Source organism: uncultured Shewanella sp. (assembly GCF_947501225.1).
Taxonomy (GTDB): Bacteria; Pseudomonadota; Gammaproteobacteria; order Enterobacterales; family Shewanellaceae; genus Shewanella.
On sequence record NZ_CANMUW010000020.1, the window covers coordinates 1 to 57,671 of the forward strand.

44 protein-coding genes and 1 pseudogene (1 of these 45 running past the window's edge) are annotated in these 57,671 nt (G+C 48.6%); 28 read left to right on the forward strand and 17 right to left on the reverse strand.

Features of this window, described 5'->3' with window-relative positions:
• Positions 1-143: 143 nt before the first annotated feature.
• The gene (katB, locus tag Q1B47_RS19430; RefSeq protein WP_299797699.1) at positions 144-1,610 is read right to left on the reverse strand and encodes a catalase KatB; all 1,467 of its coding nucleotides are present in this window, start codon (positions 1,608-1,610) and stop codon (positions 144-146) included.
• A 145-nt stretch (positions 1,611-1,755) separates the two neighbouring features.
• Between katB and Q1B47_RS19435 the strand changes: the two genes are divergently transcribed.
• Entirely contained in the window at positions 1,756-1,896 is a 141-nt protein-coding gene (locus tag Q1B47_RS19435; RefSeq protein WP_299797569.1) for a hypothetical protein, read from the forward strand.
• 112 nt (positions 1,897-2,008) lie between these two features.
• On the opposite strand, the gene Q1B47_RS19440 is transcribed toward Q1B47_RS19435, so the two are convergent.
• From Q1B47_RS19440 to Q1B47_RS19465, 6 genes are all read right to left on the reverse strand, one after another.
• A complete protein-coding gene (locus Q1B47_RS19440) occupies positions 2,009-2,248 on the reverse strand; it encodes a hypothetical protein (RefSeq protein WP_299797572.1) in 240 nt (79 codons plus the stop codon).
• Between the two features lie 131 nt (positions 2,249-2,379).
• Positions 2,380-2,817, reverse strand: a complete 438-nt coding sequence (locus Q1B47_RS19445; RefSeq protein WP_012144276.1) for a PaaI family thioesterase — start codon at positions 2,815-2,817, stop codon at positions 2,380-2,382.
• A gap of 850 nt (positions 2,818-3,667) precedes the next feature.
• Positions 3,668-6,319 (reverse strand): extracellular exonuclease ExeM, encoded by a 2,652-nt coding sequence (gene exeM / locus Q1B47_RS19450; RefSeq protein WP_299797577.1) that lies wholly within the window; start codon positions 6,317-6,319, stop codon positions 3,668-3,670.
• A gap of 595 nt (positions 6,320-6,914) precedes the next feature.
• Positions 6,915-9,578: an extracellular exonuclease ExeM gene (gene exeM / locus Q1B47_RS19455; RefSeq protein ID WP_299797580.1), complete on the reverse strand. Its 2,664-nt coding sequence runs from the start codon at positions 9,576-9,578 to the stop codon at positions 6,915-6,917.
• Positions 9,579-10,065: 487 nt separating this feature from the next.
• Positions 10,066-10,731: a response regulator transcription factor gene (locus Q1B47_RS19460; RefSeq protein WP_299797583.1), complete on the reverse strand. Its 666-nt coding sequence runs from the start codon at positions 10,729-10,731 to the stop codon at positions 10,066-10,068.
• A 159-nt stretch (positions 10,732-10,890) separates the two neighbouring features.
• Complete coding sequence (locus Q1B47_RS19465; RefSeq protein WP_299797586.1) at positions 10,891-11,502, reverse strand: DUF2238 domain-containing protein; 612 nt, start codon at positions 11,500-11,502, stop codon at positions 10,891-10,893.
• 217 nt (positions 11,503-11,719) lie between these two features.
• Here Q1B47_RS19465 and serA point away from each other — a divergent pair, with 217 nt between their 5' ends.
• From serA to Q1B47_RS19485, 4 genes are all read left to right on the forward strand, one after another.
• Positions 11,720-12,955 (forward strand): phosphoglycerate dehydrogenase, encoded by a 1,236-nt coding sequence (serA, locus tag Q1B47_RS19470; RefSeq protein WP_299797588.1) that lies wholly within the window; start codon positions 11,720-11,722, stop codon positions 12,953-12,955.
• Positions 12,956-13,114: 159 nt separating this feature from the next.
• Positions 13,115-14,080, forward strand: a complete 966-nt coding sequence (gene ygfZ, locus Q1B47_RS19475; protein WP_299797590.1) for a tRNA-modifying protein YgfZ — start codon at positions 13,115-13,117, stop codon at positions 14,078-14,080.
• 486 nt (positions 14,081-14,566) lie between these two features.
• Complete coding sequence (locus Q1B47_RS19480; protein WP_299797592.1) at positions 14,567-14,926, forward strand: TraR/DksA C4-type zinc finger protein; 360 nt, start codon at positions 14,567-14,569, stop codon at positions 14,924-14,926.
• 111 nt (positions 14,927-15,037) lie between these two features.
• The gene (locus Q1B47_RS19485; RefSeq protein ID WP_299797595.1) at positions 15,038-16,282 is read left to right on the forward strand and encodes a cation:proton antiporter; all 1,245 of its coding nucleotides are present in this window, start codon (positions 15,038-15,040) and stop codon (positions 16,280-16,282) included.
• A 36-nt stretch (positions 16,283-16,318) separates the two neighbouring features.
• Here the strand turns inward: Q1B47_RS19485 and Q1B47_RS19490 are convergent, their stop codons facing one another.
• Positions 16,319-16,885, reverse strand: coding sequence for a TlpA disulfide reductase family protein (locus Q1B47_RS19490; protein WP_299797598.1), 567 nt, complete (start codon positions 16,883-16,885; stop codon positions 16,319-16,321).
• A 112-nt stretch (positions 16,886-16,997) separates the two neighbouring features.
• Complete coding sequence (locus tag Q1B47_RS19495) at positions 16,998-17,408, reverse strand: hypothetical protein (protein WP_299797601.1); 411 nt, start codon at positions 17,406-17,408, stop codon at positions 16,998-17,000.
• A 390-nt stretch (positions 17,409-17,798) separates the two neighbouring features.
• Between Q1B47_RS19495 and Q1B47_RS19500 the strand changes: the two genes are divergently transcribed.
• The 10 genes from Q1B47_RS19500 (at position 17,799) to Q1B47_RS19545 (ending at position 31,206) form a co-directional block, all read left to right on the forward strand.
• Positions 17,799-18,467: an ABC transporter ATP-binding protein gene (locus tag Q1B47_RS19500; RefSeq protein ID WP_299797605.1), complete on the forward strand. Its 669-nt coding sequence runs from the start codon at positions 17,799-17,801 to the stop codon at positions 18,465-18,467.
• Positions 18,460-20,976 carry an ABC transporter permease gene (locus tag Q1B47_RS19505; protein ID WP_299797608.1) on the forward strand — a complete coding sequence of 839 codons (2,517 nt, stop codon included), beginning with the start codon at positions 18,460-18,462 and terminating at the stop codon, positions 20,974-20,976. Before Q1B47_RS19500 ends, Q1B47_RS19505 begins: the two co-directional genes overlap by 8 nt.
• Positions 20,973-22,136, forward strand: coding sequence for a lipocalin-like domain-containing protein (locus tag Q1B47_RS19510; RefSeq protein ID WP_299797611.1), 1,164 nt, complete (start codon positions 20,973-20,975; stop codon positions 22,134-22,136). Before Q1B47_RS19505 ends, Q1B47_RS19510 begins: the two co-directional genes overlap by 4 nt.
• Positions 22,137-22,539: 403 nt before the next feature.
• Positions 22,540-22,794, forward strand: coding sequence for a chaperone NapD (locus Q1B47_RS19515; protein ID WP_299797614.1), 255 nt, complete (start codon positions 22,540-22,542; stop codon positions 22,792-22,794).
• A gap of 75 nt (positions 22,795-22,869) precedes the next feature.
• Positions 22,870-25,350, forward strand: a complete 2,481-nt coding sequence (napA, locus tag Q1B47_RS19520; protein WP_299797617.1) for a nitrate reductase catalytic subunit NapA — start codon at positions 22,870-22,872, stop codon at positions 25,348-25,350.
• Between the two features lie 71 nt (positions 25,351-25,421).
• Positions 25,422-26,156, forward strand: a complete 735-nt coding sequence (gene napG / locus Q1B47_RS19525; RefSeq protein ID WP_299797620.1) for a ferredoxin-type protein NapG — start codon at positions 25,422-25,424, stop codon at positions 26,154-26,156.
• A 38-nt stretch (positions 26,157-26,194) separates the two neighbouring features.
• Positions 26,195-27,061 carry a quinol dehydrogenase ferredoxin subunit NapH gene (gene napH / locus Q1B47_RS19530; protein ID WP_299797701.1) on the forward strand — a complete coding sequence of 289 codons (867 nt, stop codon included), beginning with the start codon at positions 26,195-26,197 and terminating at the stop codon, positions 27,059-27,061.
• Positions 27,058-27,474 carry a nitrate reductase cytochrome c-type subunit gene (locus Q1B47_RS19535; protein ID WP_299797623.1) on the forward strand — a complete coding sequence of 139 codons (417 nt, stop codon included), beginning with the start codon at positions 27,058-27,060 and terminating at the stop codon, positions 27,472-27,474. Before napH ends, Q1B47_RS19535 begins: the two co-directional genes overlap by 4 nt.
• Before the next feature lie 286 nt (positions 27,475-27,760).
• Positions 27,761-28,462, forward strand: a complete 702-nt coding sequence (locus tag Q1B47_RS19540) for a transporter substrate-binding domain-containing protein (RefSeq protein WP_299797626.1) — start codon at positions 27,761-27,763, stop codon at positions 28,460-28,462.
• A gap of 155 nt (positions 28,463-28,617) precedes the next feature.
• On the forward strand, positions 28,618-31,206 hold the full coding sequence (locus Q1B47_RS19545) for an HAD-IC family P-type ATPase (RefSeq protein ID WP_299797629.1): 2,589 nt from the start codon (positions 28,618-28,620) through the stop codon (positions 31,204-31,206).
• Here Q1B47_RS19545 and Q1B47_RS19550 read toward each other — a convergent pair.
• Positions 31,160-32,044, reverse strand: coding sequence for a universal stress protein (locus Q1B47_RS19550; RefSeq protein ID WP_299797633.1), 885 nt, complete (start codon positions 32,042-32,044; stop codon positions 31,160-31,162). The two genes, Q1B47_RS19545 and Q1B47_RS19550, sit on opposite strands and share 47 nt — an antisense overlap.
• A 122-nt stretch (positions 32,045-32,166) precedes the next feature.
• On the opposite strand from Q1B47_RS19550, the gene Q1B47_RS19555 reads away from it, so the two are divergent.
• A complete protein-coding gene (locus Q1B47_RS19555) occupies positions 32,167-33,372 on the forward strand; it encodes a cation:proton antiporter (protein WP_299797636.1) in 1,206 nt (401 codons plus the stop codon).
• A 227-nt stretch (positions 33,373-33,599) separates the two neighbouring features.
• On the forward strand, positions 33,600-33,860 hold the full coding sequence (locus Q1B47_RS19560; protein WP_299797639.1) for a DUF5062 family protein: 261 nt from the start codon (positions 33,600-33,602) through the stop codon (positions 33,858-33,860).
• Between the two features lie 119 nt (positions 33,861-33,979).
• On the opposite strand, the gene rimK is transcribed toward Q1B47_RS19560, so the two are convergent.
• The 3 genes and pseudogenes from rimK to Q1B47_RS19575 form a co-directional block, all read right to left on the reverse strand.
• Complete coding sequence (rimK, locus tag Q1B47_RS19565) at positions 33,980-34,867, reverse strand: 30S ribosomal protein S6--L-glutamate ligase (RefSeq protein ID WP_299797704.1); 888 nt, start codon at positions 34,865-34,867, stop codon at positions 33,980-33,982.
• A gap of 84 nt (positions 34,868-34,951) precedes the next feature.
• Positions 34,952-35,350: pseudogene (locus Q1B47_RS19570) on the reverse strand (RimK/LysX family protein); the annotation flags it as partial.
• Between the two features lie 285 nt (positions 35,351-35,635).
• Positions 35,636-40,189 carry a biotin carboxylase N-terminal domain-containing protein gene (locus tag Q1B47_RS19575; RefSeq protein WP_299797642.1) on the reverse strand — a complete coding sequence of 1,518 codons (4,554 nt, stop codon included), beginning with the start codon at positions 40,187-40,189 and terminating at the stop codon, positions 35,636-35,638.
• A gap of 121 nt (positions 40,190-40,310) precedes the next feature.
• On the opposite strand from Q1B47_RS19575, the gene Q1B47_RS19580 reads away from it, so the two are divergent.
• The 7 genes from Q1B47_RS19580 to Q1B47_RS19610 all read left to right on the forward strand — a co-directional run bounded on the left by Q1B47_RS19580 (position 40,311) and on the right by Q1B47_RS19610 (position 47,489).
• Entirely contained in the window at positions 40,311-41,222 is a 912-nt protein-coding gene (locus Q1B47_RS19580) for a LysR family transcriptional regulator (RefSeq protein ID WP_299797645.1), read from the forward strand.
• Positions 41,223-41,691: 469 nt separating this feature from the next.
• Positions 41,692-42,786, forward strand: coding sequence for a hypothetical protein (locus tag Q1B47_RS19585; protein WP_299797707.1), 1,095 nt, complete (start codon positions 41,692-41,694; stop codon positions 42,784-42,786).
• Between the two features lie 57 nt (positions 42,787-42,843).
• Positions 42,844-43,425 (forward strand): SprT family zinc-dependent metalloprotease, encoded by a 582-nt coding sequence (locus Q1B47_RS19590; protein WP_299797648.1) that lies wholly within the window; start codon positions 42,844-42,846, stop codon positions 43,423-43,425.
• A gap of 196 nt (positions 43,426-43,621) precedes the next feature.
• Positions 43,622-44,371, forward strand: coding sequence for an endonuclease (locus Q1B47_RS19595; RefSeq protein WP_299797710.1), 750 nt, complete (start codon positions 43,622-43,624; stop codon positions 44,369-44,371).
• 7 nt (positions 44,372-44,378) lie between these two features.
• Positions 44,379-45,110: a 16S rRNA (uracil(1498)-N(3))-methyltransferase gene (rsmE, locus tag Q1B47_RS19600; protein ID WP_299797651.1), complete on the forward strand. Its 732-nt coding sequence runs from the start codon at positions 44,379-44,381 to the stop codon at positions 45,108-45,110.
• A 67-nt stretch (positions 45,111-45,177) separates the two neighbouring features.
• On the forward strand, positions 45,178-46,128 hold the full coding sequence (gene gshB / locus Q1B47_RS19605) for a glutathione synthase (RefSeq protein ID WP_299797654.1): 951 nt from the start codon (positions 45,178-45,180) through the stop codon (positions 46,126-46,128).
• A complete protein-coding gene (locus tag Q1B47_RS19610) occupies positions 46,128-47,489 on the forward strand; it encodes an alkaline phosphatase (RefSeq protein ID WP_299797657.1) in 1,362 nt (453 codons plus the stop codon). Before gshB ends, Q1B47_RS19610 begins: the two co-directional genes overlap by 1 nt.
• Before the next feature lie 27 nt (positions 47,490-47,516).
• On the opposite strand, the gene Q1B47_RS19615 is transcribed toward Q1B47_RS19610, so the two are convergent.
• From Q1B47_RS19615 to Q1B47_RS19625, 3 genes are read right to left on the reverse strand one after another with little or no spacing between them, the layout of a single operon-like run.
• Positions 47,517-50,003 carry a bifunctional diguanylate cyclase/phosphodiesterase gene (locus tag Q1B47_RS19615; RefSeq protein WP_299797660.1) on the reverse strand — a complete coding sequence of 829 codons (2,487 nt, stop codon included), beginning with the start codon at positions 50,001-50,003 and terminating at the stop codon, positions 47,517-47,519.
• 4 nt (positions 50,004-50,007) lie between these two features.
• Positions 50,008-51,192: a hypothetical protein gene (locus Q1B47_RS19620; RefSeq protein WP_299797663.1), complete on the reverse strand. Its 1,185-nt coding sequence runs from the start codon at positions 51,190-51,192 to the stop codon at positions 50,008-50,010.
• The gene (locus Q1B47_RS19625) at positions 51,176-51,589 is read right to left on the reverse strand and encodes a hypothetical protein (RefSeq protein ID WP_299797666.1); all 414 of its coding nucleotides are present in this window, start codon (positions 51,587-51,589) and stop codon (positions 51,176-51,178) included. The genes Q1B47_RS19620 and Q1B47_RS19625 overlap by 17 nt, the downstream gene beginning before the upstream one ends.
• A gap of 545 nt (positions 51,590-52,134) precedes the next feature.
• Here Q1B47_RS19625 and Q1B47_RS19630 point away from each other — a divergent pair.
• From Q1B47_RS19630 to Q1B47_RS19645, 4 genes are all read left to right on the forward strand, one after another.
• Positions 52,135-53,166, forward strand: coding sequence for a methyltransferase (locus tag Q1B47_RS19630; RefSeq protein ID WP_299797668.1), 1,032 nt, complete (start codon positions 52,135-52,137; stop codon positions 53,164-53,166).
• 205 nt (positions 53,167-53,371) lie between these two features.
• Positions 53,372-55,042, forward strand: a complete 1,671-nt coding sequence (locus tag Q1B47_RS19635) for a DUF342 domain-containing protein (protein WP_299797671.1) — start codon at positions 53,372-53,374, stop codon at positions 55,040-55,042.
• Between the two features lie 189 nt (positions 55,043-55,231).
• Positions 55,232-56,317 carry a site-2 protease family protein gene (locus Q1B47_RS19640; RefSeq protein WP_299797674.1) on the forward strand — a complete coding sequence of 362 codons (1,086 nt, stop codon included), beginning with the start codon at positions 55,232-55,234 and terminating at the stop codon, positions 56,315-56,317.
• A 148-nt stretch (positions 56,318-56,465) separates the two neighbouring features.
• Positions 56,466-57,428, forward strand: a complete 963-nt coding sequence (locus Q1B47_RS19645) for a LysR family transcriptional regulator (RefSeq protein WP_299797676.1) — start codon at positions 56,466-56,468, stop codon at positions 57,426-57,428.
• Positions 57,429-57,657: 229 nt separating this feature from the next.
• Here Q1B47_RS19645 and Q1B47_RS19650 read toward each other — a convergent pair whose 3' ends face one another.
• Positions 57,658-57,671, reverse strand: partial view of a molybdopterin-dependent oxidoreductase gene (locus Q1B47_RS19650; RefSeq protein ID WP_299797679.1) — the 3' portion only. The gene runs 3,067 nt beyond the window's last position; 14 of the gene's 3,081 nt are visible here — the last part of the coding sequence; its start codon lies off the right edge, out of view — the gene reads right to left on this strand; its stop codon occupies positions 57,658-57,660.

A 57,671-nucleotide genomic window follows, 5' to 3' on the forward strand; every position in this document is an offset into this window, starting at 1 on the left:
ATAGCTTATAGCTTATAGCTTATAGCTTATAGCTTATAGCTTATAGCTTATAGCTTATAGCTTATAGCTTATAGCTTCTGACTCGCCGCGATGTAAAAAAGCCAGCGTTCCAGTCGCTGGCTTTTTACTACTCAAGCGTTCATTTAAAGAGCTAAACTCTGCTTGATGCGCTGTCCGTAGTCGGCATCGGCCTTGGTGAAATGCTCAACCATGGTCTGCTGCACATCGAGTGTGGTTTGACTCAGGGTGCCGCAGATGTTGCTAATCAGACGCGCCTTCTCCTCTTCGGGCAGGATGCGATACAGGTTACCCGCCTGAGAGAAATCATCCTGATTATAGCGGCTGTACCTGTCGGCCTCGCCATCGAGACGCAGTGGCGGCTCGATAAACTCAGATGTGTCACTTAGCCCTTCGATGCGCGAGTTAGGACCATAGTTTGCCGAAGCATCACCGCCGGTCTGGCTTCCATGGTAAGGACACTGAGTTCCCGCCATCGCTCCGGCCCTTTGATGGTGGTTTGCCTTGGTGCCATGAGGGCAGTTTACCGGTAGCTGGTTATAGTTAGCCCCGATACGATAACGCTGCGCATCTGCATATGCGAACAGTCTTGCCTGCAACATCTTATCCGGTGAGGCGCCGACTCCCGGAACCAGGTTACTTGGCGCTAAGGCCACCTGCTCAACCTCGGCAAAGTAATTCTCCGGCATACGATTGAGCTCCAACTCACCGATCTCGATCAGTGGGTAATCCCCATGTGGCCATACCTTAGTCAAATCAAACGGATTGATAGAGTAGGTATTTGCATCACTCTCGGGCATTATCTGTACATTCACGGACCAACGAGGAAAGTTACCGTCACTTATCGCCGCGACCATGTCTCGTTGAGATGAGTCGGGATCGATCCCCTTCAGGATATCGGCCTGCTCCGGGGTAAGGTTAGCGATCCCCTGCTTCGTCTTAAAGTGGAACTTTACCCAGAAGCGTTCACCCTTGGCATTCCAAAATGAGTAGGTGTGTGAGCCGTAACCATTCATCTGACGGTAGTTGGCCGGGATCCCGCGATCTGACATAAGCACAGTTACCTGATGCAAGGCCTCAGGGTTTAACGCCCAGAAATCCCACATGGCTTGCGGATCTTTCAGGTTTGTCTGCGGGTTTCGTTTTTGAGTATGAATAAAATCGGGGAACTTTATCCCGTCACGCAGGAAGAAGGTCGGCGTGTTATTGCCCACTATGTCGTGATTACCGCGAGCGGTATAAAAACGCAGACCAAATCCCCGGGGATCCCGCTCGGCATCGGCAGAACCCATCTCACCACCTACGGTAGAGAAGCGCACGAAGGTTTCAGTTTGCTTGCCCACCTCATTGAAGTGCTCCGCAATCGTGTAATCGCTCATATCTTTCGTCAGGGTAAAGGTGCCATAGACTCCGGTTCCCTTCGCATGAACCACTCGCTCAGGAATACGCTCACGGTTGAAGTGAGCCAATTTCTCGATCAGATGAAAATCTTGCAGCAGTACGGGGCCACGCTCTCCCGCCGTCAAAGAGTTTTGGTCATCGGCAACCGGTGCGCCATTTTGACTGGTCAGGTAGTTGGCTTGTTCTGTCATATTTTGCTTGTTCATGCTCTTCTCCAAAATCAAATCTGTTCGTTATGGCTGGTTTCAACCAACCAGTTTTCAATTACGTCGTAGATGGTAGGCATAGCCACAGCTCCTGTTATTAACCATTAGGGCCATAAACTTAAGAGTCATTATGAAAGCCGATCTCTTAAGCCCTGCCTATGTCGATGAAGGTAAGATTAATCAACCCAAGCAAAAGAGCAAAACGATTAAACCAGATAACCCTAATCGCTTTTACAGCTTAAACAGAATAAAATCAGCGAGTGCAACCTGAAGCGCAGGGGGGAAACGAATAAAATTCAAGGGGGAATAAAGGAGAAGATAAAGATAACAGTCAAGGCCCTTTCAGGCCATGATTGCCATTACTTGGTTACATTAAAAGTCAGCTATTTCGGTCTGTGCTCGTATTTGTACAGCCTTACTAAGTAGTAAATATCGATAAGCACGATAAAGAAATTAACCAGGGCTACGGGAATCGCACTGATCGCCATGCCATAGGCGACAAACAACGCCGCACCGACCAGATTCCACCAGCGTAACTTCTTAATATTCGACATCATGAGTGAGATGGCGACCACGACCGAAGCCAGATAACCCACCCATTCCCATATTGCTGCGTTATCCATACACTCTCCAGTTTTTCATTCAACTATCACTGTTTCTATTATGAACAAAAGCCTTCAATTCCGACAGGTTATTTAGATAAATAATCTGACATGGCCAACCTGAGAATACCTGCATAAATCCGAGGTGACACCTAACGTGCGACAACTGCAGCCGTCATCCTTGAGATACAACATAATTGACCGGCACCATTATGAATTAACACCTCCCACACCGAGCTTCTCTTACCCAGGTGAACCGGCTTAGCCGTTGCCGTTAAGATACCATTACGTGACGCTTTCAGGTGGTTGGCATTGATCTCCTGACCGACGCAGTAGAACTGCTCATAATCGACGACAAAGTTGGCCGCATAGCTGGCAACGGTCTCGGCGAGTACAACATTGGCTCCGCCATGAACGATCCCCAGAGGATTATGAACGTCGGGTGACGCCGGCATGGTAGCCTTCATATAATCATCGCCAATCTCTGAAATTTGAATTCCAAGAGTCTTCATCAGGGTGCCTTTTCCATGCATTCCCTCATCCATCTTTGCGCAATCTTCCAAGGTTACCGCTCTGAACCAAATCGACATCTTTACCATCATCCCATTATTATCGTGGGCAACAGTCTACTGGGTCATAAGCAAAATTTAAACAGGTGTTCGGGATTAGAGTGGCTCTCGAATACTCTTATTTTTTGAGTAGGTTCGTTGGTGACGACCGACATTAGGTGAGTATTCGAGAGCCGTAGGGCAACTTTCATGGGGGGTTAACGGCTCACATCTTAAAGATGCACAGGCCCAACAGAAGCAGGATGCAGTCCAGAAGGGCATCAGAGCGGGCCGACTCGATTCCAGAGAGTGGCGCCTGTACACCTTATTGAGTCAATACAAGCTGAGTGGTTAAACGCTAGATTGCAAACAAACTGATGAAAACTTCCATACATTTTTCATCGATGAAACTTTAAGATGGAGGCAGTGTATACAGGCTAATATCTGGAGCAAGAGGCCAAGGTCACTTTGTCTGAGGTAAATATCTTTTTTGAAGGGGAAAGCACGTTTTTAATCTGAAGTGTTCAAAATTAGTTATAAAATCAAGAGTAGTGAACACAGAACTCTTTACAAAAATAAACATAAGCAACAAAAACAGAAAGATATGCCAGCTCACCTTACCTATATAAGCATGTGAAGAATTAGCCATTCTTATCGCTAACTCAGATACTTTAGATCTGCATACTACCAAAATGTAATTTTAAAACTTAAGTAAAACGGATGTTAACCATCATTTAAATATGAACAGTCTATTACTCTTAATATCAATACTGAGTCGCCCTCTGGCTTGAAGCGCTACCTGGGATATTCCGCGTTAAAAGGTACCAAGTGCACATAAAAAAACCGCTTTCAGCAGAGACTGAAAGCGGTTTATTGGACTCAGTATTCGGCTTTAGCGAATGCGGCGACGTAAACCTAATAATGACAGCATAGCCAGGCCGAAGAAGCCTAATGAACCGCCATCATCATCTTCTTTTTCCGGTTCAACCGGTTCAACTGGGTCAACCGGAGCCGGATAACTCAGGGCTACAACCACAGGATCGTGATCCGAAGAGCTGAAAACATTTTCAGACTTAGCCAGATCGCCGGTGTACTTACCGGAATATTCAAACAAGCCAGATTCAACCGAGTTGATATGCCAGTCCTGAATGTCGACCAGTTTAGCCGCAAGACTCGCGTTACCTAGAGCGTGATCCAGGTTACCTAACTCACCGCCATAGCTATAGCTGTAAGTTTCAGGACCATGAGCCTGAGTGTTAAGGTTGATAAGGCCGTAACCTTTCTCAATCACACTTCCCTCTTGCTCATAGACTTCACCGTTAATGGTTGTCCATGATGCGGTAACAACATCTCTGTTCGACGTCGCTGCATCATAGTCGGTTAACACGCGAACAGGATCTTCCATGCCATAAGCGTTTAAGTCACCGATAACCAGCAGGTCACCTTCGATATCCTTTATAGAATCGCCGATAGCCTTAGCTGCCGATACACGGAACTCATTACACTTACCCTGAAGGTCGGCAGGATCTTTACTCTCTGAGTACTCCAACCAATCTTCAAGACAACCTGACCCTTTAGACTTGAGGTGGTTAACGACAACGGTTAGCTTCTCATCATGGATCTGGAACGTCTGACCTAAACTATAACGCTGATACTTGTCATAACTTGGGCTGGTCTCAACATCATCTCCCTCACCACGAGTCGCCACACCTTCAGCTGCGTGCTGCTCAGGTGTAGCAATAACGAATGCATCACCGGCTGGCTTCACCTTGTTAGGGCGATAAAAAATACCGACTGTGATCGCATCACTGCCGACAAACTGTCCCTGGTACTTATCGGCATCTGCCACTTCGATAAATTTATAAGCATCGACAGCCGGCAACTCGGCATTAATTGAGTTCAACAGATACTGAATCGAGCTGGATTCGCTAAAGCCGTTGTTTTCAATCTCCATCAAGCCTACGATGTCTGCATTCATCTCTTTGAGTGCGTTGACAATCTTAGTGCGCTGAAGCAGATACTCGTCAAGGGTATGCGCACCACGGCCACAACTCTTGTAGGTCTTATCCGCATCGGCCTGATCTTTACAGGTCGCATTTAATGGCCCACCAATATCACTGTCGCTGGTGAACAGGTTCAACACGTTAAAGCTGGCAACACGGATATCGCCTTTAGTCGCGATCTCTGGCGTTTCGACCCGGTCATTTTCACGGACAAAATCACCGGCAACGATCTCATTTGTTGCATATAAACGGTAGGCGTTGTAGCTGTAATTAACCATACCCTCAATGTTATTGAGCTGATCGCCGATGCGCATATAGCCGGTTTCTGCATCGAACCCCGGGAAATAGGCAATACGGCCCTTAGGCGCTGAAAGTCCCGTTTCAATTACCAGCTTATTCTTGGAATTCGCCAGTGCTAATGCCGCAGCCTCGTCAGTCCCGGCAGCATAAACCTGTGTCGCCTTGAACAGAGGTGCCTTATGGGAGAGAGACATGGTATTACCATAGCCATCATAACCATATGGGCTGGTCACCCTCATATCACTGGTAGGGTCAAGCCTAATCTTCATCCCTTCGTGACGCTCTAAGGCATCGGCCAGGGTCTCACCCTCTTCGATAACCAGAGGAGAAACAGCAGGAATTTCGGCATCTCCGGTAATGGCCAGCTTATCCTTGCTACCTACAATTTCAGTCTGCTTATAGTTCTCTTTTACTTTACCTTCGACACAAACCAGCTTACCCGGCACAACCTCTTCCGGTGCAACCTCGCCAAGCGAAACAAAGATACCATCTGAAGTGGCGGCCGAACCGTCACCCGCCACATCTTGAATGAAGAAGCCCTTCTTCTTATCCAGACGAGCCGTTACTACGCCTTTAACCACTACGGCGTCGGCAGACTCATATGGGTAAGAGGAAGATGTCAGTGGGCTATATTGGCCATCACCCTGAATATCATAGATAGCTGTGGCATCGCCTGTACAGGCATACGGCTCAACTTCGGCACCAACATATTCACCGGAGCGAACACCTAAACCATTGAAGGTATCCTTTGCAAGTTCGGTCCACTGAGCCGCATCGAACACGTCTTTAGCCGCAGTCACATCATCATTGCGTTGGAATGTTTTGTCATATCCCCAACCATCCGGTGTTGGAATAGTACCGATAACATCGACAATAACCCCATCTTTCAACAGGGCGACGGCATCACCGCCATTGAAGTACAGGTTACCTGTCATCGAGTCTACATCTGAGCCCAATGATATGGTGGCACTTGGATGAGTGATGACTTTAACAGATTTGGAAGCGATCGCCTGGCCATCCAGGGATACAAGATCTAATGATGTTTCTGCACCATCTTTGAAGCGTACCAGCTTATAACCGGCCAGATCGACGGATGCGTCACCCGTATTGTATAGCTCGATAGCCTTATTATTACTGCTACCCTCTACATATTCACTAATCATGACATCTGCGCTTGCCATCATGGGCATAGCCGCAGCAATTGACAGCGCAAGCACTGACAACTTCTTAACATTATCCATTTTTTTCAACCCCATTTTTATAATATTGCCGCTAATTTCTATTAACGTGCGCAGCGATTGTTGCAGAGTTTCATGACAAAAAAAAGAAGGGTAAATCACATTTGACGCGCATAAGCATTTGTTAAACAAGGATAAACACCCGCCAACTTATCCGTTATCAGAACAGACCCGGAGTATATTAGCTTTAGAAGATAAAAATCATAGGGTTAAGCAAGAACAGGGATGCGGCATTTCCGGATAAAGTTTGACGGTTAAATTCACAATTTTTTTATGAAACACTAAAAATAATTTACCCATCTGCGCTTAATGACCAAAACAAGCCCCAAATACCCATGAAAAACCTTTACAGAGACTTTTTAACAGATAAATATCGGAGAGGTTGAAGCGACAGGTAATCGATTTTATCAGGCAAGATCAGGGGCAAGCTTCCACTCCCCTGTCCGATACAAAGATAACCGCTCCCCAATAGATGACGACTCAAGAAACAAAAAATCCCCACTCTAACCTTTGAGTGGGGATTTTATCTCCCTAGCGTTAATGTGAAAGAACTAGCTCTGGTTACTCAACCATAGAGCCGCTTCAACTTAGCGCTAATCTATCGGCAGAATGGGTGTGATGGCTTAACCTCACACCAGCTGGCACATGTTTCTCTGAACCACGGACCTCCTTTCCCTTTGCCTTTACCTTTACCCGGCTTGTGGCATCTTGGGTAAGTCAGGGCGATGATCACCGGATCGTGATCCGAAGAGCTGAAGGCATTTTCTGATTTCAGTAAGTCACCGGTATATTTACCTGAATATTCAAACAGATTCGACTCCAGAGAGTTAATATTCCAATCTTCGATGGCCACCAGCTTATCGGCCACAACCTCATTGGCCAGGGCATGATCCAGGTTACCCAGTTCACCACTATAGCTGTAACTGAAGGTCGCAGGGCCATGGAAGAGAGTGTTGAGATTAATCAGGCCATAACCCTTGTCGATCACACTGCCTGCTTGCTCATACACCTCACCATTCAGACGGGTCCATGATGCACTTACCAGCTCACGATTTGAGTTCGATGCATCATAGTCGGTCAGCACGGCAATCGGATCTTCCAGCCCATAGGCATTCATATCACCGATAACCAGCAAGCCTCCTTCTACATCTTTCAGAGATTCACCCAGCACCTTGGCAGCCGATACACGGAATTCGTTACACTTACCCTGAAGGTCGGCCGGGTCCTTATTCTCAGAGAACTCTAACCAATCTTCCAGACAGCCGGAACCTTTAGACTTAAGATGGTTAACCACTACCGTGAGCGGCTCGCCATGGATCATAAAGGTCTGGGCCAGACTGTGACGCTGATACTTATCATAAGCAGGGCTCGTCTCGGCCTTGGCTCCTTCGCCACGAGTCGCAACACCGGCTGCGGCATGCTGCTCAGGCATGGCGATAATCCGCGCATCGACGGCAGGCTGAACCTTAGCCGGGCGATACAGAATCCCCACTGTTATGGCATCACTGCCGATAAATTCGCCCCGATACATGTCAGCCGATGCCGGCTCGATAAAGGCGTAGGCATCATCCTGTGACAATTCGGCATTAAGCGCATTTAACAGGTATTGAATCGAGCTGTGCTCACCAAAACCATTGTTTTCAATCTCCATCAGTCCAATCACATCGGCATTCATGGCCTTGATGGCATTGACTATCTTAGTACGTTGTAGTTGATAATCTTCCAGGGAATGTGCTCCACGGCCACACCCCCTGCTGGCATCGGCGTCGGCCTGATCTTTACACATTGGGTTTAACGGACCACCGATGTCACTGTCACTGGTGAACAGGTTCAATACATTGAAGCTGGCAACCCGGATATCCCCCTCATTGGCAATTTCTGGTGCATCGCTGCGCTCATTGATCCTCACAAAATCACCGGCTACAACTTCATTGGTCACTACAAGACGAGGCTCGCCATAGCTGTAGCTCACCATCCCGGTTAAATTGTTGATTTGATCGCCAATGCGGATATAACCGGTCTCGGCGTTAAACGTCGGGAAGTACGGCACTTCGCCATTTTTGGCCTTGTAGTCAGACTCGACATAGAGCTCATTGTTGCGATTAGCGTTTTGCAGTGCGATCGCCTCAGCGGAGAGAGGCGCAAAAACTTGAGTCGGCTTCATCAGGGGGGCTTTATGAGAAAGCACCATATTGTTACGACGGCTGGCATAGTCATAGCCGAAACTACGGGTAACCTTCATATCGCTGCCGACATCGAGCTGAATTTGCATCCCCTCATATCGGTTCAGGGCCTGGGTCAGGTTCTCGCCTTCGGCAACATAGAAGTTGGCAGGAGAAGGTACCAGCCCCATCTCACCTATCTCCATCTTCTTCTCTTTCTTAATATCTAACTGAGTCAGGCCATAGTAGTCTTTGACCTTACCCTGTACGCAGACCTGTACCCCGGGCTGAACCGACTCAGGCGCCGCTTCACCCAGATAAACAAACACGCCATCTGATGTGTCAGGTGAACCGTCGCCTACCACTTCCTGAAGATAGAAGCCCTTAAACAAACTCTCACCTCGGGCAGTGACCACACCGCTGATAGTCACCTCGTCTGCCGACTCATATTTTCCGGCTTCAATTAACGGGCTCTTGCGGCCTGTGCCTTGAACATCATAGATGGGGGTCAGTGTTTCACCTACACAACTAAAGGCAGGCTCGACGGGCGTACTCCCCCCACCGAAGTCACCACTGCGGGCACCTAAACCGCTAAAGGTGTTCTTGGCTTTAGTGAGCCACTGGCTCTGAACATAGTCGGCGCTGGCTAGGGTGACATCCGCTTTACGCTCCAGCGTGACATCTTTCGCCCAGTCACCTGTGGTGCCGATCTCACCCAGAATATCAACCAGGGTGCCATCTTTGATGATTCCGACCTTGTCATCTCCATTGAAGTAAATGGTTGCTAACCGGGAGTCTATGCTTGGTTCTAGACTAATGACGTTTCTCGAATCCTTGTTACTGATCACCTTAACGGCACCGGCTGCCATCGAGCCGTCCAGCTCTATGATGGTCTTAGGTGTTGTCTCGCCCTTTGAGTAGTAAACCAGTGAGTAACCGGACAGGTCGACGGCCGCCGATCCTGAATTATATATTTCAACGGCCTTACTATAGCCGGATCCCTCAACGTATTCGCTGATCAGTATGTCGGCATTCGCTACTGCCGGCACCGCCACAGCAATTGCCAGCGCCAAGGCTGACAACTTTTTAACATTACCCATTTTTTCAACCCCATTTTTATAATATTACCGCTAACTTTTGTTAACGTACGGGGCGATTGTTACAGAGTTTTATGACAAAAAAAAGAAGGGCAATCACACTTTTCAATGCATAAGTACTTGTTAAACAAGAATAAATACTCACGCATTAGCTCCTTATAAGAACGGGGCGAGAGTATATTAGCTTTATAATGTTAAAATCATGTACTTAAGCAAGAACAGGGTGGCAGCATTTTTGTATAGAATGATGCAATAAAGCTCACTGTTTTTTTATAAAATACTAAACATTATTTATTAATCTGCTACTACAGACCAAAAATAGTCAATAAATCCCTTTAAAGCGCTTTAAAAAGGCTTTTTTACAGAGATAAAAAAGACGGTTCATTACAAGGCAGCGTTAATTGACATAACCGGGAAATATTTGGAGCCAGGCTCGATCTCCTCTCCTGAAAAATGTATAAAGTTGAGGCTCCTTTCTAACAGCTCCCTTCTATGAACATAGCTCGAAATGGCTCTGGTAGGTTTGTGCCCAGCGAAGTAGTTCGACGCGGTTACGAGATTGAGTCTTTCTGAAGATAGATGAGACGTGTGCCTTTACCGTATGTTCGCTGATACATAGGTTGTCGGCTATCTCTTTATTGCGGGCACCACTGGAGACTAACTGAATGATGGTACGCTCTCTCTTAGTCAACATCTCCAACATGGATACCGTTTCCTGAGAGTATTCGTTAGCGCTATCTAGTCGCTTCACAAGATGTCGAAACATCTTGCTGATCAAGGTCCTGTCATACCATAGTTCATCGGCAACCATCTTCCGCAGACCGGTTAAGAGCAGATCCATACGTTGGTCGGCATAGAGCAGACCACGTATCCCGAGTAACAGCGCCGTTTCAGGCTCTAGCGTATCTCGATCGACCTGATATAACGCGACAGGCACATGAGGTACCAGACGAGAGGCCAATAAAGGGATCCCTTTACTGTCCAGTGCCGCACCTTCCTGTGAAATAAGGTAGAAACTATTACCGTCTCTTTCGGGTTCAAGCTCTGACACCTGTTTTACGATCCGGGTCTTTAAACCGATAGACTCCGCCAGGATCGCTAAGTGGCACGGGGCTGCAACCTGATGCAAGAACACTAATCCATCAATCTTACTCATTCACTTCTCTCCCTGAAAAGTTACCTCTGTACTGTGAAGTACGTTTCCCTACCAATCTCAATGAGGACTATTTTGAACAGTTTTAATAAGTTTGACCAGCCCAACTTGTAACAAAATGGTGAGAGGGGTTACTTTTTCGTTAAGCAACTATAAAGGCTGCTATAAAGCTCTCTGTGTCAGTTGATTGATCTGTCTGTCGTGAAGGCGTGACAATAATAGAATACTCAAAATCGCGCCCAGCAGCGCCATTCCCATATCTGATTGGGTATCCCAGACATAACCCTGGGTGCCGAGAAACGCTTCGGCATCCTCACCGGTCAGCAGGGCAACCCACCACTCTATCAGCTCATAGAAAGCCGAGAACGCCAGGGCGAAGCAGCAAGCCAGGAAGTTGCACCAGTAGCCCGGTTTTACCACCTCTCTCCTGATAAATATCTCTCTTGCCAATATAACGGGGACGAAACCTTGAGCTAAATGCCCCAATTTATCGTAATTATTTCTATCTCCATCAACAAGTTGTGATATCCAATCAAAAAGTGGGACCTCGGCATAGGTATAATGACCACCTACCATAAGGATGACACAATGGATCAATATCAGCAGGTAAGCCAAGGGGCTCATCGGGAAGCGCTCGCGGGTAATAAATAGCACAGGTAGAGCGATTAATGCCGGCAAAACCTCAAGGAACCAGGTGAACTGATCTTTTGGCCCTATAGCCGACCAGATCAGTACAGAGAAAAAAACGATGAGCCAGATGACGCGTTTATTCAAAATTGGAACCTCTTAGAACAGATTAATCATATTGTTTTATCATCAGAATAATGACTTTAGCCATCTAGCCCTCCACACTGCATAAAAAAAGTGCTATTTTGGTTGGGCATTGACAGATCATAGCTAAACTACAGCGTCATACAGGGCCCTGTATCGTGGCCGTTGTTTGGCGAAAACAAATAATATAATACCAATAACCGAAGAGGGTACCTAAATCATGGCGAAACATTCGCTGGACAAGGATAAGATCAAGATCCTGCTGTTGGAAGGCGTCCACCAATCTGCGGTAGATGTATTTGAACGTGCGGGCTACACCAATATTGAATACCACAAGGCATCACTAGGGGAGGAGGCACTCATAGCCTCCATAAAAGATGCACACTTTGTCGGTATTCGCTCTCGTACTCAGCTTTCGGAAACGGTATTGAGTCAGGCGGATAAGTTGGTCGGTATCGGCTGCTTCTGCATAGGCACCAACCAGGTAAACCTTAAAGTTGCGGAGAAGTTAGGTATACCGGTATTTAACGCGCCGTTTTCTAACACGCGAAGTGTTGCCGAGTTGGTATTGGGCGAGATAATCATGCTGCTGCGTGGTATTCCACAGCGTAATGCCATGGCACACAGAGGCGGATGGCTAAAGAGTGCCAGTGGCAGCTTCGAAGCACGTGGAAAAACCTTAGGCGTTATCGGCTACGGTCACATCGGTACCCAACTGGGGATCTTGGCTGAAACCTTAGGCATGAGAGTGATCTTCTTCGATATCGAAGATAAATTGCCACTGGGTAACGCTCAGCAGATCCACTCTATGCAGGAGTTGATGACCCTTGCCGACGTAGTCAGTTTACATGTGCCTGAGACACCACAAACAAAAGAGATGATCGGCGAAGCAGAACTGGCCTGCATGAAAAAGGGCAGCATTCTGATCAATGCTTCAAGGGGAACCGTTGTCGATATCGAGGCGCTGGCATCAGTACTAGAAGCTGAGAAGATTGCCGGCGCGGCGATCGATGTCTTCCCGGTGGAACCAAAATCAAACGATGATGAGTTTATCAGCCCACTCAGGGGCTTAGACAATGTCATCTTGACGCCGCATGTAGGTGGGAGCACGCAGGAAGCTCAGGAAAATATCGGCATCGAAGTGGCTGGAAAGTTGGCTAAATACTCAGACAACGGCTCGACCATGACGGCTGTAAACTTCCCAGAGGTATCATTGGCGCAACACAAGGATACCTCCCGATTACTGCATATTCACCATAACCAACCCGGTGTGTTAATTCAGATTAACCAAGCTTTTGCGGAGAAAGGGATCAACATCGCTGCCCAGTACCTGCAAACGACCACCGAGATCGGTTACGTTGTGATGGAAGTTGACTCGGACCAGGCCGATGAGGCATTAGAGCAGATGAAGACGATCAATGGCACCATCAGAACTCGCTTGCTTCACTCTCATTAACGCCTCCCTCGCTTCGAGCCACTCCAAGGCAAAGCTTTGGTTGTAATAGGGTAGAGATGGCGCGCTCAATTGAAAAATTGTGCGCGCCAATTATTTCAGAAACCCTCATAAGGCGTTACAATCACCCTCTCTCAACGCCTAACATTCCAGGAAAATGATATGACGACTTCAGTTTCTCAGCTCGATTGGAACTTGAATGATCCGCTTCCATCGCTTGTTTTTTCAGACCTGACCCACCTTGGACTCATGAGCATCACCGGTGAGCAGGGCCGCAGCTTCATTCACGGGCAGGTAACGACAGATATCTCGTCACTCGAAAAAGATCAATGGCGTTGGGGCGCACATTGCGATCCTAAAGGCAAGATGTGGGCCAGCTTCAGAACATTTGCCATCGAAGATACACTCTTCATGATGATGCCCACCGATACACTAGAGATAGACATGCCTCAGCTGGCTAAATATGCAGTCTTCAGCAAGGCGGAGCTTACAAATGTCAGCAATGACTGGTTGATCCTGGGCGTAGCGGGTGAGCAGGCCCAAGAGTGGGTAAATAATTACTTTGGTGAGATAGATAAAGCGGTAACCGAGATCCCGGGCGGCGCCCTGCTGAAAGACGGTTCACGCTTCATCATCGTCATCGAGAAGACGCCATCTCAGGCACTGCTAACCTCCATCAATGAGCCAATATATGACGGCAAAGTCTGGCAGATGCTCGAGATCCAATCGGGTTACCCTAACCTTGCCGCCAGCCACCAGGGCCAGTTTGTACCTCAGATGTGTAACATGCAGGCCATCGATGGGATCAGTTTCGAAAAAGGTTGCTACATGGGCCAGGAAACCGTAGCCAGAATGAAGTACCGTGGCGGTAACAAACGCGCCCTCTACATCCTCTCGGGTAACGCCTCTGAGTCTGTGACTCTGGAGAGTAAGTTAGAGCTGGCACTGGAGGATGGCTTCAAGACAACCGGTACCATTATCGAAGTCGTACAATCGGGCGAACAGCTACTGCTCACGGCCGTACTGCCAAACGACACCGAAAACACGGCGAGTCTGAGACTCGCTGGTGACGAGAGCTCTTCGCTAACCATCCAAGCTCTGCCATACTCTCTGGAAGATGACGCATAAGCTTTTTACGAGTTGCGAGTTGCGAGTTGCGAGTTGCGAGTTGCGAGTTGCGAGTTGCGAGTTGCGAGTTGCGAGTTGCGAGTTGCGAGTAAAAGATAATAGATGATGAAAGGCGCGCTAAATAAAAATTAGTGCGCTTTTTTTCCTACCTACACAGCTTTACATATATTGGCAGTACGGTTAGCTTTAAAACTTACTAATACCAATAAGTATAAGAAAGTGATCTACTCAGAGTTATTTTTGGCAAACTAATTCAAGGCGAATAGGTGATGCAATGGTGATCCCTTGTGAAGCTATTCAACGTGGAAGTAGGCAGCCAAAAACACTCCTGAAAGGCGAGTTTTAGCGCTTCTTAAGCTGCGTTAACGAGCTTAAACGTAGAATAACTATGCTCTTCACTCGTCGCCTTGCCTCAGAAGCGCTAAACTCTCGCTGAGCGATCACATCTTTATACTGATTGGTATAATCCATAATTCCTGGTGTGTTTTGAAGCAAGCAGATCTGACTACCCCACAAAAAGAGATGTTACTGTCCCGCCTCGAGGCGCAGCTCTGTGAGCTGGAACAGCTGATCAATGACATTCACAGCCGTGGCGCACCGGTACAGCTCGACCAACAAGCTGTCGGACGGGTATCACGCATGGATGCCATACAGCAGCAACAGATGGCTCAAGCCAACGAAGCTCAGGCTCATCGTCAAATCCTGCGTATCAAAGAGATCCTTCTCACCCCCGATGATTATGGGTTCTGCTACGAATGCGGTGAGAGTATCGGCATAGGCAGACTCACCATTCACCCTGCAGCAAAACTCTGCATTCAATGCCAGGGAGAACTGGAGCAGGCATAAGTTCAGAGATAGTTAATATTCTTAATCATCAAGTCACTAGCTTCAATTATTAGACTTTATCAAGACCCGCAACTATTCTCATATTAGTCAACCTGAGAATCGGTTCTGCTGATGCGCTTCCTATATTTAGTCCTTGTATTGTTGGTAACGACTCGAATATTTGCCGTTATCGCCAAACGCCTGAAACTACCGCCAATCGTTGGTGAGTTGGTGTCGGGAATAGCGCTCGGTTATTTTCTTTATCACTTTCAACACCTGTTTCCGCTGCTATGGGAGGTAACCCAGGGAGAAGCATTTGAGGCCCTTGCCGATCTCGGCATGTTCTTCCTTATGCTGCTAGCCGGTGTACGCATGAGCCCGCTGGACTTTAAAAAGACATCCAGTTCGGCGCCGGCAGTAGCTGTGGGCGGCATGCTGGTGCCCATCATTTGCGGTACCCTATTAGGACTGATGTTCTTCCCTGAATCTCCCTTTAAGATGGTTCAGAGTTGGTTCCTGGGCACAGCCCTGGCCATCACAGCAGTGCCGGTGACCATCCGTATGCTGATGGAGTTTAATAAGTTGGATACGGCAGAGGGTAAAACCATTGTCGCGGCAGCGCTGTGGGACGATCTGTTGAGCCTGTTTATTCTCGCCTTCCTGCTCGCCACCATAAAAAATGGCGGTGCTTTAGATTTTACCCCTGCTCTTTGGCTGCCACTGCTGGGCAAAGTGATCCTCTTCTTTACGATCACCATACCTGTCGGATACTACCTGTTTCCGATTGTAGGCCGCCATCTCAAGGAGACGGAGCTCCCCGACATCGATTTCAGTATGCTGTTGATCGCCGCCCTGGGATACGCGGTACTCGCTGAGATGCTGGATCTGCACTTTATTATCGGTGCCTTTGTCGCAGGGATGTTTTTCCACCCCGAAGTGGTAGAACGAGATATCTATGATCGCGTAGATGAGCAAACTTCGGGTATCACCTCCGGGTTTCTCGCACCCATTTTTTTCGTGTCGATAGGGTTTCACCTGGACCTGAGTGCCCTCGCATCGATACCCGGATTTGTTATTCTGCTTATCGTTGTCGCCCTGTTAAGTAAGCTGATAGGAGCCGGTCTGTGTGCGCGTGTTACCGGTCACGATACTCAGGAATCGCTGCGCATAGGCGTGGCCATGAGTGGCCGTGGGGCGGTCGAGATCGTCTTGGCCGGGGTTGCCTTGCGAGCCGGGCTGTTCAACCACCCGGAACCAACACCTTTGATCATCACCGGACTGTTTTCCGCCATCGTCATCATGGCAATTGTAACCAGCATAGTGACTCCGCTGATATTGGCATTTCTGATCCGCTATCAGGAGAGGAGCGAGCCATAAATGAGCTGAGCTTAACCTCTCATAGAGAGTAAAAGCCTACAGGGTGCTGGACTCCTGATTGACCTTGTTCAGCAGTTGCTTCATCTCATCGCTTTCCCAGTCATACTCTCCTACGACTCTGGCGGCGATATACCCCCTGCGATCTATGATATAACTGATGGGTACGGCAAATACTCCCCAGTCATCACTGGCTGTCTTATCTTCATCGGCCAACATAGGCAGGTTGAACCCCGAGCTCTGCTGGAAGGCTTTTACATCATGCAGGGACTCTCCAACGGCTACCGCCACCACGTTTAACCCCTGACCTTTTAACTCGTTATGAAGCCCTGATAGAGATGGCATCTCCTTAATACATGGCCCACACCAACTGGACCAGAAATTAACAATCCGTACCTCGCCCTTATCCCTGCTCAGGCTGTAGGCCTCTCCTTGAAGGTCGTTGAGGTGCAGCTTAGGTGCCATCTGCCGTGACTTAGGCTCATAGAGTTTAACCTTTTTCGCCGATGCCATCGCATGACCAGCCGGAGCCATAGACATCACCATAAGCGCCGCCGAAGCGATAAATGGTCTGTTCTTAATAAACTTTTTAATATGTTGTCTCATCAACACACCCTATCCGGCCATAGCCAACTTCATAAACCTCTTAATAATCACCTTAGCCAGTCACAATAGCCAGGGCTAAGGTTAAAGGTGAGAACTGAACCCTACCTGATTATCAACCATCAGCGTTATGCATAGACTCCCACTCGTTGATAGCTTCATCGACCATAGCCGGTGACCAGATAACCTTACCGTTTATCATTAGCTCATCGACCATAATGACTCTTAGCTTCTCATTGACTTTACCTCTCACCGTCGCCAGCTCCAGGGCGTAGCGGGCAGCAGTAATACGTGGAACATTAGACAGGAAGTAATAACTTCCATCTTGTTGCTGTAGTACAAATGCTGATTCCAGTTGAAGGTGGGGATCCAGTTTGCTCAGCGGACAGGTATGTCCTGAATGAGCACAGGTGTGACCGTTTATCTTCCCTGAAACTGTTTCCATTTTAGCCGAAACAACCGCTGAGGCCGACGATAAAGCTATGGCCAACAGAGCTGTCATAAGACCTTTAGTAATAGTGAACATAATATTTACCTCTGATTTAAGGAGCCCGAATAATCAAGCAACTTAAACAGGCCCCATACTTAAACGTAGCAGAGTAAATGATAATCAACCACATTTAGGATTGAGGTAATTCTCCCAACACATTTACATTAGAGGTTAAATTATTAGTATTTTATTAATTAAGGATATTGTTTGTATTTGATAGCGAAGCAGTCAACAAGATAGCTCCGCTGCCGGGTCATATAAGGCTCTTACATATACTCAGACAAGCGATTAATAATGCTCGATAACCGCAAAACATCACCTCCAGTTTCATCACTGCCGTTTCAAGCTCTAAATAAATCGTTCCATATACAAACAATCAGTAGAAACTGAGTTATGCTAAACCAGCCAAAGCACAAGGAAAGCGGTATGACCGAGCAGATTGTTCAACTTAAAGGGATCACTAAAGCCTTTATCGATGGAGGGCAACGCCATCGGGTGCTCGATAATCTGCACCTGACACTCAACAGAGGAGAGACCGTGGCCCTTACAGGTGCCAGTGGCAGTGGCAAGAGCACTCTGCTCAACCTTATAGCCGGGTTTGAGCATCCCGATACAGGAGAGCTCTTCCTGCTCGACGACAACACGTCTGATTGGCAAGACAGGCACTGGAGCCTTTTTCGCCACCAACAGCTGGGGGTCGTCTTCCAGCAGTTCAATCTGCTGACGCCGCTTAACGTCAGAGACAACATCGCCTTCCCCTTGAGGCTGAACCGTAAACCCTGGAGTGCTTGGTGCGATAAACTCATCGACAGCCTGGGACTCTGTCCCCTGATGGATCGACACGTCGATGCACTCTCCGGCGGACAACAGCAGAGGGTTGCCATCGCCAGAGCCCTGGCCCACCAGCCTGCACTACTGCTTGCCGATGAACCTACCGGGAACCTTGATCAAAGTGCCAGCCTGGAGGTGATGTCACTACTGAAAACCTTAGCGGCCGAGCATGAAACCACGGTGCTGATGGTCACCCACTCTGCCGAGTGTGCTGGTTTCATGGGAAGGCGCTGGCATCTGGAACAGGGGCGTATCCATGAGTAGGCAACAACTATTGAGTTGTTGGCTATGTTTATCAACCTTTGCGGCACACTATCGCCAATCTCCGCTGCAGGCAGGCTCAATACTAACCGGCATAATTCTCGCGGTTACGCTTCTCATCGGTGTCCGCGCCACCAATGAAAGCGCGATAGCCAGTTATGGCGATGTCACCGAGCTACTGAGTCAACAGGCCGGTTACTCCATTGTTCCAACCGCAGGCAATCAACGACTCGATGAATCTCTCTACTTTGACCTGAGGGCCCGGGGGATCAGTAATGCGCTTGCCGTAGTTCAGGGAGTATTAACCGATCAAGATAATCGCCGCTGGCAGGTACAGGGCAGCGATCTTATTGCGGCGCTCACCGCGCTATCGAATCATGTTGACACCAATGATGCTTTATCAAATAACACACAAGCCGACCTTAGGCCTTCACTGCTGAAAAATGAACTCCCGCTTGCGGCCCTGATAGGGGGGGCCCCCATAGTGCTGATGAGTCAAAGTCAGGCTAAGCGGTTTTCCACTGAAGCGAGTTTTAGCCTCAACGGCGTGAAGCTTGAGATCATTAGTGTCGACGACTCAATGAATCTGGGCAACCGTCTGCTGATGGATATCTCTCTGGCTCAGTCGCTGCTGGGGCGCCAGGGAAAGCTGAGCTACATCGCACTCTTTGGCGACATCAACAAAAACAGATCCCGGATAGAAGCACTGGTTGATGGCAGAGGGAGGCTGAACGAGCGAGACAGAGGAGAAAGCATGACGGCCCTGACCGACAGCTTTCATCTTAATCTCAGTGCCATGAGCCTGCTGGCCTTTGTAGTAGGCCTGTTTATCGCTTATAACGGCGTGCGCTACAGCCTGTTAAAGAGGCAGAGGTTGCTCACTCAGATGCAGCAACAGGGCATAGCCAAAACTCCTCTGATGCTCGCCCTATGTTTTGAACTACTGATACTGGTCATAATTGGGTCAATACTGGGGTTCGTTTCAGGCTTGCAGCTCAGCCACTGGTTACAGCCCATGGTATCAGTCACTCTGGAGCAGCTCTATGGTGCCAATATCCTACCGGGCAGGTGGCAGTGGAGCTGGCTGCTACAAGCTATGGCACTGACCTTTATCGCCGCCCTGCTCGCCTGTGCTTCACTACTTTTCGAGCTTATCAGGCAACCCTTAGGACGTAACAGCAACACATACAGCCGGACAAGCAGCGCCGTAAAGACGCAGAAGACTCAGATCATAGTCGCACTCTTTCTGGCTCTCCTTGCGGCGAGCCTGATGCCGGTTAGTCGTGATTATCGCATCACCATGTCTCTACTCGGCTTGGTCGTGATAGCCATCCCGCTGGCACTGCCATGGTGCCTCTCACAGCTGATTAGCTGGCTTAACCTGCTCGCCCCCAAGGGGCTTGTCGGCTACCAGATTGCCGAAACGAAGGAGTTACTGCCGCCACTTTCTCTGGCCATGATGGCTATGTTGCTGGCTCTGACGGCCAATATATCGATGAATACCTTAGTCGGCAGTTTCGAGCTCACCCTGAAGAACTGGCTGGATGCGAGGCTCCATGCCGAACTCTACCTGCGACCCGGCGATGCAGAGATGCAAGCGGTGATTACCGAACTGGAGGCTAACCCTAAAATCGACACCGTCTATAAACAGTGGAATCTGATTAGTGAGGTTTCAAACCACCCCGCCTACCTGCTGACACGGGATCCGGTATCGATAAAACGCACCACAGTGCTGAAGAGTTCGGCCGATCAGCTTTGGCCGAAGTTCTTCGCGGGCAAATATCTGCTGATGAGCGAACCTCTGGCACTCAAGCTTAGGCTGGAGTTAGGCGACAACGTTACTATTGAGGCACTCGGTGATGCAAATTTTACCCTGGGCGGGATCTATTTCGATTACGGTAACCCCTATGGTGAGGTCATCCTGGCTCCCCGGGTATGGCAAGAGTCAGGATTTAGCGAGGTACCGACCAGCCTTGGATTAGCCACAGGTGAAGATATCGAGACGCTGAGACTCGAATTACAGCAGAGATTCTCCCTCAGTGACAGCCAGCTCTACAGTCAGGCGAGAATAAAACAACAGGCGATAGCCATGTTTAAACGCACCTTCTCCATCACTCAGGTACTCAATAGCCTCACCCTGCTTGTCGCCGCCGTTGGCCTGTTCAGTGCCTGCTTCCTGCTTACCCAGGCACGCATGGCACCTATGGCACGACTCTACAGTTTGGGAGTATCCAGACGGCAGCTGGCTATCATGGTTTTCAGCCAGATGTGGCTCATAGTGTTATTAACTTGCCTTGTCGCCCTACCAACCGGAGTGATACTCGGTTACCTGCTTATCCACAAGGTCACCCTGCAGGCATTTGGTTGGAGCATAGATATGGTGTGGGATTGGCATGCCTATGGCAGGGTAGTACTGCTTGCGCTGTTGGCAACCACCATAGCCATCGCTCTGCCCCTGTTTAAACTGATCCGAAAACCTCTTATCTCCAGCCTACAGAGCGACCTCTTATGAGATATCTACCAGCTCACCCACCATCAATAACCTCCGCTGGCTTAAGATTAGCTATCTTCGGCTCCGCTTTTTTGCTGACGGCATGTTCAGATCCTAACTCAGCGGATAGCAAAGGGGTCGATACCAGATCTATGGGAGGTCTGCTGGGTGGCAGGAGTGAAGGTTATACTCCTGTATTACCGGGAAGGCGCATCACCTTCCCCGCCGATCATCAATCCCACGAAGGATTTCGCCAGGAGTGGTGGTACCTGACAGCCAACCTGAAGAGTGAACAGGGAAAGCCTTTGGGACTGCAGTGGACTCAATTTCGCGTAGCACTGGCTCCTCCCGGTTCAAGTTCAAACCATAGAGATACAACCAGAGGCTGGGCCACAGATCAGCTCTATATGGCTCACAGCGCGGTTACCACCGAAACAAGTCATCTCGCCACGGAGCGCTGGTCCAGAGCCCATCCTCAACTAGCTGGGGTGGAAAGCTCCCCCTTTACCGTTAAGCTCGACAACTGGCTGTGGCAGTCTCAGGATGAGGAGCTCTTCCCGGCAACTCTCACTGTGAGTGACGATCAGTTTTCCTATCAACTCAGGCTTTCCACTCACGCTCCTTATCAGCTTCAGGGCGAAGAAGGGTTCAGCATCAAGAGCCCCGATGGTTCGGTGGCGTCTTACTACTACAGCCAGCCCTTTATTGAGGTTGAAGGCTGGGTTACGACCGGGGGAGAAAACGGGGAGGGAGTGATCCAGAGGCAAAAGGTAAGCGGCGAGGCATGGCTGGACAGGGAGTGGAGTTCACAGTTTCTGACCTCTTCTCAGCAAGGTTGGGATTGGTTCTCCCTCAGGTTGGATGATGGCTCGGCATTGATGTTATTCCAACTCAGAGGAGTAGAGAATTTTTACAGTGCCAGACGCATGTTCGACGATGGCAGTGGTCATAATATTGACCCGACAATGGTAGAGATGGCCGTCATCGACTGGCACCAGATAGGTGGTGTTCGTTACCCCGTTAGCTGGAAGATAAGGATCCCCCCCGAGAAGATTGATATCACGACCCACTCCCTAAACCCAGGTGCAAATATGCTGCTAAGCGTCAGCTACTGGGAGGGGCCCATTAACATTCAGGGGAGCCACAATGGCGAGGGCTACATGGAGCTCACCGGCTATTAATCACACGGAATAAAATAGAACCTTATTGAGGAGAAAATCGGAAACTCCCCTCTACATCTCAGCAAAGGCATACCACAGTAGTGGTAGCAGGTCAAAACCTCAATCGAGAATAATTATCAATACAATTAACGCTTCAGTACCAAAGAGTTAATCCTTGTTTCAAGTAATATCCCCCTGTCTAAATAAGGGCTTTCTGAAACAGATATCTATTCCTAAATCTGAGACATTGATCACATATAAAAATATGATCTCGATCTACTAATACCCCTAATACCTCTTGTTGGGTATACCCACATTTTTTATGAGGTCTAGACTCGATATTAACTTTGGCAGGTAGCTCTCCTAAAGCTGTCCCCCCCCATAGCGCTACCTGCCACTTCTTCGATTAAGGGTGAAGCAAGAGATGAGTCAGGAATACCATGTAACCAGCTTAGTCGTGCATGCCGCACCGAAGGCGATTTCTCAGATTGAAACTAAGATTCGCGCGCTTAATGGTGCCGATATCCACGCCGTTACCGATGAGGGAAAGTTTGTCATCACTCTCGAAGGTGTAACACAAGCTTCTATACTGGATAACGTCGAAGCCATAAATGCCCTCGAAGGGGTGTTAAACAGCAGTCTGATTTACCATCAAGTCGAACCAACGCAAGAAAGTTAAAACAAGTATCTAGTACCTAAAACAAGATTGATTTATCAATAATTAGCAACAAAATAAAAAAGAGTGAGGAACACCATGAGCATTAGCCGTCGCGAGTTTCTGAAAGCCAACGCTGCAGTTGCCGCTGCAACCACAGTTGGTGTCACTCTGCCAGTGAAGATAGTCGAAGCCGCTGAGCAGAAAGACAACATCAAGTGGGATAAAGCACCTTGCCGTTTCTGTGGCGTAGGGTGTAGCGTTCTGGTTGGTACCAATAATGGCAAAATCGTTGCCACTAAAGGTGACCCGGAAAGCCCAGTCAATAAAGGCCTGAACTGTATTAAAGGCTACTTCCTGTCAAAAATCATGTATGGAAAGGATCGTCTTACGACACCGCTTCTGCGTATGAAAGATGGTAAGTATGATAAAGAAGGTGAGTTCACCCCTGTCAGCTGGGATACCGCGTTCGATACCATGGCCGAGAAATGGAAGCACACACTAAAGACTAAAGGCCCGACAGCCGTTGGTATGTTTGGTTCCGGTCAGTGGACAGTTTGGGAAGGCTACGCTGCGTCTAAGCTTCACAAGGCAGGCTTCCTTACTAACAACATCGACCCTAATGCTCGCCACTGTATGGCATCTGCCGTAGGTGGTTTCATGCGTACCTTCGGTATCGATGAGCCTATGGGTTGTTACGATGACCTGGAAGTTGCCGACCACTTTGTTTTGTGGGGCGCGAATATGGCTGAGATGCACCCAATCCTATGGGCACGCCTCTCCGATCGTCGCCTGAGCAATCCGGATGGTCGAGTTCATGTGCTCTCGACCTTCGAAAACCGCAGCTTCGATCTGGCCGATAACCCTATGGTGTTCCGCCCGCAGTCAGATCTGGTCATTCTTAACTACATAGCTAACTACATCATTCAAAACGATGCTGTTAACAAAGAGTTCGTCAACAAACACACTAAGTTTGTACTAGGTACCACAGATATCGGTTATGGCCTGCGCCCTGATCACCCATTAGAGAAGAAGGCGAAGAACCCGGGTAATGGTAAGTCGACGCCTATCAGCTTCGATGAATACGCTAAGTTTGTCAGCACCTATACCCTTGAATATGCAGCCAGGATGAGTGGTGTTGAGCCAGAGAAACTTGAACTGATGGCGAAGGCTTATGCCGATCCGAAAATCAAGGTGATGAGCCTGTGGACCATGGGAATTAACCAGCACGTGCGTGGTGTTTGGGCAAATAACATGCTCTATAACATCCACCTGTTGACGGGTAAGATCTCTACTCCGGGCAACAGCCCATTCTCGCTTACGGGTCAACCATCGGCTTGTGGTACTGCGCGTGAAGTAGGTACGTTCGCTCACCGCCTGCCTTCAGATATGGTAGTGAAGAATCCTAAGCACAGAGCACGCTCAGAGAAACTATGGCAGCTGCCGGAAGGAACGATTCCACCTAAGCCCGGATATCACGCCGTCCTGCAAAGCCGTATGCTGAAAGATGGCAAACTGAACTGTTACTGGACCATGTGTACCAACAACATGCAGGCCGGACCTAACGTCAACGATGAGATCTACCCTGGATTCCGTAATCCTGAAAACTTTATCGTGGTATCGGATCCATACCCAACAGTCACTGCGATGGCTGCCGATCTGATTCTTCCAACCGCTATGTGGGTTGAGAAGGAGGGGGCCTACGGTAACGCCGAACGTCGTACTCAGATGTGGCATCAACAGGTGAAAGCACCTGAAGGCGCTAAGTCTGACCTATGGCAGTTGGTTGAGTTCTCTAAGCGCTTCAAGGTATCAGAAGTATGGCCAGCAGAACTTATCGCTAAGAAACCTGAGTACGCAGATAAGACGCTTTATGACGTACTCTATGCCAACGGTGAGGTGAACAAGTTCCCGACATCTGATTGTAAGGGCGCCATGAATGAAGAGTCAGAGCACTTCGGCTTCTACCTTCAAAAAGGCCTCTATGAGGAATACGCTCAGTTTACTCGCGGTCATAAGCACGATCTGGCCGACTTCGATACTTACCATGAGACTCGTGGTCTTCGCTGGCCGGTAGTCGATGGTAAGGAGACCCTACGTCGCTTCTCCAAGGGTGATCCCTACCTGAAAGCGGGCGAAGAGTTTAACTTCTACGGTAAGCCAGATGGTAAGGCCGTCATCTTCGCACTGCCATTTGAGCCTGCTGCCGAAGAGCCAAACGAAGAGTATGATCTTTGGATGTCTACCGGCCGTGTGCTGGAGCACTGGCATACAGGTTCTATGACAGCTCGTGTACCAGAGCTCTATCGCGCCTACCCTGATGCACAGATCTTCCTTCACCCTGAAGATGCTAAGGCCCGTGGCCTCAAGCGTGGAGACGAAGTCGTTGTCGCCTCACCTCGTGGTGAAGTGAAGACCCGTGTTGAAACCAAAGGCCGGAACAAGCCGCCAAGAGGCGTGGCATTTATGCCATTCTTCGACGCTCGCCAACTGGTCAACAAGTTGTTACTGGACGCCACCGATCCTCTCTCGAAAGAGACAGATTTCAAGAAGTGCCCAGTCAAAGTAATGAAGGCTTAACTCTTTTAACTGAAAGATTCTTAAGCAAAATTGCTTGAGCTAAGACATTGATAAGAAGGTTATAAAAGGTCATGAGCAAGGTAAAATCCACTAAATCAAATCCACGGGACGTCAATCGTCGCCGGTTCTTAGCCTCAACGGCTAAGGCGGGTTGTGTGATGGGGTTAGTGGGGCTGGGGATCACAGCAACGGCGACTCAGTCGCGACAGCTGGATCCTTTAGCGATCCGACCTCCTGGCGCCTTAGGCGAGGATGATTTTCTCTCGGCTTGTGTTCGTTGTGGTTTGTGTGTCGAGGCTTGCCCCTACGACACGTTAAAACTGGCGCGCTGGTTCGACGGCGCAGCAACGGGCACTCCCTATTTTACGGCTCGTAGCATCCCTTGTGAGATGTGCGAAGATATTCCCTGTGTGAAGGTGTGCCCATCGGGCTCACTCGACCATGGTCTCGAGAAGATTGAAGAGGCCAAGATGGGGATTGCCGTATTAATCGATGAGAAAAACTGCCTTAACTTCAAAGGGCTTAGATGCGACGTCTGTTACCGGGTTTGTCCGTTAATCGATGATGCCATCACCCTGAAGCGGCAACATAATCAACGCAGCGACCATCACGCCATGTTCCTTCCTACGGTCAACAGTGATACCTGTACCGGCTGTGGTAAGTGTGAACATGTATGTGTACTCGAAGAATCTGCGATTAGGGTGTTGCCGGCAGATATCGCCCTAGGAAAAACGGCTGAACACGATACTTATATCAACACAGAAGAGACCACTCTCGAGATGTTAAACAAGGGCCTGTCACTATGACCAAGAGCACAGTGAATAAAAAGGCTATACCAGGCGCAATGAGTGACTCCCCTAAAGCGGGGTTTGCTCAGGCGGCAATCGATGAACTGGGATGGTGGCGCGCTCACAAATTCCTCTTCCTCAGACGTGCCAGCCAGCTAAGTGTATTAACCTTGTTTGCCATTGGCCCCTGGTTTGGCTTATGGGTTCTGAAAGGCAACCTCTCGTCCAGCGAGTTGCTCGGTACAGTGCCACTGTCAGATCCACTTGTAACACTGCAAGTCCTGATGACGGGCCACATGCCCGAGCTAACCCTGATCCTCGGAGCCCTGTTTATCACACTGTTTTATGTGATTGCGGGTGGCCGGGTGTTCTGTAGCTGGGTATGCCCAGTCAATCTGGTCACCGACTGTGCGAGTTGGTTAAGACGTAAACTGAATTTGCCTCGTTTAAACGAGATGCCAAGAAATTTGCGTTACTACCTGCTGGGTCTGGTTATTGTGTTACCTCTGCTGACAGGCATCACCGTTTGGGAGTGGGTCAACCCGGTCCCGATACTCTACCGTGCCGTTTTATTCGGTGCCGGTAGCGGACTGTGGATCTTGTTGGCCATCTTCCTGCTCGACCTGTTTATCAGCGAGCGTGGTTGGTGTGGGCGCCTGTGCCCTACCGGTGCCCTGTTTGCCCTATTTGGCAAGCTTAGCCCGGTAAAAGTATCGGCCGTAAATGCCAAGGCCTGTAATGACTGTATGGATTGTTTTGATGTTTGCCCCGAGAGACAGGTGCTGAAACCTGCACTTAAGGGGAAACAGATGATGATAACCGATAGTGATTGCACACAATGTGGCCGCTGTATCGATGTCTGCGCCCAACGCGTTTTCCAGTATCAAAATCGAATTGCCCTAAAGGCGGAGAATAAACAATGAAGAAAGTACTCACTATAGCCGCGCTCGTCATGGCGCTTAGTGCCTGCTCTGGCCAGCAAGCAAACACTCAAACAGAGTCGGTAAATGTCAGCTCACTTGGCAAGTCTGAGATCACCGATGTTCGTGTAGCCGATGCTATGCCTACCTATCCAAAGCGTGGTGCATCGATCGAGCGTGGCTTTGTCCACCAGCCTCCTCTGATCCCACATAAGGCTGAATACGCGATCACAACCGAGAAGAACAAGTGTTTAAGCTGCCACTTCCCGGCTAAGATGAAAGCCACACCAATCGATAAATCGCACGTGTTGGCTAGCGGTAAGCTGAATAACATCTACTACAACTGCTCTCAGTGTCACGTGCCACAGGCCGATAACAAGCAGCAGCTGGTCGAGAACAACTTCTCGAATAAATAGGCATCGAGCCTTGAATTTCGAGTTGCGAGTTGCAAGACAAATGCGATAAAAATAAAACCACCTCAACCGAGGTGGTTTTTTATTTTCGCCTCCCACAAGGCTAAACTTTAAACCCACCTCCCTCAGTAACAGCATCATAATTTACATAGAAAACTGAACTTAAGTTTCAGGCTGATAGACAAATTATCAAATTCATTCTCTTCACCTAAAATTAAGTGAGGTAATAATGAACTTGATCGAATAACTAATGAGTCTTAGCCAGCTTTGTCGAGCCGCAACTCTCTTATTGTCCATCTCACTAACGGCGGGCATTACGGCTGAAACTATCCAGATTGCAGCCGAAGACGACTGGCTCCCCTACGCAAGAGCCGACGGTACCGGTCTTGCCAATGAAATTATCAAGGCTGCCTTCAAGGCTGTCGAGGTCGATGTCGAATACAGAGTCGTACCCTATGCCAGAGCATTAATCTATATTGAACAAGGTAAATCGATCGCCGCCTTCAATGTTCCATTAGATGAGAAGAGTCAAGCGAAGTATATCTTAGGTAAAGAGAAGCTTTTCGATGCCGTATCCGCCTACTATTTCAATGTCGCTCATCCACAGCAAGCAAAGAGTCGAGACGAGCTGAATAACGGCGAGCTGGTTGGGGTCGTAAGGGACTACGGTTATGGCGATCACTATCTCAATCTGGTAAAAACAGAACGCATAAGAGAGGCGGTGACAAACTCCGAGTCATCTAACTTAAAAAGCCTCTCACGGGGCAGAATAGATTTAACTATCATCTACGATAAAACAGCTAACATCCTCTTAAGCCGGCTCAAACTACAGACAAACATTCAACTAGCCTTTATCAATGAAACCACACCGATCTATTTAGCCTTCTCCCGAAGCCATAGTCAGGGACAGTATTATGCAGATCTTTTTGACCAGGGAATGAAATCAATTCGGGAAAATGGTCTGTACCAGAAAATACTGGATTCTTACTGAATGACCCATATCAATATGGGAATAATATTAAACCTTTGATAGCGGTCAATTATTATTCAATTCAATTCAATTGTCTTTATCTATAATTATTGACTATATATCAATAGATAAAGGCTAATACCTATCGGTATAACCCCAGTTCAGAGGGAGAGGATGTGGCAACTCAGGGACTCAGCAGTGAACAGGCAAAGGCTCTATTGACGCAGCATGGCGAAAACAGTTTGCCCAAACCGTCAAGAAACAGCTTTGTCCGACTCTTTCTCATTCAATTTCGTAGCGCATTTATCTATGTTCTCCTGGTAGCAGTTGTCGTGTGCCTGATACTCGGTCAGCTTATCAACGCCTTTTTTATCTCGGTGGTGCTGCTACTCAATGCGCTGATTGGTACCATTCAGGAGTACTCGGCTCAACAGGCTGCCGATGCCCTTGCCGATATGGTTCCCCAACAGAGCAGAGTGATTCGTGATGGCCATCCTGTCGTCGTCGACAGCCGAACACTGGTACCGGGCGATTGGGTCATGCTGGCCAGCGGAGACCGTATCGGAGCCGACATAGCGCTTAAGCAAACCAGTCAATTTCTGGTCGATGAATCGGCCCTCACCGGCGAGTCGATATCGGTCAGTAATTCAGAGCAAGCCTTTGCCGGCACACTGGTGACCCACGGCCGTGCAGAGGGAGAGGTGAGTGCTACGGGAGTCAACACTCAGATTGGTCAGATAGCAAAATTAGTTCATCAAGGCGCAGATACTAAGCCTCCGCTAATGCAGAGAATCGATCAATTCACCCTGCGTATCGCCATCGCCATCATGATCATCATAGCACTGATTTTCAGCCTCACACTCATACGGGGGGCCGATCTGTCAGATGTATTTCTGTTAGGGGTCGCATTAGCCGTTTCCGCAATTCCCGAAGGGCTACCGGCGGCGATTACCGTAGCACTGGCCATCGGAATGAAGAGGATGGCGAAAGCCAACGTGATCGTACGTAAACTGGTTGCCGTTGAGTCACTGGGCTCATGTACCTTCATCGCCTCAGATAAAACCGGCACCTTGACAGTCAATGAGATGACCATAGGCCAGATCTGGCTGGCCAACGAGCATAAGTATCACGTGAGCGGAGAGGGACTTGCCCCCAATGGTTTGGTGCATCTTCACGGGCATGGGGTGGCCGTTGTTATTGATGAGGAGGAGAAGTTAAAGCGGTTGGCCCTTGCCGGCGTGCTTGCCAATGAGGCGCACCTTGTATACAACACAGATAAGATTCACGCCGACGGAGATGGTGTCGACCTGGCCTTTCTGGTGCTGGGATATAAGCTCAAACTTACCGCTGAAGCTGAAAACCATCCGAGGTTATCCCTCTTCCCCTACGAGTCCGAAAAAGGGTTCAGTGCCAGCGTCAACGATAGCGAACAAGGCCCGCTGATCTCCGTGAAGGGCGCCGTAGAGAAAATCATGCCAATGTGTGAGCTCAGCGAAAAGATGAAGCACAAGATTTTGGATCAAACACACTGGATGGCAAAACATGGCTATCGGGTACTGGCATTGGCACACGGCGCCGGAACCGTTGAAAATGACGAGTTTACCGGGCTAGAATTTCTTGGTCTCGTCGCAATGAGCGATCCGCTCAGACACGATGCTATAGAAGCCGTAGAGTCTTGTCGAACAGCACAGATCAAGGTCGCCATGATAACCGGCGATCATCCCGTCACCGCGCTGGCACTCTCACAACAATTAAAAATAGTCGGCGAACATGAAAAAGCTGTGACGGGCAGAGAGCTCACTCAGGCAATGTCTCTGAGTGAAAATGAATTCGATAGACTCGTGGCAAGCCATAGAGTGTTCGCCAGAGTCAAACCTGAACAGAAGATGGAGATAACTCAGTCACTTATCAGACAGGGGGAATTTGTGGCCATGACCGGAGACGGCGTCAATGATGCTCCGGCATTGAAACATGCCCATGTGGGTATTTCGATGGGGCTGAGAGGGACCGACGTAGCCAGAGAGAGTGCCTCACTGGTACTCACAGATGATAACTTCAGCTCAATCGTCAAGGGTGTCATCGAAGGACGAATAGTCTACAACAACATCCGTAAAGTCATCTTCTTGTTGATCAGCACCGGCGCAGCAGAGATACTTCTGTTTATTCTGAGTGTACTGTTTGCCTTACCGATACCGCTATTCCCACTACAGATCCTCTGGCTTAACCTGGTGACTAACGGGGTTCAGGATGTGGCTCTGGCGTTCGAACCAGGTGAGGGAAATGAGTATTCTCAACCTCCTCGTCCTCCCAAGGAGCCAATATTCGATCGACTGATGCTGGAGAGAGTCTGCACCAGCGCTCTGGTCATGGGAACCGTCGCCTTCGGCCTGTTTGCAATGTCACTCGAGGCGGGAATGAGTGAGGACGCAGCTCGCAACATGACCTTAATGCTGATGGTGCTATTTGAAAATGTACATGCACTCAACAGCCGCTCCGAACACAGGTCGCTCCTGGTCGTCCCTCTCTTCAGCAATCCGATATTACTGGTCGGTATTATCATCGCCCAAGGGATACATATCGGTGCCATGTATATGCCAGGACTGAGCGATACGCTGCAACTCAGCCCTATCAGTTTCTCTCATTGGTTGATTTTACTGGCCACCGCCTCTGTACTCTTCATCGTCGACGAGGTTCACAAGAAGCGGTGGCAGATGAGGGCTAATCGGAATTTAAGGGAGCCAGCAACTGATCGTCCGCCGGAATAATCAGCACATTGCTACGGATCCTGCTGAGTATAGACTCGGCCATATTACCGATGACATAACCTAATACTCCCTGACGCTGGCGGGCCCCCAAGACCAGATAACGCGCTTTCAGGCGACAGGAGAGTTCATACAGACAGATATCGGGATCGCCGGCGATAATATGAACACAGTCAGGATCCATATTCAGCTTAGATATCTGATCCTGATGCTCCTGATATGCGTCTTTAACTAATGTACTGGTATTTATCAGATCCATATCACGTAACACTCTGGGCACCCTGATCACGAAAGCCAGATGCAGTTTACTACCACTGGCTTTAGCGAGTGCCCTGCCATGACTGATAACGGCCTGATTGAGCTGCTGCTTAAGGAGGTTGTCACTGCCCAGATCTACTGCCATCAGTACGGCATTCCCACGATGCAGAGGATTATCCGTCAGCAGCATGAGTGGGATCTTTACGTGGCGAATCAAGTTCCAATCGACTGGAAGATAGTGATCCGCATGGTGTATCGCTTTAACCATAAGATCGAAACCATGACGAATAGAGTGATGACAGGCATGTTCATGCAGATCTTTACTCCATACTGTGTGTACGGGCACATCTTCTGCTTTGAGCTCCTTCAACTCCTCCTCAATCTTGCCGGCGCGGTCTTTCATAATTTTCTGCTGGGCAGCAGCGCCGAGGCGTGGACTATAGTATTCCGCACCACTGAAGTATTCGAAGTTGTAAGCAAATACTTCGGCTTGTTTATCCATAGCCCTGGCCAACTCAATACCCGCGGCAATTGCATCCGTATGCGCTTCCTCTTTTTGCGAAATAATAAACACCTTATCCATTGCTATCTCCAGCCATTATTGCCTAACCTTAGCTTAGACAAGCAAGTAGGTTTACGCCTTACAATGGTCGCAAAAAATGATCGAAATCAAACCGCTTGTCCGTTGAAAATGAGGAGAAAACATTGCCAATAGATAGCTTTGTCATCTCAATATTTCTCATGCTCACCCTCGGGCGATTGCTCAGTGAGCTATGCTCCCGTGTGGGTATTCCTGGGGTGGTTGGCGAGATGTTGGCAGGACTCATTATCGGTCCTTCGATTCTGGGATGGGTTCATCCCCACAACACCCTCTCTGTGTTGGCGGAGCTTGGGGTAATTCTGCTGCTGTTCGATATCGGTTGCGAAACATCGATAAAACGCCTCTACCACGCCAGTGGCAGATCTATCTGGGTTGCACTGGGTGGCATAGTGTTCCCCGTGGTCATAGGTGGTGCCTCAGCCGCCTACTGGCTGAACCTGCCATTATATACGGCCCTGTTCTTTGGCTGCGCGTTGACGGCCACCAGCATCGGCATCTCGATCAGGGTGATGACTCAGGCAGGTCAGGGCCAGACTCTTGCTGGTCAGGTGATTCTCGGCGCCGCAGTGGTCGATGATATCGTCGGTGTGGTATTGCTCAGCGTTTTGCTAAACTTCAACGCTTCAGGGACCCTGAGCATGGCCTCTGTATTGATACTGGTCTTGAAGGTCGTTAGCTTCGTGTTTCTGGCTCCGCCTATGGCCAGAGCGCTTATCTACCTATTCAGAAGCTGGTACCCTCACACTAAAGGAAGCGGCTTTGAGGTTTTCGTGGTGATAACCTTGATCTGCCTGTTCGCCTGGCTGGCACATTGGTTCGGAGCACCGGCATTGCTAGGGGGCTTCGCAGCCGGAATGGCACTGTCCCGCCAATTTGTTTTCCCCACAAACAGGTATCTGCCTAACCCTTTCCCATTTACCCACAAGTTAGAGGTGTCTGCAAAACCACTTGTGGACCTTTTCTCCCCCATATTTTTTGTCTACGTAGGGATAAGTGTAGACCTGAGTCAGTTGGACCTCACGGTATCGGGCCTGCTGGTGCTTCTCTGGCTGGCTCTCATCGCCATAATCACTAAGCTGGCATCGGGCATGGCCGCAAAAGGGCCCTTGCGTAGAAAAATTATCATAGGAAGTGCGATGATCCCGCGGGGAGAGGTCGGTTTGGTATTTGCCGAAATGGGGCTGCAGCTGGGTATCATTCAACCTAAGTTATTTACTGAGATGGTATTGATCATTGCCATAACCAGCATCGCCGGGCCCTTACTGCTTAAGTGGTCACTCAAAGGGCAGAAGGTATTACGTAACAGGTAAACGGCTCTCCTCTCTTGCTGGTCAATACTTTTTATAAAAAACTCAAGAAGCTAGCACAGATTTAAACTATGATGGGGTGGCAGGCAAGTAGCGTCCGTAGCTTCTTGGCTATATGGAATATATGTTTATAGGGCTAACCTTGTTTAACACCTTTATTCAACCTGGAGTCAGAGCCTGAACATAGAGAAAGTACAGGCAGCCGAGTCCGGATTAAAAGAGAGTGACCGATGAAACATCAAAAACATGAAGCACAGTTATTAAAACTCGCTATGGAGATCGGTGTTGGTTACGCAAAGAAGCGTGGCTTTGCCGATTTTGACAGAGGGATCTCACCTAAAGATAAAGTTGAGTGCATCTACCGCTTACTGGTAAACGACAAGCTAATCCAACCATTAGCGAAAGATAAGGAGGATGGACCAAATATGAAACACAAACTCATACTCTGGATCAGCCGCCAGCTGCCTGCAGATCATGAGCTGCTGAACTAAGATTGTTAAAGTGACGACTTCCGGCTCATAAAACAAAGGGCTAAGCCTCAATGTGAGACTTAGCCCTTAGCGTATTCACCAGTCACGACCGAAATCGAACGGCGTTCAGTTGGGTAAAGTTACTTTTTCCAGCCTAACTTCTTCTCGATAGAGTCAATCATGGCTGCAGCGACATCAATACCGGTTGCCGCTTCAATTCCCTCCAGTCCCGGCGACGAGTTAACCTCCAGCAAAAGAGGGCCTTTACTTGAACGAATGATATCGACACCCGCCACCTGCAGACCCATGGTCTTAGCCGCCTTAATAGCCAACTTTCTCTCCTCCGGCGTAACTTGCACGATAGAAGCCGTCCCCCCCTGGTGGATATTCGCTCTGAACTCGCCAGGTGCAGCGGTCCGCTCTATAGAAGCGACTATTTTGCCATCGATCACGAAACAGCGCAGATCCTTTCCCTGTGCCTCCTTGATAAACTCCTGTACCAATAAGTTCGCTTTCAGCGACTTAAAGGCATTGATCACACTCTCTGCCGCCTTTCTGGTTTCAGCTAGCACTACCCCTTTTCCCTGGGTACCTTCGAGCAGCTTTACGATCAGAGGCGCCCCCCCCACCATATCGATCAGATCTGTGGTATCGGCCGGCGAATTAGCAAAGCCACTGGTGGGAATATCCAGATTATTTTTCTGCAGCAACTGCAGTGAAAACAACTTATCCCGTGACTGAGTGATCGCTTCTGAGCTATTAAGCGCCATTACACCCAGACTTTCAAAGTGGCGGGTCAATGCACACCCATAAAAAGTTAAGCTTGGGCGAATTCTGGGGATCACCGCATCGAGCTCATTCAGAATACGTCCGCCGCGATAGTGTACCTCCGGCTCTGAAGCATCCAACTTCATATAGCACTGTTTCACATTGAGAAAATACATCTCATGACCACGCTGTCTACCGGCCTCCATGATACGTTGATTACTATATAGCTCCGGATTACTCGCCAGTAAGCCTATCTTCAGCCCGCTGGCTGGAACAATAAACTTTCCATAGCGTTGATCCAGCTCTTCGGTAGAGAGCTCACCTAAGCAGCAGGTAGCAGAGGGATCCACTAAGATCTTTTGCCCCATAGCCTCGCGTCCGAGTAGCATGCGATATCCCATGTTGGCACGGTTAGTCAAGGTCAGCTCAATATCCCAGCTCTGATCACCCAGATGAAGCTGTTCACGTACAACGAAACGCCTCTCTGTCTCACCGTTAGAGCTCTTAATCACACGCCTGTCGATAAGCTTAGACTCACACTGCAGAGTCACTTTTCGGCTCCCCTGTAGTGGATGAACTTCATAGCTGACCCAAGTGCCGTCTTCGCGTTTAAAGGTGGAGATATTGATTGCGTGAAGCGATGATGTCTTTGCACCTGAATCCACACGTGCCTTGACCGCCTTGATGCCTAACCCAGGTAAAGCACACCACTCTTCACTACCGACAACGATTTTGTTACTCATCTCTTTGCTACATAAACAGGTTAATTAAAGCGCAAAAATACACCTATTTTTTCATTTCACAAAGATATAAAAACTAATGCCACTATAACCCTTATAATCAAATGGTTAGCAAAAATCATGCGCCAAAGAATTGATAAATGACATTACTTTTTGTATTGCAACCGCTCCCGGGAGGAATCGGATAAAAAAATCCCCGCCACAAGTGACAGGGATTTTTTACAATCAGGCTAAGGAGAGTCTACAGCTCAGTAACAACCATGTTTATCGACCCTCCCCCTTAAGGAATTACTCTACAGGAGAGACAACAAACAGTAGATCCCCTTGTGAGACCTGCTGACCATTGCTGTTTAATACCCGCTCGATACGGTACTTCTTATCTTCAGGATACAAGATTGCATCCTGGCGGTTATAACCGGCTAAAGTTAGCTGCGAGAACATCTTCATAGCCTCTGTAAGCGCTAAAGTCTGATCTGCAGTAACTATGTCGCCTTCTTTAACAAAGTCCGCTTCACCAGGCGCAGGAGAGGTGTAGAAGATACCTGCACCCTGTGCCATCACCTTAAGTTCGTTACTCTCACCGACTCTCAATGACGCAGTATCGACACCTACAGTCTCTGCTGCCGCTTCCATCTCGGCAATCAGCTCAGGAACATCAAGCTCGGCCATGAAGCGCGGTAGATAATTTGTGTCATATACGCCTTCGTTGAAGGTGCCATCTTTCAGGATACGAGTCAGCAACGGAATGTTGGTGGCAATACCTTTGATAACGACGCTATCGGCAAGGTAATCATGAAGCTTGTTGATCACATCCTCACGGCTCTCACCACGACAGATAATCTGAGCGATCAAGCTATCGTAGTATGGCGATACCTCTTTACCTTCACCGGCAATAGAGATGATCTCAATATCGTCACGCTCCGGCATCACATACTCAGTGATCACGCCTGGATGTGGCAGCAGTTGCAGAACGCCATTGCTGTCTAACGCGGCCTTCTCAGCAGTCACACGCACTTCGATTGCATAACCAATTGACTGAGGCTCCAGATCTTCGATCGAACGACCCGCTGCGATATCGAAGCCGGCACTGACGATATCGATGCCTGATGTAGCTTCAGTTACAGGATGTTCAACCTGAAGACGTGTGTTCATCTCCATAAAGTAGACTTCGTTAGCATCTAAGTTATAGATAAACTCAACGGTACCGGCACCCATATAATCGGTCGCGTCGCCTAGGGCACGGGTGTATTCCATCACCTTATCGTGAAGCTCTGCCGGTAGCATGGTCGAACCAGACTCCTCGACAACCTTCTGGTTGTTACGCTGTACTGAACAGTCGCGAAGGCCCAATACCTTAGTATTACCGAACTTATCACGCAGCAGCTGAACCTCGATATGACGCAGTGAAGTCACATACTTCTCAAGGTAAAGATCCCCGTTACCAAATGCGGCAGCCGCTTCGGTAGAGGTTTGCTGGAACAGGCTGATCATGTCACCAGGACGCTCAACGACCTGAATCCCTTTACCGCCACCACCTTGAACCGCCTTAAGCAGTACAGGGTAACCAATTTCATTGGCAACGTTCACCGCTTGCTCTGCATTGGTTAAGATGCCATGACTACCGGGAACGACTGGAACACTCTGTGCCTGAGAGGTCTTAATCGCATTAGACTTGTTACCCATTGTCGTCATGCTATGTACGCTTGGTCCAACGAAGTTAACACCGTTGTTGACACAAAGCGCCGCAAACTGTGGGCTTTCTGACAGGAAGCCAATGCCGGGATGCAGTGCATCGACATTTTCATATTCGGCAACCTTCAACACCGAATAGGCATTGAGGTAACTCTCGTCGGAGGTGTTACCACCTAGACAAACCAGCTTATCATCCTCTTTGAGCATGTCTGCCGGTACTGAGGTCATATCCGGATCAGATGCAACCAGAACGACATCGATGTCGTTATCATGGGCCTTACGGATAAGTTTAACCGCGGTACAACCACGCGCGTGAACCAGAACCTTGTTGATAGGCTTCATCAACTCACGAGGATCGTCCTGAACAATCTCCTCCTCAGCGACCATCATCTCAGGGACTAAGGTAGACAGAGCGTTGGCAATAACATCTTCAACCTTAGCCGTAGGTTTAGGCATAAGCGGATCGATACTGCTTAGCTGATCGTCGATGGTGTTGCTGAATGGATTGCTAACCAAAGCATTCATTGCACCAGGTACTTTCGACAGGTAGTTAGAGAGCGTTGCCGTAGATGGCAGATATGCAGGCACAACCATTTGACCGGCAAACGGCATATTCGTACCAGACAGGTAGTAGGTCTGAACCAGAGGGTGAGTCACGAAGCTCGCCTGAGCACCACCGGTACAGTCGCCATAACCAAACATCATTACCGGCAGCTCGTTATCACGGATAAAGCGGGTGATACGGTCGTTCACTACAGCCATAGAGAATAGTGCAGCCGCCCCCTCTTTAGTCTGCATACCACCTGAACTGATGAAGCAGATAACAGGAAGTTTACGCTTAGCACACTCGATCAGCAGTGCACTGAACTTCTCGGCACTGGCCATATCGAAGGCACCAGCCTGGAATGCGGTATTAGAAACCGCAACACCGACTCGCATCTGCTTGCCGCCGTGCTCGAAATCGGCCATACCCGTTATCAAGCCACATGGACGGATCCCCTTATCCAGCGCATCTTCGATAGATAAACGGAAACCGGGGAAATTAAGCAAGTTGGCCGACATCTTATCGCCGTTGACCTCCTCGAAATCGGTGAAGAACTTCTCGATAATACTTTCCCAGCTCATCTTACCGGCACGCTTCTCATCACGAAGCACCTTCTGGATCAAGAGATCCTGATAACCCATGGTGAGACGGTTCCAGAAATCTTTACGACGACCGATACGAACTGGGTTGATAGCACCGGTATATTCGCTGCTCTCTTTCTCGCTGTCGAAATATTCAGGTAGCAGACGCTCGAAGAAGTAAGTCAGGATAACAAACAGGCTGTCATTCAACTGCGGGAAGCCAACACTCTTCCACTGTTCAGTTTTAGTCAGCAACTCGGCGCGGTTTGACTGAGACATAAAGAACTTCAGCCACTTATAGAACTTACTCTTATCGTTTGCGGTATCCTGAGTCGAAATCGCACGGTCGATTGAGTCATGCAGCAGGTTATCGACCGATGCACGGGAGAGGCTCTTAGCCATCATGGCTTCTTTAGCGATAGAGGCCAGGTTACCGACCACATTATCATAAAGAGCGTTGAAAATCAGAATGTTATAGCACTGCCAGATAAAGTCTTCACGCAACTCATCATGAATGACTACATCGAGAACGGTTAGCTTGTTCAACTCAGGCCAGTCCGCTTGAGTTACTTCCGATGGAAGCGTCTCAAGATACTGAATCAAACCCTTAAAGTTATTTTCGGCATTACCTTTCCAACGGTGATAGAGTGACCAACCGATATTGAAAAGCAGCGCCTTACGCGCTTTCTTATAGTTCTCTTTAGGCTCACCTAAGATCAGGCGAGTCAGCATGTTACGTTCGGTAGACACCTCATCACGCTTGGAGACGAAGTTGCCCCAAAGCTTATTCAGCTCTTCATCATAGACCAGCTTATCCGGGCTTGATAACCAAGACTGGAATACTCTGTCCTGCTCCTGCTGAATACGGGCCAGCAGATCTCCTTCGGGCACACTGACCTTAGAGAGACGGCCATACTGCTCCTGAGAGATGGAGTGTATACGGCTACGCAGTGTCAGGTAGCGCAAGTAACGGTAGGCACTGCCAAACAGGTTCAGGTGCATAGTTGGGTTATTAGCAACCGCAAGTTCTGCATGATGCTCGAGCGCGAGTAAGTTCTTAGATGGGCTGAGAAAGCGGGTAAGACTTCGGTCATAATGCTCACGCAGATCGTCTGATTCACGCACAAACTGAACCGCAGCCTGCTCTACCGCTTCGACACTACTGATGATAGCGCGGCGCAGGTTATGTTGACGCTCGTCTCTATCCGATGGAGAGAAATCGATAATACCGTCGATACAACCTGAGGTATATAGCTCCTCCGGTGACACACCGACAGACTTAGCACACTCCTGCCAGGAGAGATTGTACTTACGCGCAATGCTCTGCAGACCTTGTGGCTGAATGGTATTAAAAATACCATCACGAAGAGACAGCAGGATATTTGCTGCCGCCAGCGGGATAGCACCACCTGAATAACCGGCGCCAATCACGATACCTACGGTAGGGACATCGACGTTGGCACTCTCGGCGATCGCCTTTGAGATGCTGTGAGCCTGGTTTTGACTGTTAGCGATCTCACCGGCATCGGCACCCGGTGTGTCGATGAGATAGATAATAGGCATAGCCATCTCTGCAAACTTGCGGATAGCCTTACATGCCTCGAGATGATGCTCAGGCATCCAGGCGCCATTACCGGTTGTACGCTCTTGAGCGATAAAGCCCAGGCGACGGGTACGTGTACCGAAGTTAAGTTCGATCTCAGCGCTGTAGAAAGGGCCTACATGGGTTTCGGCAATCAACTTCCCCTTAAGGTCCGCGATAACACGCTTCGCACCCGGGCGGTTTTTATCTAATGTCGGTTGAATAACCTTAGTGACGTAGCCGTCGACATCCAAAAGCTCTAACTCTTTCAAGTTCGACTGGATAGCCTCGTCGTCTAAGAGACCTTTAATCTCTTCGGCCAAACTCTGTTTACTGTGCTCAGGAAACAGTGAAAAATCTTGTGCCAGATGCTCTGCTTGTAGAAAAAGCGGATCGGCAGATTGAGCTTGAGTCATGTTTGTGGGCTTATTGTTGCTGGTCATCAATTGATCCTCTGCTTAGCCTCTAGAATTTTTTAGCTCGTAAATATAACTTTGTTATAGTGTCAAATACCATTAAACTGCATTAGACGCTTTGTTCCATTTTTGAGACAGTGATAAAAATATGCCTGATCTGAATGGTATGATGCTGTTTGCAGCGGTTGTTAGAGCCAAAGGGTTCTCTCAAGCGGCCCGCGAAATAGGCATGCCAAAATCAACAATAAGTCGTAAAGTTGCCCAACTGGAGGAGCAACTGGGAGTACGATTGCTGCAACGTGATACCCGAAATCTGAGTCTCACTCAGGTAGGTGCGCTCTTCTATCAACACTGCACCAGTATCAGCGATGAGATTGAAGCGGCGAAGGCGACAATCGAGAACACCCACAACGATGTGTCAGGCTTGCTGCGCATTGCTATTCCTGTCTCTTTTAGCCAGGAGATTATCGCCAACCTCTGCAGTAGCTTCATGCGTCTGTATCCTAACATTGAGCTGGATGTACAGTTTACCGATAGTGAGGTCGGCCTCGTTGGCGAAGGCTATGATATCGCCATCAAATATGGCCCGTTGCAATCTTCGGACCTAGTGGCAAGGTTACTCTTCGAACGCCAGCCTATTTTGGTCGCCAGCCCCGGTTACCTGAAACTTAACGGCACCCCGGCCACCCCACAAGATCTGATGAACCATAGCGGTATACTGCTCGGTACCTCTCGCTCTGCACCGATATGGCCGCTGGGTAAAGGTACCAGAAAAACCATGGTTAACTTCAAACGAAAAGTCAGGGTCAATAGTGCCGTCATGGTCAAGCAGTTGGTTCAGGATGACTTCGGTATCGCCATGCTTTCCAATTCGGTTTGTAAAAATGAACTGGCCAGTGGTGCTCTCGTACCGATTCTGCAGGAGTGGCCGATAGAGGCATTTAAGGTCTACGGCGTCTACTCAAGCAGGCGACAACTCGCCACCAATATCAGCGTATTTTTAGATTTCTTCACCAAACGTTTCAGCAGCCATGAATCACTGCAATCTTTAATGGTTTAGCCTCACTGCTATCAACTCATCATTAACGACTGAAGGGAGAGCCCCCGATAAAGGCATATAAGCGGGCGGAACACTCGAGTATTGCCACTTGGCAGTACCAGTCACATACTAAAAATTGCGAGGCCACAAAGGGGCAATATTAAGCCACTGCCGATGGGTTTAAACACTCGCCCCCCACCTTCTCCATTCACTGACATGGATATCTGCCCGCTCCCTCTCGCTTGCCCAATAAGCAGATTAATCCTAAATTCCAGTGCTTTATTTGCATATGCATGCTGCTATAATAAATTCATATTAACAGCTGGTAGCAGATTGGTTACTCGCCTGTTTCGTGGTACGAAAGGCATAACCCGGCTCTACATAATAACGCTCGATAGAAAGGAATTTAGTCATGACCAAATCCGTGATGGCGATAGCAGCCTTAGGCGCACTGCTCTTTAGCATTACCTGTTCAGCCACCTCCGATGCTATGACCCCCCTGAATATTGAGGAACTGAGACTAGAAGCAGCAAACCAGTCGATGCCCGATGTTGTCACACGCTACCAAGCCTTGGTTGACGGCCTGGACAGTAAGTACCGCCAACAGACCGACGAACTTGAGATGACAAAGATGGTCGCTCGTCAGGGGGAGAGGTTATGGCAACAAGCCGTTAGAGATGTACAATCCGGCAGTACCGATGACAGACCGCTCTACTGGAGTCGTCTGGCCATGCACCGTCAACTGAAGCAAAGCCGCCCAGCATTTAATATGGCTCCCTGGCAGCAGGATATTTTATTACGCGCCGTTGAAAAATCCTCCAGAGGCTTTAGCAACGTACTCTTCTCAGATGACTCTGAGATAAAAATATTACTTACCGGCTTCGACCCTTTCTTCCTCGACCGCGACATCGGCCAGAGTAATCCTTCGGGGCTGGTTGCACTCTCCTTAGATGGTTATAAGTTCTCTGTTAACGGCAAGGTGGCGCAAATTGAAACCGTGATGATTCCGGTTCGCTTCGCCGATTTTGATGAGGGGATGATAGAGTCTCTGCTGACACCGGTTTATCGAGAAAAGAGTGTCGACATGATAGTGACCGTCAGCATGGGCCGTGATGATTTCGACCTTGAGCGATTCCCCGGACGCAACCGAAGTGCGGCCGCTCCCGATAACCTGAACATACTGACAGGCGCGAGTAAACAGCACCCAGTGGCACCTATGTTTAACCGAAAAGAGCTGGAAGGTCCCGAATTTGTTGAGTTCTCTCTCCCGGTCACTGCAATGCAGTCCGCGGCAGGGCAATGGAAGGTCAACGACAATCACAAGGTGACTTCAGTCGCTAAAGGTGAATTTACCCCATCCTCCCTCTCCGAGCTACAAAATGAAACCTCCGTAGAGGGCTCTGGAGGGGGTTACCTTTCCAATGAGATATCTTACCGTGCGGTATTGCTGGGTGAAAGGTTCAACAGCACGATTGCCGTCGGGCATATACACACCCCAAGAGTTTCCGGCCACGATCCAAAAGTTGAAGGCGAAATAATGAAACAGGTTAAAGCTATGGTCATTGCAGGTGCAGCCGACTTATAATGTAGCCCTATTTAGGAGCCCGGCAGCTTGCCGGGCTCCCGCCTGAACTGAGAATCGATGTTTAAGTTATTCAAGTCTGTGACCGATAGCAGTCTGCCTGCAGATAGGGAGCCGAAAACGGCTTCGAATCAGCCAGAAGAGCAGTGTTATGAGTTTGATTCAGAGCTCCACACTCGTGTAGCCCGACAGGTTTTAGACTGCTATCGAATCGCCGAGCGGCAGCTGAACCATATATTTCCGCGCCCGGAGATCAGTTTTACATTGAGAGGCAGGAGCGCTGGTACGGCCCACCTGCAACTCAATAAGCTCAGATTCAACCCGGTTCTGCTCGCTGAAAACAGTGATATTTTTCTGAGCGAGGTTATCCCACATGAGATCTGCCATCTACTCGCCTACCACCTCTACGGCAAGGTCAAACCTCACGGTAAAGAGTGGCAATCTTTGATGATTAACCTCTTTGCTGTTCAGCCAAACACGACCCACAGCCTGGACACCCGCTCGGTAGACGGAAAAAGATTTGATTACCTTTGTGGATGCGGCCCCGTCAAGCTGAGCATCAGACGACATAACAAGATCCAACGTGGCGAGACGCAATATCGATGTCGGCGATGCAAGAGAGAGTTAACCAGAGCGGCGTAAATACAGAGGGGAGAGTTACCACATAGTTAATCCGCTTTCAGGCTGGCATCCCCCCTCTGTTCGATAATCTTCCACCACCAACTTGCCTGGGCTCCCATTCATCCCGTAAAATCTCGCCCCAGAGCAGAAAACTGCCAGAAATATGATCATACCGCACTCAGTATTTTCAGTGCAATTTAGGGACAGATAATTGAAATTGTTTGATAAATTAAACTCAGCCTTTCTACTGGGTCTTGGGTTAACTCTGTTTTTTTCCACCTCCTCGATAGCCTCTCCGTCTCATCCAAGTAGCTTCAGTCAGGCTAAGAGGCTGGCAAAGGAGATCTACATCAACAACCTGCCTGCCACCAGCTTCTATTGCGGCTGCGATATCAAGATCTCGGGTAAGAAGTGGCAAACTGACTTTTCCCGCTGTGGCTATCAGGTGAGAAAGCAACAAAAACGCGCCGCCCGTATCGAATGGGAACATATAGTGCCGGCATGGGAACTCGGTCATCAGAGACTCTGCTGGCAACAGGGTGGGCGTAAAAACTGTGGTAAACGCGATAAAACATTCAGAACCATGGAGTCCGATCTGCATAACCTGGTGCCTGCCATCGGCGAGGTTAATGGCGATCGCAGCAACTATAGGTTTAGCCAATGGAACGGCAAGGCCGATCAGTATGGTCAGTGTGCTATGGTTATCGATTTCAAGTCGAGAAAGGCTGCCCCCCCCGTCCATACGCGCGGTAAAATAGCCCGCACTTACCTCTATATGCAGAAAACTTATGATTTAAAAATAGCAAAAAGCCAATTAAAGCTGTTCAAAGCATGGGATAAAACCTATCCAGTTGATACTATCGAATGTAAAAGAGATAACGCCATAGCCATAACTCAGGGAAACCATAACCCTTTTGTTAAAGAGCAATGTGATGCAATAGCTAGTAAACAGCAGGTTGCGGAGTAAGAAACAGATGAGAATTCCCAGAATATACCAAGCGTCCTCCTTCACGGTAGGCGAGTCAATGGCTCTCGATGATGAAGCCGCTTCTCACGTCGGTCGTGTACTGCGTATGTCCAGCGGTGAGCAGGTGAGCCTGTTTAATGGCGACGGTAATGAATATCTCGCCCGGATTGAGTCTGCCAGTAAGAAAAATGTTCAAGTCAACATACTTTCATCGGCGGCTAATGACAGTGAATCTCCGCTGCATCTGCATTTAGGTCAGGTGATCTCCCGTGGTGACCGTATGGAGTTTACCATCCAAAAGTCTGTCGAGCTGGGAGTGAAAACCATCACACCTCTCTTCTCCGAACGCTGTGGCGTAAAACTCTCGGGCGAGCGATTGGAAAAGAAGATTCATCAATGGCAAAAAATTGTCATAGCCGCCTGTGAGCAGTCGGGACGCAGTTATGTGCCTCAGGTAAGACCGGCGATGTCATTAGAGGCCTGGTGCTCCGAAAAAACGCAGTCTCTGAAATTAAATCTGCATCCAAGGGCGGCACACGGAATTGGAGGGTTAACGCTCCCTAATAAGAGAGTCAGGCTGTTGATCGGGCCCGAAGGTGGCTTGTCTGAAGCAGAGATATCGATGACAGAGCAGCACGCTTTTACCGATGTCTTATTGGGCCCCAGAGTCTTGCGAACCGAAACCGCAGCCTTAACGGCAATAAGTGCACTTCAACTAAAATTTGGCGATCTGGATTAAACATTCGTTCCCGGAAAGCCCCAGAATAGATACTGTCTGTAAAGACGGTAAACGAGGAAACAACTTCATGATCAAGCTCGGCATAGTGATGGATCCCATCAGCGATATCAACATCAAGAAAGATTCAAGTTTCGCCATGTTATTAGCCGCTCAAAGCCGTGGCTATCAACTCTTCTACATGGAGATGCAAGATCTTGCCATGGTCAATGGTGAGGCGATGGCTAAGATGCGTGGCTTATCGGTCAAAAACGATCCCGATAGCTGGTTCGAACTGGGTGAGGTGGTAGACACTCCGCTTTCGGAGCTCGACGTCGTCTTGATGCGCAAAGATCCTCCTTTCGATACCGAGTTCATCTACGCGACCTATATGCTTGAAAGGGCAGAGGAGGAGGGAGTTCTTATCGTCAATAAGCCCCAGAGCCTGCGCGATGCCAACGAAAAACTGTTCACCGCCTGGTTCCCTGAATTCACTCCAGAGACTATGGTCACACGTGATGCCGAACGCATCCGTGAATTCTACAAGCAAAAGGGCGACATCATTCTCAAACCTTTAGATGGGATGGGCGGCACTCTTATCTTCAGAATCAAGGCCAGCGATCCCAATGTGGGCGTGATCATCGAAACCTTGACCGAATACGGCCAACGTTACGCTATGGCTCAAGCATTTATTCCAGACATCACCTCGGGCGATAAGCGAATCCTGGTCGTCGACGGAGAACCGGTCCCCTACTCTCTTGCGCGCATCCCTCAAAAAGGCGAAACCCGGGGCAACCTGGCTGCCGGCGGCCGCGGTGTTGCCCAGTCGCTATCAGATAGCGACTGGGCCATTGCCAGAGCGATTGGACCTGAACTGAAGAAGCGTGGTCTCATCTTCGTCGGATTAGATGTCATTGGTGACAAACTCACCGAGATAAATGTAACAAGCCCAACCTGCATCAAAGAGATCGAAGCCGCCTTCGATGTCGATATCACAGGTATGTTGATGGACGCTATCGAAGCAAGATTGAAGGCAAGTTAATGAGACCGAACTTACTCAATTTAACCCGCTCCCTACTCGCCGTAGCGGTACTACTCTCCGCCGCCTCGGTTCAGGCCCATATAGACACTCCCACTCAGACTATGATGGGAGATGCCCCCACTGTCCCTAAGAATATCGTCATTCTGGTTGGCGATGGCATGGGGCCGGCCTATACCAGTGCCTATAGATACTATAAAGACAACCCTGATACACAGGAGATTGAACAGACAGTATTTGACCGGCTTTTGGTCGGCACGGCCAGCACCTACCCGGCCCGTGTCAGCGGTTATGTTACAGATTCTGCAGCGTCGGCAACCGCCTTGGCTACGGGAGTAAAGTCCTATAACGGTGCGATATCGGTCGATACCGATAAACGCCCTTTACCCACCATTATGGAGATGGCAAAGAAACGCGGACTTTCGACCGGCATCGCGGTGACCTCCCAGATAAATCATGCCACTCCAGCTGCATTCCTTACCCATAGTGAGAGCCGTAGAAATTATGATGAGATAGCCGCCAGCTACCTGAATACCGATGCCGATGTCATGTTAGGTGGCGGTCAAAAGTACTTCCCGGCCAAGCTTATCAGCCAATTTGAGGCTAAAGGGTACCGCTATCTATCCGAGTTTTCTCAGCTGGAGACGGTAACTGAACCTAAGGTTATCGGCCTGTTTGCCGAGGTTCAGCTGCCCTGGGCGATCGATGAACCAGGTGACCACAAACTCAGTAAGATGACGGCTAAGGCACTGGAACTGCTTTCAGGCAATGAGCAGGGGTTTGTACTCTTGGTCGAGGGCAGCTTAATCGATTGGGCCGGACACAATAATGATATCGCAACGGCTATGGCTGAGATGGATGAGTTTGCCAATGCTCTGGAGGTCGTTGAGCAGTACGTTCGGCAAAACAGAGATACCTTAATGGTCGCCACCGCCGATCACAACACCGGAGGCCTTAGCATTGGTGCCAAAGGGAAATATATCTGGAAAACAGAGATTCTCAGATCTGTACAGTCCAGCCCGGCGACAATAGCCGCTAAGGCCCTGGGGGATGATGGCTGGAAAGATGAGCTGATAGCTAAGTTGGGATTCGAACTCACTACTGATGAGCTCACTCAACTCTCCCGGGCACGCATGCAGGGACAAGATGTGATGGTAACAGCCATCAAACAGCTTATCGATCGTCGTTCAAATACCGGCTGGACAACAGGGGGTCATACAGGAATGGATGTACAGGTTTTTGCATCAGGCCCTGCGTCGACGCTGTTCAATGGGTACCAGGACAATACAGAGATAGCGCAAAAAATTATGAGCCTGCTGCCTAAGCTCAAAGTAACGACAGATGCAGCCGGAGCTCAAAAGTAAACCGCTGTCATGACTCGATACACGATATTAGCTCCCCAACTTCCCCAGTTGGGGAGCCTGCTCAGTCGGCCAGATGCTGTCGTGCTCTATCTGCTTTAATATTGTGAGCACCCTCTCCTCATCCAGAGGCTTTGAAAACAGATATCCTTGGGCCAGTTCACAATTAGCGTCGGCCAGGAATTCACATTGCTCCGGAGTCTCTATCCCTTCGGCGACAACGGTTCGTCCTAAATTATGAGCCAACTCGATAACGGTAGTCACTATGTGTGTGTCGGCACTATCTTCGAGTACTCCGGAGGTAAAACATCGATCGATTTTCAAAACATCGAAAGGTAGCTGTTTGAGATAACTTAATGAGGAGTAGCCGGTACCAAAATCATCAATAGCGATCCGGACTCCGAGACTCTTGAGAGACTTCATCGCCGACAGTGCCAGATCGACCTGCTCAATCACACTCTCCTCTGTCACCTCCAGTAGCAGGCTCTCCGGAGGAAGGTCATATTTAGACAAGATATGCTGCACCAGAGGGATCAATCCAGGATCCATATAGTGCTTGGCAGACAAATTGACTGCCATATAGAGGTCTTTCCACCCCTGCTCTCTTAACCTTGAAAGGTAGGCCCCGGCCTCCTCTAATACATAGTTGCCCACTAAGATGATCGCTTCACTGTGTTCGATATCGGGAATAAAATCTCCCGGCATGATAAGCCCCATCTCGGGGTGAAACCACCGAATCAGTGCCTCGAAGCCCTTTAGATTACTGTCGGGTAATCCGACAATAGGCTGCATGTAAAGAGACAGCTGTTTCTCCGCAATGGCCGCACCAATATCCTGCTCTATCCGGAGTCGGCTATTGGCTTTATGTAGCATATCTTCGGTAAAGACCCGATAGTTACTCCGGCCGGCATCTTTCGCCTGATACATGGCTAAATCGGCATATTTAATTAACTCTTCAGCCCTGACGTTCATGCTTTTACAATAGGCAACACCAATACTGGTGGTCACTATCAACTTATGATTTCCCAACACAACAGGCTGTTGAAGTGAGGCAAAAATTTTATGGATCACTTTACGAACATCCTGATCTGAACGTATTCCCCGCAGGAGAATAAGAAACTCATCCCCACCCTGCCTGAATACTGTGTCCATGGCACGAACACTGTCGTTCAGCCTGTTAGCCACAATCTTCAACAGGTCATCGCCTTGGGTGTGACCTAAAGTATCGTTAATGCGCTTAAACTCATCCAGATCAAGGTACATCAGAGCCACTTGGTCATGAATCCGGCCGACACAAGCTATGGTCTTTTTCAGCTCATGCATCAACATCGCCTTATTCGGCAACCCCGTCAGCGTATCCAGCATAGCCAACCGCTTGAGCTCACAGGTATACTCGTCAACCTCCAGCTCTAAATTTTGCAGCCTTTCCGCAAGTTGATGTGTCGCGGTATTGATGAGGTCGACCTCGTCGACAATCAAAGATGAAGATTTTGGCGACAACCGTTTCAAGGTTTCAAAGTCATGCTCTGCCAACAGCGGCAATAGATTAGCATGTCGGCTCAAGCTCACCACAGGCGCCCAGGCCACAAGAATGACCAAACAACCTGACAATAGGAGTGCAAACAACAGGGTACCCAACATGCTCTCCTGAAACTCATTGAGTATCGCCTGCCAATCACTGATATTGTTGATCACTAAAATTGCAGGAGAGTTCTCCCCCTCTGCCAATGGAAAAAGCCAGATTGCCGAATACTCACCGTTGACCTCATATATCCCCCCCTTTCCGGTGATCTGTTCCCAGCTGAACTTATCGGCAATCCTTTGCAAACGAGGCAGACTGGTGCGTTTATTACTTATACTGTATAGCTCTCTGGCCCAGTAACTCCTTCCCACAGGGTGTACGATTCTGGGGCCGAGCACTGCCAGCTCAAATGAACCATTCACCCGAAATCTGGCTAAAATATCGGTCAGCCCGGACTCCAGAAACAGGAGGTGTGGCTCCCCCTGCAATAAATTGGGTACCAACACCTGAATCACACACTCACGGCGACAAACGATGCGCCAATGGGGTTCGAAATTTACCGAACTTTTCTCAAACCACAGCCTATCCTCTACATCGACCCGGTTACCCGCATGGGCTAACACTTCTCCGGACTGTGACATCAGGTGGATCGTGCTCAACTCCCAATACAGTTGAATATCCGGCCAACGCTTATCTAACATCTCCTGATACTTATCGACATCGAAGTCTGAGCTATCCTGACCTTCATCGTTCACCAGCAGGGCTATCTGCTGAGCAGCCAGCAAAGATTGATCAACCGTTAAAGAAATTGAACTCTGGAGGTTTTCAGCCAATTTATTTTGCTGTGAAGTAAGTTGGTAACTTTGTTGATTAATCAGTTGGCGAAAGGTAAAGCCGCCTAAGATCCCCCCCAAGATAGTCAACATGACCATGACAGCGATAAGCAGCTTCCATTTCAAGCTGATAAAAATACTTCTTGTATCGGCCGCCGTCATGGGGTCACCACTGGAAGCGATATGAAAGTTGCAGTGCAAACATAGACCAATGCTTGGCCTGATTGAGAGGATCCGGCGCTACGATGGGCGTCACCCAGGAAGCACCTTCGACATCATGATACTCTGCCGCGACTAACCAGTTATTGCCCGGAAGCCAGCGAACCCCATAGGTCCAATCTTTGGTATAACCAAAGTAGGCGGGGATGCCATATACAGCCTCATAATTATTGCCGTCTGGATCCTCGCTGTTATCGACATGCTTATCATATCGAACGAACAGCTCCAGGTCGTGAGGGAGATAGGCTCTGATATCGACATAATACCCTTTACCCGGGTCGCTTAGATCTTCGGCGGCAGTCGGCTGCACCAGTCCTTTAGTCACCCGGTCACTATTGAGGTACTCGGCAGTGACTTCAACGTTTTTATACCTGAGCTGGCCGGAAAACACCCAGTTGTTTAACCGGATATTTCCAGGGAAATAGTAACCGGGTATAAAAGGCTCATAGCTCACCTCGGCATCGTAATAACTGATCCCCAGACGCAGGTAATCATTTTGAAACTCTAAATCCCCTGAGTAATAACCTTCGGAATCGAACTCACCAAAGTCCGTACTTCCCATCACATTACGATCCAGATCTTCGGTTACATTGACCTGACCAACTGAAACATGCCAATCGACAACGCCATCGAGAACCTGATGCATGCCAAACAGATCTCCCCCCTCTATATGCAGCTGCGCATCACGGAAATAATCACTATAGATTGACTGAGGCAGCATAATACTTGGACGCGTGAAGGGAACATCGCGGGTACTGGAGTAGAAACCTGTCTCATTTTTAAATCGCCCGACGCGAACCCCCAGCATCCCCTCGCCAAACTGATGGGTATATTCGGCAAACAGGTAATCGAACATAACACCTGGATCGGAAAGCGTTCCCCACTGTCTGAACGTCAAGGCGCTGGCCAGACGAAGGTGTTCAACAGGCGTCCATGACATGGCAAATGTGGCTTCGGTAATATCAAATGTGCTGCTATCCTCACCAACGATAAATTGGCTATCTTCTGCGGCAATAAAACCTTGTCCTGCGAACCCGCTAAATTGCCATTCAGATGCGGTTAGGGACGGGAAGGCAAATAACACCAGGGAGGCACATAAGGGCAATGAACTACGATTAACGATTGTAAACATACAGGCCTCCCGCGACTGAAGCCGAATCACTGACATAACCGATTGCTCCGGGAGTTCTCGATACCTGCTCTTTCATCTCTGATTCTGAGTTCAATATAACAGGCCTCTCCCCGGTACCGGAAAAGACCAGTCGATCCCATCGTCGCTGAAGCATATAAGGCATCATATCGAGCTTTTGAAAACAGAACTCTTTATGTAATTCGGAACTTGGGGAGAGAATAAAGACCCTGATTCTATGCCCGTCAGGCCAATAGACTTTCTGCATAGAAAAAATCAGACGTAGTTCTTGGGGCGGAAGGGGGAAATCAACGACCGAATCATTCACAATGACCTGAGCCGCGGTCGAATGAGCGCAGAAAAGATAAAGAACTAACATCCATGTAGCCAACAGGCGCATTATCAAGTCTCCTTACTATCCCTAAAATACCCTTAACACTTAACTCACTTCGAAACATGAAGATTGAGCCAATTGAACATCACCTGCATCTCATCTTATAGCCCCAAACCATAAAGCTCTTATTCTCTATTTAACCCATTTTCATCACTTTGAAATATTAAGGTTTAACACTCATATAACGCATATAGAGCTCAAAGGGGATCCTAAACGTCACTCATCTACAGCTTAGGCAAAAATTTCTTATATCGCTCGATTATGGAGGAATATTTACAGCAAAATTTAATGTAACAGATGATTAAAAATACAACAGCACCAACTGCAGCAGCAAAAGTCTCGCGATATTTCACCTTAAAAACAAAGAGTTAAGCTTTCATAAAAAGGGGGCTCCTTCGAAACAATTGAAAACGAGTCTTGTTCCTCCCCCCTGAGTTTAAAGATAAAAATATACATCGACTCACCGGCAAGTGCATCGAGCGATAATAGACGAATATATCCAGACAATTTTAAGCTATAATGGCGGTCAAATTTTCAGACTCTGGTCAGTTGTGTTAACTAATCCATCTCAACTCATTCTTAGAAATAACGACCTAATTAACGATCACAATGTATTAGTGCTCAACTATGAAGGCGATCTGCTACCCAAAAAACTGTTGGAAAGTGCAAAGACGGTCTATGCGCTGTCCCTGGATTACCACCATCATCTGATCATGAGCCCTCATGCCGGGGAAAACCTCACTCTTCATTTTGGTCACTCACTTCCCGGTGATGAGCAATTTGATACTGTCATCATCTATTACCCTAAGGCTAAGACACTTGCTCCCTACCTGGTTAATTTAGCCGGGCAGCATCTTAAGCAAGGTGGTCAACTGCTCGTGGTCGGGGAGAACAAGGGTGGCATACGTTCGATCGTAAAACAGATACCGGACTATTTTGATAGCCCTTTTAAGCAGGATAATGCACGGCACTGTTTACTCTATGTGAGCCACCTTACCGAGAAAGCCCCTTCAATTAACCTCTCAGATTGGGTCAGTCAATATCAACTCGATACACCACAGGGGGAGGTCACAATCTGTAATCTCGTTGGGGTATTCAGCGAAAAGCGCCTGGACGAGGGAACTAAGCTACTCCTGTCCCACCTGCCAAAGATGTCGGGCCGAGTATTAGATTTTGGTTGTGGTGCCGGTGTCATTGCTGCGGCGCTACTCAAGGCACAACCAGAGCTGAAATTAGATTGTGTAGATATCAATGCGATGGCAATTGCATCGTGTAAGTTAACTTTGGCCGCCAATAACTTCAACGCCGCCACCTATCCATCCGATGGGTTAGCTCAAACCAAGGGGCTTTATGATGGCATCATCTCTAACCCTCCTTTTCATGATGGATTAAAAAGTACCACAGATATCGCCAAGAATTTTGTAAAAGATAGTGTGAAAAAACTCGATAAGGGGGGAGTTTGGCATATTGTAGCCAATAGACACCTTCCCTACAGCGATGCTATTTCGACGCACTTTAAACAGGTTAACGTCTCTGCAGAAAACAACAAATACAAAGTTTACTCCAATAAAATCAAAGACTAAACTCTAGGCGACCAGCTACATTTAGCGGTATTGAATATCGATACCGCTCCATCCCAAATATCGTCAAATAATGCTCTACTTCAAACCTTACCAACCTCACTCAACTTTCAAGCAGTTAGGGCTTCATAGGTCAAACTTTATGCTGTTATACTCCAGAGGTAGAAGAGAAAAAAAATAATAACTATTCATTGCATTGGAATTGACTATGTTGGATCCGGAACTCGTTGAACTAAGTGCAGACAATGTTTTTGTCGAATTAAGAATTATCCCGAACACCCATGGCCCGGTCACCGAGGAAGGGATATTTGAGCTGCTTTCCCTGCCTGAATTTGAGCACCTCTTTCCTCTGGAAAACATCATCCAAAAGGCCGTTGTCGAGATAAACCAGCTATGTGGCCAGGACGATGGTCAATTCGAACTCTTTTTCAAAATTGCTGAGCGCCGTAACGGAACGATAGAGATAGAGATAAGCCAGGATAAGATGGAATCCGTGATGCAGCTTACAGCAGCTTGGGGCGGTGAAGAGGTCACCATTCAGGATATCCTCAAGGCTCTGAAGAGCAATAATGTCTGTATGGGGCTGAGCAAAGTTAAGATTCAAACCTTACTCAAACAGTTATCGCAACTTGAACCCGGTCAAACATGTCGTAGTGTCATCGCAACAGGGAAGCCATCTGTCAACGGTGAAGATGCAATCAATGAGAGAAAGGTTCCCCTCGCCAGGGAGCGCCTGCTTCAACCTCAGGAAAATAAAGATGGCACTGTAGATATGCGTAACTTAGGCGCCGTCATCATGGTCAATGAGGGCGATCTACTGATTGAGAAGATCCCGGCCACTCCTGGCAAGGAGGGGTATAATGTTCACGGCGAAATACTCTCACCGAAGCCGGGCAAGGATATTAAGCTTACACCTGGTACAGGCACCGAGATCTCGGCCTCAGATCCTAACAAACTGATCGCCACCGTCGCAGGGCAGCCGGTTGAAACGAAGACAGGAATGCAAGTTGACGATGTTCTGAATATCAAAGATGTCGATGTGGGCTATGGTAATGTCGACTTTAAAGGCAGTGTCTTGATCACGGGAGATGTCCATGAGGGGATGGAGGTAAAAAGCACCGGCGATATTACCGTCATCGGTTTCGTCGATTCCGCGTCACTTTTCGCCGACGGCGATGTAATCGTCAGTAAAGGGATCATAGGCAGGCAACTCAAAGAGAGGGAACTCTCGACAAAAATTCGTGCCAAGGGACAGATATGTGCCCAATTCATTCAATACTCAGACCTGGAAGCCGAAGGCGAGATCTTAGTAACGAAACAGTTACTACACAGCCATACCCGGACTCAGCAAAAGCTCATCGTCAGTGACGCCAACAACCGCAGAGGCGATCTGGTTGGTGGTGTCGTCGAGGCAGCAAAAGGATTAAAGGCAGTAGTGATAGGCGCCACCGCCGGGACAAAAACTGAGATTTTCTGTGCCATGGAGCAGAGTAACTTAAAAAACACCATGAAAGAGCTCGATCAAGCAGTTAAGAGCATGGTAGTAGCCAAGTTAGATATTGAAGCTCGTCTCAAGAAGTTGCCTCCCAAGAATGAATGGCAGGATGATGAGATGATGGTCGAGCAGGTCAAGATGATGCTGGATGAGAAGAACCGAATCACACAAGAGTGGAAGCGTGAGGAGCTGGAGTATGAGTTAATCAAACAGGAGGTCGAGACCTACTATCAAGATAACCGTATAGAAGCTCATAAACATATCTTCGCCAACGTCGAGCTGCATATAGGCCAGGCGTTTAATCGCACACAGCGTGAACACGGCACCTGTATCGTATTTAATGAGAACCAGGAGATTAAATTCGATTACAGCAACCGAAGCTGACCCGTACTCCGGAGGTGGTGTTCCAGCACCACCTTTTTTATCAGCGATCAGAGCCATCCTCTCTCGCTTCCCCCATGGTTTACATGCATAATCTGCCACAGAAATTCACTTGCCTTTAGAAGTTAGAGATTATTTGTGGAACTACTAAAAATTGATTGTTTAGGAAAAAAGCTGAGACTGGAAGGGTCTATGGCTGGCTGGCAACAGCTTTTTTGGGGGGATGAACTGGTTTCGGTAAAACAGGCGAGTGCCGATAACGAAGGGCTTAAAATTCACAATTTTGAGCTGACGCGCCAGCTCCCTCAACCTATTGAAGCGGACACTCCAGGCACGGTGCCAGTCACTCAAGCACAAGTCAGTACGATAAAGGTAAGTCTCGAGGTCGACCTGATCTGGCAGCCTTTCAATATCGATTACCGGCTCATAATAGATGAAGCTGTTACTGCCCAGGGAAGTCGCAACAGTAAAGATATTGAACGCCAGGTCCCCGTCAAACCAATCAAGGCCAGAAAGCAGCTAAGCTTGATCGGGCTGGCATCTCTAGGCTTCAAGTTACTCAAAAGTGCCAAAGTCATCAAAGTCGTATTGGCCGGTGCCAGCGTAGCCGCATACTCCTGGCTATTCTCCTTCCAGTTTGCACTCGCACTCATCGCCTGCCTGATGTTCCATGAGTACGGCCATATTCGGGCGATGAAGCACTTCGGAATGAAAACGAAAGGGATCTACCTTATCCCGTTTATGGGAGGATTAGCCCTTAGCGATGAGAAGATAAATACCCGATGGCAAGATGTGGTGATCTCGATAATGGGGCCAACCTTTGGTTTAATCATGTCACTGCTCTCATTGCTGGCTTACTGGATAACCGGAAATATCTTCTTTGCCGGGCTCGCGGCATTCAATGCGCTATTAAACCTGTTTAATCTACTCCCTATACTGCCATTAGACGGGGGCCATATACTAAAGAGTATCAGCTTCTCAATGAACAGCATCATGGGGCTCGGAGCCTGTATCGCAGGAGCCGCGATCGGGGTATACCTGAGTTATACTCTGGGCTTGGCACTACTAGGCTTCTTATTGCTAATTGGGAGTTTGGAGATTGTGTTTGAGTGGAAAACCCGTCACCAGAGCCACCTCTTGCCCTTAGACAGATATGGCCAACTCTTTTCAGCAACATGGTACTTTCTGACTGTAGGTGCCTTGGTTGCCATCATCTGGTATCTGGCTGGCTCCGGCGACGATATGCTGGGCTTACCGCTGAAAATACTTCAGAGCTAATATTGCAGAGCTAAAATTAGGCTTATGGGCGTGAACCATCACGCCCGACTCGTTAAAAGCTAAGCCACGACTCAAATTTAACACCCCGTATTTGCCGTCATCAAAGCCATATGATAATAAATAACAAAGGAATTATTTAGTATCAAACATGAATATTGAACGGCTGGACTATCACTCCTTAATTGTATTTGAATCCGTGAGTCGTCACTTGAACGCCGGATTGGTCGCCAACGAACTTGGCATGAGTATCTCCTCGGTAAGCCGACATCTCGGCATTTTACGAGACATCTTTAAAGATGTACTGTTTATTCGCCGGGCACAAGGGTTTGTTTTAACGGATAAGGCGATACAGGTTTTACCCTGTGTAAAACAGCTTCTCCATGATTATCAGGTTCTCAAACATAACCACACCCAATTTAACCCCCTGACCGCGAAAGGGCACTTTAAGATCTATGCCTATAACGAATTTACCTATGTGATAAATAAAGTCGTCCATGAGTTCGTTTTACCGCAGGCACCAAATTTAACGTTTGAGATAAGAACCCTGTCCAGTGACTGTAGTCGAGCCATCGAACACGGTGAAATAGACTTTGCCGTGGTATATGAGCACTTTAAGGATCATAAGATCATCAGCGAGATGCTATCACCCACCGAAGAGCTTTTTTTAATCGCCAAAACCGGACACCCGGTGTTCGACGGCGAGATCAATGTAGATAACCTATGCAAGTATGGCTATTTTGCACTGGATAATTTTAACGACCTCTGTTCACCACTACTGGAACAGATAGCTAAAAGGCAAGGAAAGAGCCTTAATATCGCAGGAGCCACAGACAACATCGCCGCGCTGAGCCGCCATATCATCGACACGGGCTCGATTTCGATGAGCTGCAACGTATTTACCCGGGATTACTTTGATTTAATTCCACATATACAAACATGCGCTCTCCCCCATGAGCTTACCGAACAACTCCTTAATATGATAAACGTAGGACGCAGGGTAGGTAATTACTTGATCTACTCTGAAATTAATCAGTCAGCGACTCATCACTGGCTAAAGCAGCAACTGTTTAACTCCATCAGAGATGAGTGGTATCTGGCATTAAACGCTTAAAGCAGTGGATGACAACGCTGTAAAAAATCCTCTATTTAACAGGTTAAATAGAGGATATAGGGTAAAGGTGTTGTATAGCCGACAAGATGGGGAACAGCTTATTCACCGGCTAAGCGCACAACAACTGACTCCTCAATATAACAAAACATGAGTATTCACTCTGCAAGCTCAACTAAAGCCTGCCGCGCTGACATAAACAACGGGGCAGCTTAAGTTTGAGCACACAGCTTTATACCTTCCGAA

Coding starts and splice junctions, on each gene's coding strand:
- katB (WP_299797699.1), bottom strand. CDS start 1,610: ATGACAGAACAAGCCAACTACCTGACCAGTCAAAATGGCGCACCGGTT.
- Q1B47_RS19435 (WP_299797569.1), top strand. CDS start 1,756: ATGAAAGCCGATCTCTTAAGCCCTGCCTATGTCGATGAAGGTAAGATT.
- Q1B47_RS19440 (WP_299797572.1), bottom strand. CDS start 2,248: ATGGATAACGCAGCAATATGGGAATGGGTGGGTTATCTGGCTTCGGTC.
- Q1B47_RS19445 (WP_012144276.1), bottom strand. CDS start 2,817: ATGTCGATTTGGTTCAGAGCGGTAACCTTGGAAGATTGCGCAAAGATG.
- exeM (WP_299797577.1), bottom strand. CDS start 6,319: ATGGATAATGTTAAGAAGTTGTCAGTGCTTGCGCTGTCAATTGCTGCG.
- exeM (WP_299797580.1), bottom strand. CDS start 9,578: ATGGGTAATGTTAAAAAGTTGTCAGCCTTGGCGCTGGCAATTGCTGTG.
- Q1B47_RS19460 (WP_299797583.1), bottom strand. CDS start 10,731: ATGAGTAAGATTGATGGATTAGTGTTCTTGCATCAGGTTGCAGCCCCG.
- serA (WP_299797588.1), top strand. CDS start 11,720: ATGGCGAAACATTCGCTGGACAAGGATAAGATCAAGATCCTGCTGTTG.
- ygfZ (WP_299797590.1), top strand. CDS start 13,115: ATGACGACTTCAGTTTCTCAGCTCGATTGGAACTTGAATGATCCGCTT.
- Q1B47_RS19485 (WP_299797595.1), top strand. CDS start 15,038: ATGCGCTTCCTATATTTAGTCCTTGTATTGTTGGTAACGACTCGAATA.
- Q1B47_RS19490 (WP_299797598.1), bottom strand. CDS start 16,885: ATGAGACAACATATTAAAAAGTTTATTAAGAACAGACCATTTATCGCT.
- Q1B47_RS19495 (WP_299797601.1), bottom strand. CDS start 17,408: ATGTTCACTATTACTAAAGGTCTTATGACAGCTCTGTTGGCCATAGCT.
- Q1B47_RS19500 (WP_299797605.1), top strand. CDS start 17,799: ATGACCGAGCAGATTGTTCAACTTAAAGGGATCACTAAAGCCTTTATC.
- Q1B47_RS19505 (WP_299797608.1), top strand. CDS start 18,460: ATGAGTAGGCAACAACTATTGAGTTGTTGGCTATGTTTATCAACCTTT.
- Q1B47_RS19510 (WP_299797611.1), top strand. CDS start 20,973: ATGAGATATCTACCAGCTCACCCACCATCAATAACCTCCGCTGGCTTA.
- Q1B47_RS19515 (WP_299797614.1), top strand. CDS start 22,540: ATGAGTCAGGAATACCATGTAACCAGCTTAGTCGTGCATGCCGCACCG.
- napA (WP_299797617.1), top strand. CDS start 22,870: ATGAGCATTAGCCGTCGCGAGTTTCTGAAAGCCAACGCTGCAGTTGCC.
- napG (WP_299797620.1), top strand. CDS start 25,422: ATGAGCAAGGTAAAATCCACTAAATCAAATCCACGGGACGTCAATCGT.
- napH (WP_299797701.1), top strand. CDS start 26,195: ATGAGTGACTCCCCTAAAGCGGGGTTTGCTCAGGCGGCAATCGATGAA.
- Q1B47_RS19535 (WP_299797623.1), top strand. CDS start 27,058: ATGAAGAAAGTACTCACTATAGCCGCGCTCGTCATGGCGCTTAGTGCC.
- Q1B47_RS19550 (WP_299797633.1), bottom strand. CDS start 32,044: ATGGATAAGGTGTTTATTATTTCGCAAAAAGAGGAAGCGCATACGGAT.
- Q1B47_RS19560 (WP_299797639.1), top strand. CDS start 33,600: ATGAAACATCAAAAACATGAAGCACAGTTATTAAAACTCGCTATGGAG.
- Q1B47_RS19575 (WP_299797642.1), bottom strand. CDS start 40,189: ATGACCAGCAACAATAAGCCCACAAACATGACTCAAGCTCAATCTGCC.
- Q1B47_RS19580 (WP_299797645.1), top strand. CDS start 40,311: ATGCCTGATCTGAATGGTATGATGCTGTTTGCAGCGGTTGTTAGAGCC.
- Q1B47_RS19585 (WP_299797707.1), top strand. CDS start 41,692: ATGACCCCCCTGAATATTGAGGAACTGAGACTAGAAGCAGCAAACCAG.
- Q1B47_RS19590 (WP_299797648.1), top strand. CDS start 42,844: ATGTTTAAGTTATTCAAGTCTGTGACCGATAGCAGTCTGCCTGCAGAT.
- rsmE (WP_299797651.1), top strand. CDS start 44,379: ATGAGAATTCCCAGAATATACCAAGCGTCCTCCTTCACGGTAGGCGAG.
- gshB (WP_299797654.1), top strand. CDS start 45,178: ATGATCAAGCTCGGCATAGTGATGGATCCCATCAGCGATATCAACATC.
- Q1B47_RS19610 (WP_299797657.1), top strand. CDS start 46,128: ATGAGACCGAACTTACTCAATTTAACCCGCTCCCTACTCGCCGTAGCG.
- Q1B47_RS19615 (WP_299797660.1), bottom strand. CDS start 50,003: ATGACGGCGGCCGATACAAGAAGTATTTTTATCAGCTTGAAATGGAAG.
- Q1B47_RS19620 (WP_299797663.1), bottom strand. CDS start 51,192: ATGTTTACAATCGTTAATCGTAGTTCATTGCCCTTATGTGCCTCCCTG.
- Q1B47_RS19625 (WP_299797666.1), bottom strand. CDS start 51,589: ATGCGCCTGTTGGCTACATGGATGTTAGTTCTTTATCTTTTCTGCGCT.
- Q1B47_RS19635 (WP_299797671.1), top strand. CDS start 53,372: ATGTTGGATCCGGAACTCGTTGAACTAAGTGCAGACAATGTTTTTGTC.
- Q1B47_RS19640 (WP_299797674.1), top strand. CDS start 55,232: ATGGCTGGCTGGCAACAGCTTTTTTGGGGGGATGAACTGGTTTCGGTA.
- Q1B47_RS19645 (WP_299797676.1), top strand. CDS start 56,466: ATGAATATTGAACGGCTGGACTATCACTCCTTAATTGTATTTGAATCC.